Below are 51214 nucleotides of genomic sequence, written 5' to 3' on the forward strand. Positions count from 1 at the left end.
GGCGAAGACGACGACCAGAAGGGCAGCTATCGCTGCGTAGACAAGGTCGCGGTCGAGATTGCCGTAGGCGAGCCACAGCGTCAGCAGAATAAGCAGCGGCGCAGCGACGCCCCATGCCGCCCAGCATGCCGCGCGGACCCGTGCTGAGGCGGCGAAGCGGCGTGCGGCCCAGAAGCCGGCGCCGATGAAAACCAGGCCGAGGGCAATGCCGATGCGCAGCGTCAACGGATTTCCGGCCGCCACCGGCATGCCGTCAAAGCCGATATTCCCCTGGGTTATGTCGGAGCCGATGGTGGTGGGCGGAATGATGCCGAGATGGATCATCACGCTCACCACGCCGGCGGCATGCAGCAGCGGCAGCGCGCGCGGCCGGTAGAGTGCGGTGGCGACAAGGGCGACGAGGACGAAGGCGCCCGGCAAGGCGCCACCGGCGGCGACCAGCGTCGTGTCGACGGACAGGCCTAGCGCTGAAAACGCAACAAAAACGCCAGGCACGATCGAGGGCCAGTCGAAGCCCGCCTTTGCAGGTTCCGCTTCGCCGCCACGACTGCCCAGCCAAACAAAGGCAAGCACCGCCAGCGTCACCGCGTCGATGAACAGGATGACGGCAAGGTCGGCGACGAGCGTGCTCATCATGTAGGCGATGGTCCAGGCGCCGGTGCCGAAGAAGGCGGCCGCGATCAGGAATTTCCAGTCGCGTATGCGGGCGATCACGGCTGTGGCGGCAAGCACGATCGCCAGGTAGACGAACAGCGCCCATGGGTTGGGCGCCTGCGAGGACACAAGCGCCGGCGTCGCCATCGAGCCGACAAGGCCGATGCCGGCCAGGGCCTGACCGTGGACGAGGGCGGCGACAATCGTCGCTACGCCGATGGCGCCGAGCACGGTGAAGGCGAAGGCCGGGCCGACGAAACCGTAAATGGCGTGCGCGGCATAGACCGTACCGAACAGGATGAAGGCGCCGGCAGCCGTCAGGATCGCCGGAATATAGGCGCCTGCAGCCCCTTGCACCGGCACCTTGAAGCCGGTGCGGCGGATGAACTCGCCGCCGCCGATCAGCACCAGGCCGAGCAGCGCCGCCAGGGACAGCCGCACTTCGGGGCCGAAAATGCCGGCCTCGATGGTGTAGCGGATCAGGAACAGGCCGCCCAAAGCCAATGCGACGCCGCCGACCCAGACCGCCCATCGTGTGCCAAGCGCGGTTTCGACCTCGGCCTGGCGGGCTCCCTTCGCCGTGGCGGCATGCGCGGATCCGGTGAATGCCGCCTTGGCCGCGGCTGACAGTTCTGGCACGGCCTCGCTGGTGGCCGCTTCGGCCTCGGCGGCCGGTGCCTGGGCATGTGCCGCGTCGGCTGTTGTTGGCGAAGCTATGTCGGCAACTGGTGCGCTAGCGTGAGCGGCATCCGCCGGTGCGCTTGCAGCCTGCTCGACCGGTTTGGCAACGGGCGGTGTCGTATGCACGCCGGACAGAACAAGGCTGCGCAGCGCCCCGAGCTCGCGCTCGATCAGACTGACGCGGCCCTGCTGGCGCAAGACGAGGACAAAAAGCACGATAACGACGACGGCGCCAATCAGGCTTTCAAACATGGCGGTTCCCCCAAACCAGGCCAGTTTTCACTGACAATTGCGGCGGCCACACGGCCACCCCAGACGGCTATTCAAGTCACGCCACCGCAATGGTGCCGAAAAGAAATTATCGAGCATGTTTCGTCGGCAAATTCCAGCGGCCTACGGTCTTTATCCTCATCCATCATCTGAGATAGCCAGGAATGGCATGCCGCCGCCACTTGCCCAGGAGCCATGCTATCCTCGGATGAACTGTGAGGAAATCGAATGCCGAAACGAAGTGCAGGGCTGCTGATCCACCGGACAAGGGCCGGCATTCTCGAATTTCTGCTCGTCCATCCCGGCGGCCCGTTCTGGGCAAGGAAGGATGAAGGCGCTTGGTCGATCCCCAAGGGCCTCGTCCAGGACAATGAAGATGAGTTGGCCGCCGCCCGGCGCGAGGCCGGGGAAGAACTCGGCGTCGCCATCGATGGTGATTTCGAATCTGTCGGCAGCTATCGGCAAGCCGGCGGCAAGATCGTCATCGCCTGGAGTGTCGAAGCCGATTTCGATGCCGATGCCGTTAAAAGCAACATGTTCACGATGGAATGGCCGCCAAGGTCAGGCGCGACGAGGGAATTTCCCGAAATCGACAGGGCCGGCTGGTTTTCCTTCGCCGAGGCCAGCCTCAAGATCCTCGGCGGTCAGCGCGCCATCCTCGATGATTTCATGGAGCGTCGCAAAGCCGGCTGAGGCTCTTGCGCTACGAGTACCCCCACCCTAACCCTCCCCACAAGGGGGAGGGAATGCTGCCGCATGCCGCCTTTTGCGGTGAACCTGGACGGTTGCGGAGGTCAGCACCCACCGAGTCTCTCTCCCCTTTCTGGCGCAGCTTCGGCCGTAAGGGCGGCCTTGCCGCCCGAATGATGCTTGCGCAAGGCGGCGAGGAAGCCGGCACGGGCATCGGGCTGTTCGATGCCGCGCGGCTCGTAGACATGGCGAGTGAAAAAGAAACCGGTCAGATGGAAGGCGTCCTCGAGTGCCGCGTGGTCCGCCCGCAAGCCGGAGCCGCGCTGCAGGAAGGCCGGCAGCGCCAGCATCTTGTCGCGCCACGGCGCACCGGCGGCTCGCGACACCGCACGGCCGGATTTCGGCGAGACATAGGCCAGATCCTGCCTGGCGCCGGTCGCCGCGCACTGGCTGAGATCGAGGCCGAAGCCGAGTTCGTCGAGGATGAGCAGTTCGAAGCGCGCCACCAGTTCGCCGGCGGCATCCGAATCGTCCAGATGGGCGATCATCACGGCAAGCGTCTCATACAGGCCGCCATGGGCGTCGCGCTCCGGCAGGAGCCTGAGATGCGCGGCCATGGTCTGCAGGCCGTAGACGGCGACTGCGCTGTCCATCAACCGGGCGGCATTCATCTCGATCGCCTCGGCCTGGAAGGTGCCGAGATGCTCGTCGAGGCGTGCCCGCCACAAAAGGTCGACGCGGTTGCCGGGCTGCAGCACCGGCTGCTGCTTGCGCGAGCGCCCGCCGCGCACCAGGCCGAGATGGCGGCCATGCGCACGCGTCATTACCTCGAGAATGGCGCTGGTTTCGCCATGCTTGCGGGTGCCGAGTATGATTCCCTCGTCGCGCCATTCCATGGCAGGAGCTTGTCACCGGTTGCGTGGCTAAATCAAGGTTTTGGCGCGCCGCGTGCGATCTGTGCTGACATTGGATCCCCACACATCGTCGAAAGGCTCTGATCATGCGAATTTCCGGTGATCGGCCAGGACGTCGTCGATGACGCGGCGCGATCGTTCCGCCTCGGCCTGGTTGGCGTCGTGTCCGGCAACGGTGATCAGCGCTTTCCACAGCGTCCAGCCGCGGCCGCGCGCCCAGGTCGCTTCATCGACGTCGATGGCAGCCCGGAATGCCTCCCGGCTCTCGCCCTGGAAGAATGTCCAGGCGATCGCCAGGTCGCAAGAAGGATCGCCGATGCCTGAGGTGCCGAAGTCGATGATGGCGCTCAAACGGCCGTTTTGGACCAGAAGGTTGCCCCAGGCGACGTCGCCGTGAAACCAGACGGGCGACCCTTGCCAGGTGGCGGCAAGGGCCGCATCCCAGACAGCGGTGGCCGCCTGGGTGTCGATCTGCCCCTCCAGCGCCTGGAGTGCTTCCCTTGTCTGGTTGTCATACACGCTCAGCGATCCGCCGCGGAAGAAATTGTGCTGGCCCGCGGGCGGCCCGCCCGCCGGATCGATCCGCCGGAGCGCAATGAGGAACTTGGCCAGATCGACCGCGAACTGTCGGCGATCGGCGATTTCGGCGGTCTTGGCTGTTTCGCCGTCGATCCAGCGGTAGACGGACCATTGCCAGGGGTAGTCCTCCCCAGGCTCGCCCATCGCCAGTGGAACCGGGATCGGCAGCGGCAGAAGCGGCGCCAGCGTGGGCACCCAGCGGTGCTCTTTTTCGACCTGCAAGGCATATGGTGCGGCACTCGGCAGCCGCAGAGTCATATCATTGCCGAGGTGGAAGGTTCGGTTGTCCCAACCGCCAAACGCCACCGGGCTCACCGGCAGATGCCGCCATTGCGGAAACTGCGCGTTGACCAGCCGGCGCACGAGATCGGTATGGATGGTCGGTTTTGGATCAGGCATGTCATCGTCTCAAACTGCCGGGCGGCATTTCCAGACGATGAAGCTCAATGGGGAAACTCAAGCCCCATCTCGCGGTAGCGCTCGGGGTCGTCGCCCCAGTTTTCACGCACTTTGACGAACAAGAACAGGTGCACTTTCTGCTCGAGAATGCCAGCTATTTCCATGCGCGCCGACTGGCCGATGGCACGGATGGTCTCGCCCTTGTGGCCGAGCACGATCTTCTTCTGGCTGTCGCGCTCGACATAGATGGTCTGGTCGATGCGCACCGAGCCGTCCGGTTTCTCTTCCCATTTCTCGGTCTCGATATGCGAGGAATAGGGCAACTCCTGATGCAGCCGCAGATACAGCTTCTCGCGGGTGATCTCGGCGGCCAGCTGGCGCATCGGCAGGTCCGAGATCTGGTCTTCCGGATAGTACCAGGGGCCGACCGGCAGAGCTTGCGCGAGATAGTCGAGCAAATCCTTGCAGCCGGAGCCGGTCAGCGCCGAGACCATGAAGGTGCGCTTGAACGGCACCTTTTCGTTTGCTGCCGCAGCCAGGGCCAGCAGCGCCTCGTGCTTGACCCGGTCGACCTTGTTGAGGATCAGCACCATCGGCTGGCGGACGTCCTTCAGCCGCTCGAGGATGGCGTCGGCGTCACCCCTGATGCCGCGCTCGGCATCGATCAGCAGCAGCACGATATCGGCGTCCTTGGCGCCACCCCAGGCGGTGGTCACCATCGCGGTGTCGAGCCGGCGCTTCGGCTTGAAGATGCCGGGCGTATCGACAAAGACGATCTGCGCGTTGTCATGCGTGGCGATGCCGCGCACGATGGCGCGGGTGGTCTGCACCTTGTGGGTGACGATCGACACCTTGGCGCCGACCAGTTGGTTGACCAGCGTCGACTTGCCGGCATTGGGCGCCCCAATCAGGGCAACGAAGCCGGAATGCGTGGCCTCCGCTGCCGGAGGGAGATCTTCGCTGCCGGTCATGCCGCACTCCCTTGGTTGGCCCAGATGCCCTCGCGCATAAGAAACGCCGATGCCGCCGCTTCTTCGGCTGCGCGGCGAGAGCCGCCCGTGCCGCTTGCCGGCGCAAACCCGCCGACCTTCACGGACACCGTGAAAACCGGTTGATGTTCAGGTCCCTCGCGTTTCTCGATCGCGTATTCGGGCCTGACATCGCTGGTCTTGGCGAGCCATTCCTGCAGGTCGGATTTCGGATTGGGCGGCTTGGCCACCACCTTTTGCGAGCGCGGCTCCCAGTAGCGCAGGACGAATTGCCTTGCGGCATCGAGGCCGCCGTCGATATAGACCGCCGCGATCAGCGCCTCGACCGCATCCGCCAGATAGTTTCCGCCCGAGCCACGCGAGCGCGCCTTCAAGGCAGCGTCGGCCCGAACCAGATCTTCGAGCTGCATTTCAATGCCGATCTCGGAGCATGTCCGCGCATCGACCAGGGCATTGAAGCGCGGGGCGATTTCACCTTCCGGCGCTTCAGGAAACTTTTCGAAAAGCAGGTCGGCAACGATCAGGCCGAGCACGCGGTCGCCAAGGAATTCGAGGCGCTGGTTGTTGCTGCTTGCCTTGACCGCACTGGAATGGGTCAGCGCGGTCTCGAGCAAACGGACATCCCGGAAGGAATGGCCGGTTTTGGCTGTCACCAAATCGGCCAGAGTTTCACCCGTCGGGCGCTTCAAAGCCATCAATTCACGAAATGGAACAGGCGCGACAGGCGCACCAGCGACGGCCATTTCCAGATCTCGAGCGGGCTCGCCTTCCCGGCGATCGAGAAGAAGACGATGTTGGCGCGGCCGACAAGGTTCTCCGCCGGCACGTAGCCGACGCTGAGGCGGCTGTCGGAGGAGTTGTCGCGGTTGTCGCCCATCATGAAATAGTTGCCGGGGGGCACGACGAACTCGCGGGTGTTGTCGGTGATCGAATTCGGTGTCAGGTCGAGCGTGTCGTAGCTGACGCCGTTGGGCAGGGTCTCGCGATAGACGTCGACCGGCTCAGGCACTTCCGTGATATCAGGATTTTGGATCTGGCCGGTTTTCACACGAGGCACGCCCTGGCCGTTGATGAACAATTGGCCGTCCTTCATCTGGATCTTGTCGCCGGGCAGGCCGACGACGCGCTTGATGTAGTCGAGCGACGGATCCGGCGGGAACTTGAAGACCACCACGTCGCCGCGCTTCGGATCGGAACCCCAGATGCGGCCGGAAAAGATGTCGGGGCCGAATGGCAGCGAATAACGCGAGAAGCCATAGGACCATTTGGTGACGAACAGATAGTCGCCTTCGAGCAAGGTCGGCCGCATAGAGCCGGACGGGATCGAGAAGGGCTGGAACAGCAAGGTGCGGATGACCATGGCCAGCAGCAAAGCCTGGATGATGACGCTGACGATTTCGCCAAGCCCGCCGGATTTCTTCTCGGATTTTTCAGCCACGCTCATGTCGTCCTCGATTGTGCGTTGGATGGTATAGAGTCTCGGCGCGCGCTGGGCAACGTCAAGTCGGCGTTAGATAGCGGTCGTCTGATGCAATCAATGTGGCGCTTGTTCGGCGGGCAACGCCTCGATGATCACAAAGGCTTGAGCAAGCGGGAAATCATCGGTGATTGTGAGGTGGATCGCCGCTCTGTGCCCCTGTGGCAGGATTTTGGCCAGCCGTGCCGCCGCTCCCCCGGTCAGCGCCATGGTCGGCGCGCCGCTGGGCAGGTTGGCGACCCCCATGTCGCGCCAGAACACGCCCTGCGCCAGGCCGGTGCCAAGCGCCTTGGCGCAGGCCTCCTTGGCGGCGAAGCGCTTGGCATAGGAGGCGGCGCGGCCCTTGCGGCCTTCGGAGCGGACCTGTTCGACCTCGGTGTAGATGCGCTGGATGAAGCGCTGACCATGCCGTTCCAGCGACTTTTCGATGCGTCTGATGTCGATCAGGTCGCTGCCGATGCCGATGATCATTCCGCCGGAACTTCCCGTCCGCGGTGCCCGGCCTTATGCGCCCGCTCTGCCATGCGCTTCCTGCGCTGCTCGCGAAAGGCTGTCATCCCCCAGCGGGTAATGCCGTAGAAGATCAGCCCGAAGATCAGGCCGAGCGGCACAGCGCCGATCAGCATCGGCTCGAGCACCGGGTGCCACAGCTTTGCAAACGACAGCGTGTGCATCATCTCACCAAGATGCGCAGGCGGTCCGTTCTTGGGCAGGCGCTCATGCAGGATCAGCTTGCCGACTTCCCAGGACGCTCCCCACAGCAGCGGGAAAGTCAGCGGATTGCCGAAGAATACCGCGCCGAGGGCGGCGGCCACCAGATTGCCGGCGACCACCCAGCAGAGCACGGCGGCGACGGCGAAATGGAAGCCGAGCGGAAAGAAGGAGGCGAAAACGCCGGCCGCGACGCCGGCCGCGACCGCATGCGGTGTCGCCTTCAGCCGCAGGATGCGCTTGGAGAAATATTGCAACGAGCGCGAAAACGAGCGGCGCGGCCACAGATAGGTACGCACCCGCTCCAGAATGCCATCAGGCTTTCGGCGTCGAAAAAGCACTCTGTTCCAGTTCCCGGTTCATCACGCCCAAATTGCAATCATCCCTGGCCGGGCGCGGTCGCTCCATCTTGCGCTTCGAGGGCGCAGAAAGGCAACAACGACTTTGATATAGCGACTGCCTTGCGGCGGAACAATGAAACGCCGCCGCGATGGTCTGCCGCAGGCGGGTAACGATGGTCTGCCGCAGGCGGGTAACAAGAGCGCCATTGGGGCGAAACTGAGGACAATATCGATGAAAGCTCCCTGACGACGGCAATGTCCGCGCGAAGACGACGCCGAGGCGGATAGACTATTCCCGATATTCGCTGACTTCGACCAAATTGCTGTCCGGATCGCGGAAATAGACCGACATCATCTTACCGCGGGCGCCGGTGCGCTCGACCGGGCCGACTTCGATGGCAACGCCGTTGGCTTCCAGACTGGCGCAAATCTCGGCAAGCGGCCTTGCGGCGATCAGGCAGAAATCGCCGGACCCAGGCATCGGCGTCTTGGCTTTCGGTTCAAAAGTGTGCGTTGCCTGATGCAGATTGATCTTCTGCGATCCGAACAGCAACGCCGTCGGCCGGTTCGGCTCGTCGAGGCGCTTGAGGCCAAGCACCCGCTGGTAGAAGGCGCAGCTGTCCTCCAGCGAGCGGACCGTCAGCACGAAATGATCGATGCCGGCGATCATGGTGATGTCCCCTAAATGTTGCGGCTACCCGGCTTGATCGCCGGGATGGCGGCAAGTTCCGGCGGCAGGCGGTCGGCGGGATAGGCCGGCACCTCATATTCGGCAAGCGCGATCAGCGGCACGCCGACATTGGTCTTGCCGGCCGAGCGGTCGATGATGCAGGCCGCCGCCACGACCTCGGCGCCAATCGCGCGCAGGCAGTCGATGGTTTCGCGGATCGAAAGACCAGTGGTGACGATGTCCTCGACGATGACGACGCGCGATCCCGGCGCGATCTCAAAGCGGCGCAGCCTGAACTCGCCGCCTTCGCGCTCCACCCAGATTGCTGGCACACCGAGATGGCGCGACGTCTCATAGGCCGGGATCAGGCCGCCGATCGCCGGGCCGACGACGTAGTCGACCTTGCCCGGCACCGCCTTGCGGATCTTTTCGGCCAGCGCCTTGCAAAGCCGCTCGGTCTTGTCGGCATGCATGAAGACGCGCGCCTTCTGCAGGAAGACCGGGCTGCGCAGACCCGACGTCAGGATGAAATGTCCCTCCAGAACAGCGCCTGCCTCGCGGAAAATGCCCAGAACTTCGTCGGTATTCATAACTCGCCCCATGTCCATGGTGAATGGTGAATGGTGAATGGTGAATGGTAGTGAGAACGCCTTCTTTCACTATTCACTATTCACTATTCACCCATTCACACGCCGCGCATCGCTGACGCTCGAATTATCCTTGAGCTGCGACAGCAGCCGGTTGAGGTGCTTCAGATCCCAGACTTCGAGATCGATCAGCATTTCGGTGAAGTCGGGCGCGGTGCGCACCATCGACAGCGTATGAATGTTGGCGTCGTTGGAGGCAACGACCTGGGCGATGTCGGCGAGCGAGCCCGGCGCGTTGATGGCGGTGACCGAGACGCGCGCCGGAAAGCGCTCCTTGGTCTGCTCGTCAATGTCCCAGCGCACGTCGATCCAGCGCTCCGGCTGGTCGTCGAAGGCCTGCAGCGCCGGCGACTGGATGGGATAGATGGTGATGCCGGTGCCCGGCTGGACAATGCCGACGATGCGGTCGCCTGGCACGGCCCCTTCCGGCGCGAAACGCACCGGCAGGTCGCCGCGCACGCCGCGGATCGGCACCGCGCCATCGCGCGGCTGGTCCTTGTCCTTGCGCGCGGCTCGGGTGCCGGGCATCTGGAACAGCATGCCGGCGGCGTTGCGGATCTTCGACCAGCCCTCCTCGCGCTGCTTGGGGGCGCTGACGGTGACGCGCTCGTCCTTGTAGTCTGGGAAGACGGCCTTCATGACGTCGGTCGAGGCAAGTTCGCCGCGCCCGACCGAGGCCAGCACATCCTCGATGTCCTTGCGCGCCAGCCGGTGCAGCACCGGCTTCAGGCTTTCCTTGGTGAAGGTCTTGCCGGCGCGTTCGAAGGCGCGCTCGAGAATGCGGGCACCAAGACCTGAATATTGCTTGCGAATGGCGTTCTTGGTGGCGCGGCGGATGGCTGAGCGCGCCTTGCCGGTGACCACCACCGACTCCCACGCCGCCGGCGGCACTTGCGCCTTGGAGCGGATGATCTCGACCTCGTCGCCGTTCTTCAGTTCCGTCATTAGCGGCATGATGCGGCCGTTGACCTTGGCACCGACGCAGGTGTCGCCGACATCGGTGTGCACGGCATAGGCGAAGTCGATGGGCGTGGCGCCGCGCGGCAGCGCAATCAGCATGCCTTTCGGCGTGAAGCAGAATACCTGGTCCTGGAACAGCTCCAGCTTGGTATTTTCGAGGAAGTCTTCCGGGTTGTCGCCTTCTGCCAGTTGCTCGATGGTGCGCCGAAGCCAGGCATAGGCGTTGGTCTCCTTCGAGATCGCATGGGCGGCGCCGTTCGTCTTGCCGCCGGTGTCCTTGTAGATCGAATGGGCGGCGACGCCATATTCGGCGATCTTGTTCATCTCGCGGGTGCGGATCTGCAGTTCGACGCGCTGGCGCGACGGGCCGACAATGGTGGTGTGGATCGAACGGTAGTCGTTCTGCTTGGGCGTAGAAATGTAATCCTTGAAGCGGCCAGGCACCATCGACCATGTGGTGTGGATGGCGCCGAGCGCGCGGTAACAGTCTTCGACGCTGTCGACGACGACGCGGAAGCCGAAAATGTCCGAGAGCTGCTCGAAGGACAGCGCCTTGGCCTCCATCTTGCGGAACACCGACCACGGCTTCTTCTGCCGGCTCTTCACCCCGGCATTGATGGCATGCTTCTCGAACAGCGCCGACAGCGCCTTTTCGATGTCGGTCAGCACACCCTTGTTGCGCTCGAATATCTCGGCAAGCCGCGCGGTGACGGCGCGGTAGGCTTCCGGATTGATGAAGCGGAAGGCGATCTCTTCCAGTTCCTCGCGCATGCCTTGCATGCCCATGCGCCCGGCCAGCGGCGCGTAGATGTCCATCGTCTCCTCGGCGATGCGCAGGCGCTTGGCCTCGGGCATGTGGTCGAGGGTGCGCATGTTGTGCAAACGGTCGGCGAGCTTGACCAGCAGAACGCGGACATCCTCCGAGATGGCCAGCAACAGCTTGCGCAGGTTTTCCGCCTGCTCGGCCTTCTTGGAGACGAGATCGAGCTTCTTCAGCTTGGTCAGGCCTTCGACCAGCTTGCCCATTTCGGGGCCGAACAGATCGTCGATCTCGGCCCGCGTCGCGGTGGTGTCCTCGATCGTGTCATGCAGCAAGGCGACGGCGATCGTCGCCTCGTCCATGTGCATTTCGGTGAGGATGGCGGCGACTTCGAGCGGATGCGAGAAATAGGGATCGCCGGAAGCGCGCTTCTGGTGGCCATGCTTCTGCATGGCGTAGACATAGGCCTTGTTGAGCAGCGCCTCGTTGACGTCAGGCTTGTAGCGCGCGACGCGCTCGACAAGCTCATACTGACGCATCATGGGCGGGTTCTCACGGTGCTGAAATGATTGATGCGCCGCACTGATGTACGGCGCATCTCATAGATAGCCACGAAACTCACGGGACGGAAGTGCCGGAACCATATTCCCGGCAGGTCCAGGGCAGCGATTAGTAGTCGTCGCTCTTTTCCGGGGGAACCAGGCCCTCGATGCCGGCCAAAAGGTCTTCCTCGGTCATGCGATCGAAGGTGACGTTTTCTTCCGCGTCGTCGGCGTCGGTAGCTGCAACTGCGTTGCCGGTCTGGTCGGCGATCGCCTCGCCGTCGGCCTCGGGCTCGTCAACCTCGACATGCTTCTGCAGCGAGTGGATCAGATCTTCCTTGAGGTCGTCGGGCGACAGCGTCTCGTCGGCGATCTCGCGCAGCGCCACGACCGGGTTCTTGTCGTTGTCGCGCGGCACGGTGATCGGCGCGCCCTGGCTGATCTGGCGGGCGCGATGGCCGGCAAGCAGCACGAGCTCGAAGCGGTTGTCGACCTTGTCGATGCAGTCTTCAACGGTTACGCGGGCCATTGATTGCCCCTTTCATGCCTGGATTTGATGGAAAACAGGCGCGGTCCATAACCCGAACGCCGCCAAAATACAAGCATTATGGCTCTGTGGCCCCATGGGCTGGCGAATGCCAGCTTCTGGCGCCGCTGAATGCCTTGCCGGCGAAGCCCGCCTACCGGGCGACGACACGGCTCCGATCACAATTGCTTGCAGTGCGCCCCGGCACCCTTGGATTGCCGTAAAACTGGCGCTATCTCGGTTGACGAAAGGTCAGCCGGTTTATTTACGAGCCGAGCGATATAAACGACCCATTTCGATTAGTCCGCCACCTATTTCGAAAAAGGAATATTGCCATGTTCGACCCCCGTGAAAAAATCGCTCTTTTCATAGACGGCGCCAATCTCTACGCCACCTCGCGCGCACTCGGCTTCGACATAGACTACCGCAAACTGCTGTCCAGCTTCCAGAAGCGCGGCTATTTGCTGCGGGCCTATTACTACACCGCTCTGGTCGAGGATCAGGAATACTCTTCGATCCGTCCCCTGATCGACTGGCTCGACTATAATGGCTTCAAGGTGGTGACCAAGCCGGCCAAGGAGTTCACCGACTCGACCGGCCGCCGCAAGATCAAGGGCAATATGGACATCGAACTGACCGTCGATGCGCTCGAACTTGCCGATGTCGTCGACCACTATGTCATCTTCTCCGGCGACGGCGATTTCCGCACACTGGTCGAAGCGCTGCAGCGGCGCGGCCGCAAGGTCTCGATCGTCTCCACCATGGCCTCGCAACCACCGATGATCTCGGACGATCTGCGCCGCCAGGCCGACCATTTCATCGATTTGACCTCGCTGAAGAACGAGGTCGGCCGCGATCCCTCCGAACGGCCGGTGCGCAGGCCCGAGCCGGCCGAAGTCGAAGAGGAAGACTATTGACGGCGGCGGCCTTGGACGCCGCTCCCGAACCCGACCGCGACTGCCCGCTCTGCCCGCGCCTGCATGATTTCATCGCAGACTGGCGGCAGCGCGAGCCGTCGTGGTTCAATGCGCCGGTGCCGACTTTCCTGCCGCCTGATGGCGAGGACGCCGTCGAGCTGCTGATCGTCGGGCTGGCGCCCGGCCTGCGCGGCGCCAACCGCACCGGGCGACCGTTCACCGGCGACTATGCCGGCGACCTGCTCTACTCAACGATGATCGCTCACGGTCTTGCCCGCGGCGAGTTCAAGGCGCGGCCGGATGACGGGCTCGAACTGATCGGCACCGCGATCACCAATGCGGTGCGCTGCGTGCCGCCGGAGAACAAGCCGGTCGGCGCCGAGATCGCCACTTGCCGCAGCTTTCTGGTGCCGACGATCGCGCGCTTTCCAAAATTGCGCGCCGTGCTGGCGCTGGGCTCGATCGCCCACCAGTCGACCGTCAGGGCGCTGGGTCAGCGCGTCGCTGCCTATCCGTTCAAGCACGGCGGTCAGTTGCCGGCCGGCGGCGTTACGCTGTTTTCCAGCTATCACTGCTCGCGCTACAACACCAACACCGGTGTTTTGACCGAACCCATGTTTGTCAAGGTATTCAGCGACATCGCCGCCTTCCTGCGCAATTAACGCCTTCAGAACCCCGCCAGCACGATCTTGCGCTTGGCTTGCCCGGGCGCGGATGACGAAGCTTGCCGAAAGGCGGGCATGACGAGACAGGCGCTCTCCAAAGCCTTGAGCCGCGACGGGAACCCGGAATTGCGACAATCATGAAAGTCCCGGAAGCGCTCGGTCTGAAACCGACCTTCGTTAGCGCGCAGACTGGCCGGAACGCTGGGTAGGACCGATCAGCGCCGCGATGTTTGGTTCCAATCTCGCGCCGGTCGAGCACGCCAGGTCAAGGCGCGGCAAACAACTCAGCCAGCTTCTCCTGCCCGCCCTTCAGCACATTCAGATCGACATCGCCCTCGATCCCGTCGACGCGGCCCATATTGTGGTACTGCCAGTAGATCCAGTCGTTGCGACCTGGCTCCAGGAGCAACGAGCGACGCCAGAGCGGGCGAACGTCGATTTTCCCGGCATAGGCGTCCTCGGCCTCGTCGGTCAGGTAGATGATCGCCGGCTTGCCGAACGCAGCTTCAACCGGTCCGAGGAAGGCCTGGAGTTCCGCGCTCAGCTGCTCCGGCGACGGGCGTTGCGGGCAGTTGCCGCCGAATTCGATGTCGACGACCGGTGGCAGCAGCGGCTGGTCGTGCGGCACCACCGCGATGAAATTTTTCGCCTGGTCGGCGCCCGGCCGGCAGAAGGTGAAGAAGTGATAGGCGCCGACCGCAAGCCCGGCCGCGCGCGCCTCGCGCAGGTTTTTGGCGAAGGCATCGTCGACATGGTCGCCGCCCTCGGTCGCCTTGATGACCGCGAAGGCGACATCGTCGGCGGCAACGCGCCGCCAGTCGATCTCACCCTGATGATGGGAAACGTCGATACCCCTGACCGGATAGCTGTCACGATCCGGCGAGAACGTCCGGAAATAGAAGATGCCACCTGCGGCGACGATGCCGGCGAAGACCAGACTGGCCGCACCCCAGAGAATGATCCGGTTCTTCAAGCCTTTCCCCATCGTATGTCGCTGGAAACTTGAAAGCCGATGTGGCTTTTCTGGGGCTGTGGCTCGAGGTTCTTAGCCCCGTTCCTTCATGAGCCGGCCCTTTTCGCGCGACCAGTCGCGCTGCTTTTCGCTCTCGCGCTTGTCGTGCAGTTTCTTGCCGCGGCCGACGGCGAGCAGCAGCTTGGCACGGCCCTGGTCGTTGAAGTAGATTTTCAGCGGCACCAGCGTCATGCCTTCGCGGTCGATGCTCTGCGCCAGTTTTGCCATCTCGCGCTTGTTGAGCAGCAGCTTGCGACGCCGCCTGGGCTCGTGGTTGAAGCGGTTGGCCTGCAGGTATTCCGGCAGATAGGAATTGATCAGCCAGATCTCGCCACCCTCGACCGAGGCGTAGCTGTCCTGGATGTTGGCCTGGCCTTGGCGCAGCGACTTGACCTCGGTGCCGGTCAGCACCAGGCCGGCCTCGACGGTGTCGAGCACCTCATAGGAAAACCGCGCCTTGCGGTTTTCCGCAACGGTTTTGTTGTTTGGATCGGCTTTTCTGACCTGGTTCATGATGCGGAGAGGTGGCGCCTCATCCTCAATTTATCAAGCCGGCGTGCTTCATCGCCGCATCGATCTTCTCGGCGGTCGACGCCTCGATGGTCACCAGCGGCGAGCGCACCACGTTCTCGACCTTGCCAATCTTCGACAGCGCGTATTTGACGCCGCACAGGCCGGGCTCAAGGAAGATGGCCTTGTGCAGCGGCAGCAGACGGTCCTGCAATTCCAGCGCCTTGGCGCTGTCACCGGACAGTGTGGCTTCCTGGAATTCGGCGCACAGCCGCGGCGCGACATTCGACGTCACCGAGATGCAGCCGACACCGCCATGAGCGTTGAAGCCGAGGGCAGAGGCATCCTCACCTGAAAGCTGGATGAACTCCTTGCCGCAGGTGGCGCGCTGTTCGGACACGCGCTCGACCTTGCCGGTGGCATCCTTGACGCCGACGATGTTCTTGAAGTCGTGCGCCAGCCTGCCCATCGTCTCCGGCATCATGTCGATCACCGAGCGCGGCGGGATGTTGTAAATGATGATCGGCAGCTTGGTCGCCCTGGCGACGGCAGCGAAATGCTCGTACAAGCCGCGCTGTGTTGGCTTGTTGTAATAAGGCGTGACGACCAGAGCGGCGTCGGCGCCCGCCTGCTCGGCGTACTGCACCAGACCGACCGCTTCAGCGGTGTTGTTGGAGCCGGCGCCGGCGACGACCGGAGCGCGGCCCTTGGCCACATCGATGCAGACCTTGACGACATGGCGATGCTCGTCATGCGACAGCGTCGGCGACTCTCCGGTGGTGCCGACCGGGACGAGGCCCGTCGTGCCCTCGCCAAGTTGCCATTCGACGAAGGCGCGAAAGGCTTTCTCGTCGAAACGTCCGCTCTTTTCGAACGGCGTCACGAGCGCAGTAAGCGAGCCTCTCAGCATGTCGTCCAACTCCTTGGAACTTGTTTGTTTATGCGTGTCATCGTCCCAAAACCGGTTCCCGCTTTTGGGCGACATGCATCGGGCGCCTTCTAGCCGAAAGCGAAGCCGCGCACCATAGTCTCGACACTGTTGCGCGGCAAGCATGCCGATGGTGCCAGCAAGCGCAATTCGAACGGCCTCGATAACCCTTTGTTTACGAGCTCTTCACGACCTAAGTCTAGGCTCTCGGGCACCTGGGCTTGCCATCTAAAGTGCCGCAACAGGGAAAGATCAGGATCATGCCGGCCAGTCGGCCACTCCGCTTCATATTGCTTGGCGCCGTTGCCCTGCTGATAGTGGGAACGGCGGCAAACGAGAGCGTCGACGAGCAGACGACCTCATCGATCCCGATGCCTGACATGCAAGATGGAGCGCAGACCGATGCGCCCTCCGCCAATATCGCCGTGTTGAAAGGCAGTCTCGACGCGTTGGCGACCGGCGATATCGCCGCGGCACGAGCGGTGCGCGAAACATTGCCGGCCAGTTCGCTGGACCGCCATATCCTGGCCTGGGCGATCGCGCTCTATGGCGGCGACCGTGTGCCGAGCAGCGAGATTGCCGATACCGCAAAGATGTTGCCGAATTGGCCGGGCACCATCGCTCTGCGCAAGAACAGCGAGCGCGCGCTTTATCGCGAAAACCCCTCGCCGCAGACCGTGGTGAAAGCCTTTGACGGCAGCCAGCCGCTGACCTTTCAAGGCGTGGTCATCCTTGCCCGTTCTTATGTAGCTCTTGGCAACACCAAGGCTGCGCTTTCCGTGCTGTCGCCATTCTGGCGCACCGAGAAGCTGGAAGCCAGGGACGAGGCGGCCGTCAGCAAGGAGTTTGGCGCCATCATTCCGGCTGCCGACCATCGTTTCCGCATGGAACGGATGTTTTATGCCGACCGGGAGAATTCGGCACTGCGGGTCGCAGCACTTGCCGGCGGGCAACCGCTGGCCGATGCCTGGGCCGCCGCCTCGCGTGGCGACAAGAACGCGGCCAAGCTGTTGAAAGCGGTGCCTGCCGCGCAGCAATCGGCCGGCTATTTCTTCGCGCAAGCCGAATATCTGCGCAAGCAGCGGAAGTTTGCGGACGCCGCCGCGGTGATGATGAAAGCGCCAACGAGCCGCGACGCGCTGGTCGATCCCGATGCCTGGTGGGTCGAGCGCCGCGTGCTGTCGCGCGCACTGGTCGACCAGGGCGACTGGAAGACCGCCTACAAGATCGTTGCCGCGCATGCCGCCGAAAGCCCCGCCAGCGCCGCCGAGGCCGAATTCCACGCCGGCTGGTATGCGTTGCGCGGCCTCAACGATCCTGCGACGGCCTCGACCCATTTTGCCCGCATCGCCGATCTCGCGCAGGGACCGATGTCGCTGTCACGCGCCTATTACTGGCTTGGCCGCGCGGCGGAAGTCGGCGGTCCCGGCAATGCGAAGGATTATTTCACCAAGGCGGCAGCCTATGGCACCACTTTCTACGGGCAGTTGGCGGCGGAACGGGTTGGCTTGCGCACGCTGAACATCGTCTATCCCGAGCCAAGCACTGCCGACCGCCAAAGCTTTGACGGCCGCGAAGCCGTCAGCGCCATCAAGCGACTGCAGGAGGCGGGCTACGACCGCTATGCCGAGACGCTTTACCGCGACCTCGCCGGGCAGTTGACCAGCCCCGGCGAGCTGGCGCTGCTTGCGGTGCTGGCGGAAAAGCAGGGCAATCATTTCATGGCGCTGAAGATCGGCAAGATCGCCGGCGCGCGCGGCATCGATGTCGGCGCGCTGTCGCATCCGCTGGGCGTCATTCCCGACACCGCCGACATATCCGGCTCGGGCAAGGCGCTGGCCTATGCGATCGCCCGCCAGGAAAGCGAATTCAATGTCGGCGCCGTCTCCAGCGCCGGCGCGCGCGGCCTGCTGCAGCTGATGCCGGGCACCGCCAAGCAGTTGGCGAAGAAGGCAGGACTGAGCTTTTCCCAGGATCGGCTGACCAGCGATGCCGGTTACAATGCGACGCTGGGGGCTGCCTTCCTTGGCGAGCAGCTCGACCGCTTCGGCGGCTCCTATGTGCTGACCTTCGCCGGCTACAATGCCGGCCCTAACCGCGCCAGCCAATGGGTAGCCAAGTACGGCGACCCGCGCGGCAAGGGCATCGACGCCGTCGTCGACTGGATCGAGCGAATTCCCTACACCGAAACAAGAAGTTACGTGCAGCGCGTGATGGAGAATTACGAGGTCTACAAGATGCGCATTTCGGGGAAGTACGATATCGTTGGGGATTTGGTGAACGGAAGAGGCTGAGGCCGCAGAGCTGTCGCCACGGGCAGACGTTGGCGATCCTTCGCGCACCCTTGCCGGCCATCTCCCCCACGAGTGGGGAGATCAGCTGTCATTGCCGATTTCGCCGATCTCCAACGTCGAAGGAAGGGCGTAGCGCCTGAACCGCCAATCTCCCCCCTCGTGGGGGAGATGTCTGGCATTTCCAAGAGTGTCAGCTTGCCGACAACCCTCGATTTGACCGCTCCCACCCTCGCCTGTAGCAGACGGAGACAATCCGGACAGGGAGTCCTTTTAATATGTCGAGCACCGACGGCTTCTCCGACTTTTTCTACACCGCGCCGGACGGGCTCAAGCTTCACGCCCGCGTCTATGCCGAGACCAATTCGGCAGACTGGCAGGTCGTTTGCCTGCCCGGCCTGACCCGCAACGCGCGCGATTTCCATGAGCTGGCGCTTTATCTGTCGCAGCGAACCGACAATCCGCGCAAGGTCATCGCCTTCGACTACCGTGGCCGCGGCCAGTCCGCTTACGATCCTGATATCGGCCACTACAATGTCGGCATCGAAGCCGGCGATGTCCTCGCCGGGCTGGCTGCCCTGGACGTCGAGGAAGCGGCCTTCATCGGCACATCGCGTGGCGGACTGATCATCCACGTGCTCGGCGCGCTGCGGCCAGCCATACTGAAAGCCATAGTGCTGAACGACATCGGACCCGTGATCGAGGCCGCGGGGCTGGCCCATATCCAAACCTATCTCGACCCGGCACCGAAACCGAAGAGCCGCCATGAGGCGATCGATGCGCAACGCGTCGCGCACGGAGCGGATTTTCCCGCTCTGACCGCGGCGGATTGGGAGCGGATGGTGTCGGCCCTCTACCGCGAGACGGACGAAGGCCTCCTGTTGCCGGATTTCGACCCCCAACTGGTCGAGACGGTGGCGGGCCTCGACCTCAGCAAGCCGTTGCCGGATCTGTGGCCACAGTTCGAGGCGCTGGCGGCGATACCTTTGCTTGCCATTCGCGGCGCCAACTCGAAACTCTTGTCGGCCGACACACTCGACGAGATGCAAAAGCGTCATCCCGGCATGGAAGCGACCACCGTCGAGGGCCAAGGCCATGCCCCCTTCCTGGAGACAGGCAACCTGCCGGGCGCTATCGCGGCCTTCCTGGATGGAGTACTAAATACGGCCCAGGATAAGTAAACCCCAAGATCATATGATCCTGGGGTTGCCATGGCAGTATATGAAAGCCTTGGGTAACTATTTGGCTTTCGAGCTTTTCCGGGGCGTCTTGGGTGCCTTCGCAGCTGCCGCTTTGCTCTTTTGGGCAGGTGCCGGCACTGAGGCCGTGGTCAGCGGCGATGCGAAGGCGGAGTTTTTTCCATCGCCGGATAACCCCTCGCCGCGGGGCGTTTCCAGCACGACAACGCAGCCGTCGAGATCGTTGGTGGCCAGATGCGCATAGCGCATGGTCATCGAAAGCGTCTGGTGGCCGAGCCACATCTGCACGCGGCGGATGTCGATGCCGCCCTGGACCAGACGTGAGGCACAGGTGTGACGCAAGATATGCGGCACCACCTGGTCGTCGGCGCCGAGGCCGACTTCGGCCTTGGCATCGTTCCAGATGGCGCGAAACTGCGCCTGGCTAAGTTTGGTGAACGGGCCCTTGGGCCGGCGGCCCACTGACGGAGGCAGTTTGATGACCTCCTTGACCCGCTCGGTCATCGGGATGGTGCGGCTGCGGCCGGATTTGGTGATCCAGAACGAGACGCGGTGTTCCTGGATGTCGTTCCAGATCAGTCCGAGCGCCTCGCCGAGGCGGCAGCCGCTGTCGACAAGAAAGACCGAGAGACGGTAGGCATCTTCGCTGCGGGTCCTGATGGCGGCAAACAGCCTTGCTTCTTCGTCCCTTTCGAGGAAACGAATCCGTCCCGCCCGCTCCTTCTGGCGGCGGAACTCGGGCAGGCTGTGGATATCCCCCATCTTGTAAGCCTTGCGCAGCAGTTTGCTGAGGGCAGCCATCTTTCGATTGATGGTTGCGTTGCTGTTGCCGCGCTGGCGCAAGGTGCCGATAAGATTATCAAGGGTGCCCTGGTCAAAGGCGCTGAACCGTTCTCCGAGGAGAATCTCGTCTATTTCGCCGATGAAGGAGCTGACATTGTATTTATGTCGCCCGTCATCCCAGAGTATGTCTCGGTACGCTGAAAAAAGCTCTCCGACCCGGTGCGACTTTACTTCTCTGATCTTGTTGTAGCTGTATTTTATCTTAGCATTTTGAGAAGAGAACATTGAGAAATGTTCGGAGGGGTCACCCTCTTGTATCGCGTCGATGGTCATAAATTGCCACACCCCCGAGTGGATAGAGTCAGACCTACCCGCTTGGAAGCGTCCTTTCAAGAGATTTAATCACGCAGTTGTGAATTCATCCGCCCATCAGCGGATCCCACGAACTCACCCTACGGACTGTTCAGCTGCCGATTCCCCCTGTTCCTTCTGCTTGTCTTGACCCAGTCGCGAAACAAAACAGCCCGGGCGTTGAAACGCCCGGGCTGGTATTCATTTGTTTAAAGCCAGCCCTTAGAACGAGCGCTGGAAGCGGAGCATACCGCCAATCTGGCTCTCGTCGTCAGCATTGGTCCAGTTGTGATTCGCGCCAAAGGCATCGTCATCCAAACTGCCCGCATTGAGGTAGTCGACCTCGGCCGTGACAGTGAAGCCGGGAACCACATCGTAGGCGATGTTCGCTGCGATGCCGAGGTTCTCACCTTCGTCATACGAGACCTGGACGTTGAATGAGGTCTTCTCGTTGATGGTGTAGGTGCCACCACCCCAGACCGCCCAGTTGCCATCCCACTGCTTGTAGAAGCCGCGGCCACCAGCATTGAAGACATAGGACTGATCCGTCAGATTGTCGTCGGTGCCATAGCCGCCCATGATGAACAGCGACAGGTTCTGCATCGGGGTGATGTCCAAACGAACCTTGCCGGCGACTTCTTCATAGTTGCTGTCGTAAGCGATGACGCCGGTGATGGCGCCCCAGCCCTGCGTGTACTTCAGACCGCCTACAACATGCGGAACGTAGCTGTCGATGGTGCCTGCGCCGTAGCGCCCAAATACGCCCCCGCCCGAGCCTTCTTCAAGCGAGAGGACGGCCGAGAAGCCGTTGCCCGCATCGAAGTAGTACTGGATGACGTTGGTGTCGAAATCGCCATAGGGAACGAGCGTATCCTGGATGACGTTGCCGGCATAGCCGATGAACGTATTGAAGGCCGATTCGTCCTTACCGACGCGCAGGCCACCAAGCTGGATCCAGGCGAAGTTCAGCGAAGCACCGGTGTTGCCAGCAGGGTTGCCATATAGGGTGGCATAGCGATTGCCATTCTGGAAGTTGAAACGGGTCTCGGTGTAGGTCTTCAAGGTGCCGAGTTCGGTTTCCTGGCCGGTCCAGGTCTTCAGCGCGAAGCGGGCCTTCTTGCGCCAGGTGTCGTTCTCGCCGCCATCCTCTACATCACGGGTCCTCGCACCGTCGAACGAGCCGACGTCGCCACCACTGATGTCGTAACGGATATAGCCGCCGATGCGCAGGCAGGTTTCGGTGCCGGGGATGTAGAAATAGCCCGAGCCGTAAACGTCGCAGATCTTGACGTATTCAGCCGGTTCCGGCTCAGCGACGACGACGGCGTCGGCGGCGCGCGCACCGGAAACTGCGATCAAGGCCGCAGCGGAGCCGAGAAGAAGGCTCTTAATGTTCATTTTCTGACCTCCAGTCAAAAGTTAAAAAACGGGTCTGGGTATTCTTTGCTGAAGGACAGCGTTCCCTGCCCCATCCCCACTACCGAAAAAGATGCGCACCGCGCCGCTCCTTCGAAATCGACATTACCCATGAGGCGGCGGCGTTCAACCACGATCGTACCGGCGAAAGGGCTATGCGGGCGCTATCCCCATGCGTTGTTGCACAAATGACACGATTTGGCCTCAGTCAGAAAGCTCTCATTAACTATCGAAGGGCCCGCAAGCCTTTTCCAGCGCCGCGCAATGCGGCCGAATCTGGCGATGGCCGGCCAGAATTGCGGCCATGTCGCCGACTCGCCAGCCAGGAACCGCCGCAGAATCGCCGCATGCAAAAGGCGGCGCTGCGGCCGAATGCGGATTTTTCAACGATTATCGCGCCGGCTTGTTGATTGTGCCGGCGCTTTTCTCTATCCAGCGGCGCAACGGAGAGGTGGCCGAGTGGTCGAAGGCGCTCCCCTGCTAAGGGAGTAGAGGTCAAAAGCTTCTCGTGGGTTCGAATCCCATCCTCTCCGCCATCCTGCTTCGCTCTTCGAGCTTCGCAGGACAAGCCCAACCCTCAGCGCGAAGCAGGATGGCGGAGAGGATGCCCTCCGAAGCCTTGGCGTAGGAGGGCCGGACCGTGTGGTGTGCTACGTGCCGCACAGCGTAAGCCCAGAGAATCCCTTGCAAATTCGATTGGCAGTCCTGCTTCGCTCTTCGAGCTTCGCAGGACAAGCCCACCTCAGCGCGAAGCAGGATGGCGGAGAGGATGCCCTCCGAAGCCCCGGCAAAGGAGAGCAGCTCATGTGGTATGTGTATCTTCTGGAGAGTACGGCTGCGGAAGGCGAACGCTATATCGGCATAACGACGGACCTGAAACGGCGGCTTGTCGAGCACAATGCGGGGAAATCCAGCCATACATCCAAGTTTCTGCCGTGGCGGATCGTCACCTATATGGCCTTTTCGAACCAGGCCAAGGCAGCTTCATTCGAGCGCTATCTCAAATCCGGTTCAGGGCATGCTTTCGCCAACAAGCGCCTGTGGTGATGGCCGCATCACCTGCCGCAAAGGTCCATCTTTTCAATAACTTCAACAATAACAATTGATTACAGCGAAAACGCTTGTCGCCGGCTTGACTATCTTGTTCGATTCTGACTGGAGGTCAGAAAATGAACATTAAGAGCCTTCTTCTCGGCTCCGCTGCGGCCTTGATCGCAGTTTCCGGTGCGCGCGCCGCCGACGCCGTCGTCGTCGCCGAGCCGGAACCGGCTGAATACGTCAAGATTTGCGACGTTTACGGCTCGGGCTACTTCTACATTCCCGGCACCGAAACCTGCCTGCGCATCGGCGGCTATGTCCGTTACGACATCGGCGCCGGCGACGTCGGCTCGTTCGACGGTGCGAGGTCCTTCGACCATAAGGATGGCGACGAGCAGGATACCTTCTACAAGAACGCCCGTTTCACGCTGAAGACCTGGACCGGCCAGGAAACCGAACTCGGCACCTTGAAGACCTACACCGAGACCCGCTTCAACTTCGGCAACCGCAACGGCTACCCGTCGGCAGACGATCCGGCAACGGAAGCAGACGAGTTCAACTCCAACCCTGCCGGCAACAAGAACGTTTCGCTGAACTTCGCCTGGATCCAGCTCGGTGGCCTGCGCGTCGGTAAGGACGAATCGGCCTTCGACACGTTCATCGGCTACGCCGGCAACGTCCTTCAGGATACGCTCGTTCCCTACGGCGATTTCGATACCAACGTGGTCCAGTACTACTTCGATGCGGGCAACGGCTTCTCGGCTGTCGTCTCTCTCGAAGAGGGCTCGGGCTTCGACACGATCGACAGCTACGTTCCGCATGTCGTCGGCGGTCTGAAGTACACGCAGGGCTGGGGCGCCATCACCGGCGTCGTCGCGTACGACAGCAACTATGAAGAAGTCGCCGGCAAGGTGCGTTTGGACGTCACCCCGATGCAGAACCTGTCGCTGTTCATCATGGGCGGCTACGGCACCGACGACAATTTGACGGACTCGAGCTATGCGATCGACGCCGGCGGCCGCGGCTTCTACAAGCAGTGGGGCGGTAATTGGGCATTCTGGGGTGGCGGCACCTACACCATCAACGAGAAGACCTCGTTCAATGCCCAGGTCTCGTATGACGAATGGAAGAATCTCGGTGTTGCCGCCAACATCGCCTACGACGTTGTTCCCGGCTTCACGGTCACGGCCGAAGTCGACTACCTCAATGCAGGCAAGTTCGACGACGCCAATTTCTCCAACTTCACCAACGCCGACAAGAAGAGCAGCATTGGCGGCCTGCTGCGCTTCCAGCGCTCGTTCTAACAGGCAGAGCCTGGCTCAAAATCGAACCCGGCGGGCGCCGCCGGGTTTTTTGGTCCGTCGCGCCTTTTTCAGACGTTGCAGGTGTCGACCTTCTCAACGGCTGCCCAGATTGCCGGAAAGGCGACGCGGTGTGCTCATGATGTCTGGATTCCAGATTCAGATCAGATATGAGCCAAATCGCCGAGGGCCTCAATCAGCGGCTGGATCTCGCTTTCGTAGTTCTTCCACCGCTTGACGGACGACGTATAGATAGGCTGGCGGACCTGCCAATCGCTGTAGGTGTTTACAGAGCCCCCCCTGTCAAAAAAGCGCAAGCAGGCATCGTGCCAAGGCAGTCCGAGATAATCTATGAGCCGGCGCGACTGCTTCTCTTGATTTTCAATCAACGTCTCGTACCGGTTTTCAAAGATACGGCCCGGGAAAATCTTGTCCCAATGCCGCATCAGGCGATCGTACTCCCTGTAGTAAAGTCCCAGCGTCTCAAGATCGGCGCTATAGCTATGCGCCGTACTGAACTGCAGGACAAAGCAAGAGATGCAGTTGTCGATGGCGTCGCGGCGACAATGAATGACACGCGCATTGGGAAAAAGAATGCCAATCAGGCCGACCAACTCGAAATTATGCGGCATCTTGTCGACAATTCGAAGCGCATCGGGCGCTCGCTCGCGCAGGTAGGCAACGTGCTCCGCAGCCAGCATCGTCGACAACTCAGGCGTCATCAATGCGAGCGCTTCCCTGGGGTTTACGTCGGAACCATACCCAAGATCGATCCCATTCGATATGCGTCTAAGCTTGGTTAACTCTCCAGCGCCATGAACAGCGGGGTGGCTGGCGCAGATCTGCTCAGTCAGTGTTGTGCCCGAGCGGGGCATACCGACCACGAACACAGGGACCTCCGAGGTATTACCGCGAGCAGACCTTGAAGCCACCAGTTCCGGTGTAAAGGTTTCGATCAGGGCGTCGACCCAGCGACGGTAGGATTGCAGATCGAATCTCTGGCCGCCGGCCTGATTTCCTTTTTTGAAGTGATCCATCGCCTCCTTGTAGCGGCGGAGGTCGTTGAGCAGTTTTCCGGCGGCGTGATGAAGCGCCGGCGCCCCTTCCGATCCGTGGTGGGGGTCTTGAAGTTCCGTCAGGATCGCCTCAAGTTCTGGCGGCTCTTCGGCGAATTTGCGCGTGCGTACAAGCGCGTTGTAGGCAGCAGGTATCGCAATGCGTCGTTCTATTGCCTCTTTCAGATGAGTCGCGGCTTCGTCCATACGGCCGAGACTTGCCAGCGCGCGAGGCAACCCTAACCGGGCTGCGGGATGATCCCGATCGACCCTGAGCGCCTTCTCGTAGAGAGGCAGCGCCATTTCCCCCTTGTCAAACGAATTGTATGCATCACCCAAGGCGCAAAGCGCTTCCACAAGATCCGGCTTCAAAGCCAGTGCGTGCTGAATGTGTTTGATCGCCGGCGTAAACTCGCTGAGCCTCAAATAGGCTTGACCGAGGCTAAGGTGGTAGTAGGGATTTAGAGGCTCCTGCGCGATCGCCCGACCAAAATACCGCAGGACCTTCTCGTCGTCGTACCCGATGCCCAGCGTACCTAGTACGTAGAGGGCCAGTGGATGTTCGGGCGTTCTCGCCAGAACGCGATGACAGAGTTCTTCCGCCTCAGGCAATCGATTCTGTTGCTGGAACTCGAGCGCCTGCCTCAACAACATATCATTGGCCTGAGCGCGAGACGGAGCCGCCATTGCGGGCTGAAGTTTCGGTTGCCCAACCTTCGGCGGTGCGCCCTTCGGTGCTGGTTGGGTTTTAAGGTGCTTGGCCCAAGCGGGCGGCAATCGGTTGCTCATTCTATCTCGCTAGCAAAACGGATCGGCGAAATCCAGTGCGGCATTGTCATCTTGCGCCCAACATGCCTCCACGCTAGCAAGAAGGCCCATTTTCTCGTGAGCCTTTGCCATGCGCCAGCGCCCTGCCCTCACGCCGCTTGTCGGCGCGCTTCCCTCGACGGTGCCGTTTGTCGGACCGGAAGCGCAGGAGCGCGAGCGCGGACGTGCTTTTCGCGCCCGCATCGGCGCCAATGAAAGCAGCTTCGGGCCTTCGCCGCGCGTTATCGAGCGCATGGAGCGCGTCGCGCGTGACCAGTGGATGTATTGCGATCCCGACAATTACGATCTGAAGCAGGCTGCGGCCCGCCATCTCGGCGTCGGCGCCGAAAACGTCGTGGTCGGCGAAGGCATAGACGGGCTGCTCAGCCTGGTGGCGCGCATGTATGTCGCGCCCGGCGACGCAGTGGTCACCTCGCTCGGCGCCTATCCGACCTTCAACTTCCACATTGCCGGCGTCGGCGGCCGGCTGGTCACGATGCCTTACGAGAACGACAAGGAAAGCCTGGACGGCCTGCTCAAGGCAGTCATCAAGGAGAAGGCGTCGCTGGTCTATCTCTCCAATCCGGACAATCCGATGGGCAGCTGGTGGGAAGCAGGAGATATCACCCGCTTCGTCGAAGCTTTGCCGGAAACCACCATGCTGGTGCTCGACGAGGCCTATGGCGAATTGGGGCCGGCCTCGGCGCTGCCGCCGATCGATGTCGCGCGACCCAATGTCATCCGCATGCGCACCTTCTCCAAGGCATACGGGCTGGCCGGCATACGCTGCGGCTATGCGGTGGCGGAAGCCGAGGTGATCCGTGACTTCGAGAAGATCCGCAACCATTACGGCGTCAGCCGCATGGCGCAGATCGCCGGCGTCGAGGCGCTGGCCGACCAGGACTGGCTGCACAGCGTGGTGGCGCGAGTCGCTGCCGGCCGCACACGTATAGCCGGGATTGCGGAGACGAACGGGCTGAAGCCGCTGCCATCGGCGACCAATTTCGTCACCATCGACTGCGGCCAGGACGGCGCCTTCGCGCTGAAAGTGCTGCAAAACCTTTTGTCGCGCGACGTTTTCATTCGCAAACCGATGGCGCCAAGGCTCGAACGTTGCATCCGGGTCAGCGTCGGCCTCGATCATGAACTCGACATCTTTGCCGAGGAACTGCCCGGCGCACTCGCCGCGGCGCGGGGAAACTAGCCCCGCCGATTGCCATCGCAACAGAGCCTGCCGAGGCCGCCAAGGCCAAAACAGAATCAGCCGCGACCCCGACTCCGTCGATCCAGCAGCAATCCGACACTCAAGCCTGTTGCTTTCGTCCGATTCCGCGCCAGTTTCTGTGCATGGGAGGCAACGATGGATGACCGGCAAAGGGCAGTGCAGGCGCGTGTGCATGGCAAGGTGCAAGGCGTCGGCTACCGGATGTGGGCGCGAGGCGAAGCGACAGGGCTTGGCCTCGTAGGTTGGGTACGCAATGAACGAGACGGCACCGTGACGGCCTGGATTGCCGGTGCCGATGCTGCGGTTTCCACAATGATCGAACAGCTCCGGCAAGGACCAAGGGGAGCTTCGGTTTCGAAGGTCGAGACCGAGGAATTCGAACTCCTCGACGCGCCCATCGACTTTCGGATCATCGTCTAGACGGAACCACTTTATTGCCGCTTGAATTAATTGAACGTTCGTTTTATTACTAGGTATCGGGAGACGTTCATGGCACGCACAACGGGATCCGACGGCGAAAAAACTGAAGCGGCCGTCCGGGAGGCTGCGGTCAGCCTGATCGCCCGCTTCGGCTACGAGGCAATGTCGATGCGGCAGCTTGCCGCCGAGGTCGGCGTCCAGGCCGCCGCGCTCTACCGCTATTTTCCGACCAAGGAAGACCTGCTGTTCACGCTGATGCGCGAACATATGGGAGGGCTGATCGAAGCGTGGGACGCCGCACGCCCCGACGCTGCCGATCCGGCAACGCGGCTTGCCGCCTATGTCGAAAACCACATCGCTTTCCACATCGAGCGCCGCCACTCAACCCATGTCTCGAACATGGAATTGCGCAGCCTGTCGCATGACCGGCTGACGCAGATACTGCGCATGCGCACCGCCTATGAGAAGGAGTTGCGCGCCATCCTGCGCGACGGCGCGGAGGCCGGCGCCTTCAGTGTCGATGACACCGGGCTCACTGCCATGGCCCTGATCCAGATGATGACCGGCGTCATCGTCTGGTTCCGGCCGGGCGAGCGGCTGTCGATGGCTGAAGTCACGGCGACATATCTTTCAATGACAATGCGCCTAGTTGGCGCGAACATAGACGATAGTTCCGGGAGGGAGCGGCATGTACACGAACACACTCAGCTTCGGGCATGACGAGGACATCGAGGCGCTGCGCGATCTGGTGCGCCGCTTTGCCCAGGAGAAAATAGCGCCGATCGCTGCCGAGATCGACCGCAGCAATCAATTCCCCACGCATCTGTGGAAAGAGCTCGGCGCGCTCGGCCTTCTCGGCATCACCGCCGATCCCGATTTCGGCGGCAGCGGCATGGGCTATCTTGCCCACGTCATTGCGGTGGAAGAGATTTCGCGCGCCTCGGCCTCGGTTGGTCTCTCCTACGGCGCCCATTCGAACCTCTGCGTCAACCAAATCAACCGCTGGGCGACGCCGGCGCAGAAGGAGAAATTCCTGCCGGCATTGTGCTCGGGCGAAAGGGCAGGTGCGCTGGCCATGTCGGAATCGGGCGCCGGCTCCGACGTCGTCTCGCTCAAACTGCGCGCCGAAAAGCGCAACGACCGCTATGTGCTCAACGGCTCGAAAATGTGGATCACCAACGGCCCCGACGCCGAAACGCTGGTGGTCTACGCCAAGACCGATCCGGAGCGGAAATCGCACGGCATCACCGCCTTCATCGTCGAAAAGACGATGGCCGGCTTCTCGGCATCGCCAAAGCTCGACAAGCTCGGCATGCGCGGCTCCAACACCGGCGAACTGGTGTTCGACAATGTCGAGGTGCCCTATGACAATGTGCTGCATGAGGAGGGCCGCGGCGTCGAGGTCCTGATGTCGGGCCTCGACTACGAGCGCACCGTGCTCGCCGGCGGACCGCTCGGGCTCATGGCGGCCTGTCTCGACGTGGCGATCCCCTATGTGCATGAGCGCAAGCAGTTCGGCCAGCCGATCGGCGAGTTCCAGCTGGTACAGGGCAAACTTGCCGACATGTATTCGACGATGAACGCCGCGCGCGCTTACGTTTATGCTGTCGCGGCTGCCTGCGATCGCGGCCTGACGACACGCAAGGATGCCGCTGGCTGCGTGCTGTTTGCCGCCGAAAAAGCGACGCTGATGGCGCTCGACGCCATCCAGCTGCTTGGCGGCAACGGCTATACCAACGAGTATCCGACCGGCCGGCTGTTGCGCGACGCCAAGCTCTACGAGATCGGCGCCGGGACCAGCGAAATCCGCCGCTGGCTGATCGGGCGCGAGATCATGGCGGAAGGGGTTTAGTACCTGCCAAGATGGCAGGCTGTAGTTTTGCGGGTATCGAGAGACAAGTAGGGCGATAGATGGTTACGTCATCGGGGCATCCAGTCACAAGGCGGGGGATATTTGCGATGGCCTTGTTTTCCACAATCGCTGGCTTTCTCGGGCGCGCGAAGGCTCAGAAGCGTCGCTTTTCTAATATGGCGGAATTCAGAGAGCTCGTAATTGCCGAATTCAAACGGCAGCCGGGTGTCGATAGCGCTGTCGCAGACCCATCGGATCCTGCAAAAATCGGTGCAAAACTCGATGGCGCAGAAGTGACGGCAGACGTCACAAACGTGTTCGGGCACTTGAACTCATACCCCGACGAAGACGCCGATGCGGCCATACGCAGGCTTGTCCGAGGCCTCGCCGAAATACGACCTAGGGCGAGTGAAGAAAGTCTGATCGCGGTGATACGGACCCAGCAGTATGTCGAGCACCTCAAATCGATGGGTTTGGATTTATTGTGCGAACCGCTGGTTGGTGAAATTGCGGTCGTATACACGGCCGACCTTCCCGATTCAGTCTCACCTGTTGCTCCGAAGGACTTCCCCGGCCGGGCGCTTTCGGATTTGCGCGATGTCGCACTAGGCAATGTGAAGAAATGGCTGCCGAAAATTGTCTCCGACGGCCAGATTGGCACATTTTATCTCTATTACGTCGACGGCAATACGATGCTCTCCACGAGCCTTGTGCTGCTCGACGAGTTCTGGCTGTCGATCAAAGCACAGTTTCCCGGCGATGTTTTATTTGCGCTGCCGCGCCGGGATCAATTGTTCATCTTCGATGCGAGCAATCCGCAGGCCCAAAGCGCGGCCAGACAGATGATCGACGTCACGTTCGAGGATGGCTTCAATCTGCTATCCGATAAAATTTTCGAACGCCGCAACGGCAAACTCCTAGCCCAGATGTAGAGCTCGAAATGGCCGTACTCCAGACCCAGATCTCGCCCTCCTCCGAAACCTACCTCGCCAATGCCGAGCGCATGCGGGCGCTGGTTGCCGACATTGCGGACAAGGCGGCAACCGTCGAGCGCGGTGGCTCGGAGGAGGCGCGCGAGCGTCATGTTTCGCGCGGCAAGCTGTTGCCGCGCGAGCGGCTGGCGCAGTTGCTCGACACCGGCTCGCCTTTCCTCGAGATCGGCCAGTTCGCGGCATGGTCCATGTATGGCGAGGAGATTTCCTCGGCCGGCCTCGTCGCCGGCGTCGGCCGTGTCGAAGGCACCGAGGTGATGGTCGTGGTCAATGACGCCACGGTGAAGGGCGGCACCTATTATCCGCTCACGGTGAAGAAGCATTTGCGCGCACAGGAGATCGCGCTGCAAAACAATCTGCCTTGCGTCTATCTGGTCGACAGCGGCGGCGCCAACCTGCCTAATCAGGACGAGGTGTTTCCCGATCGCGAGCATTTCGGCCGCATCTTCTACAACCAGGCCAACATGTCGGCGGCCGGCATTCCGCAGATCGCCTGCGTCATGGGCTCATGTACTGCGGGCGGCGCCTATGTGCCGGCAATGTCGGACGAGACGATCATGGTGCGCAACCAGGCGACCATTTTTCTCGGCGGCCCGCCTCTGGTGAAGGCGGCTACGGGTGAAGATGTCAGCGCCGAGGAGCTTGGCGGCGCCGACGTGCACACCAGGCTGTCCGGTGTCGCCGACCACTATGCGCTGGACGACGAACATGCGCTGGCCATCTGCCGGCGCATCGTCAAAAATCTCAACCGGCGCAAGACTGTAAGCCTGACCTTACAGAAACCCATGCCGCCGCTTCATGACGCGCATGAACTCTACGGCATCGTGCCGACGGATCTGCGCCAGCCCTATGATGTGCGCGAGGTGATCGCGCGCGTCGTCGACGGCTCCGAGTTCGACGAGTTCAAGCAGAATTACGGCACCACGCTGGTCACCGGCTTTGCCCATCTTCAGGGCATGCCGGTCGGCATCATCGCCAACAATGGCGTGCTTTTTTCCGAAAGTGCTGTGAAGGGCGCGCATTTCATCGAGCTGTGCTGCCAGCGCAAGATCCCGCTGATCTTCCTGCAGAACATCACCGGCTTCATGGTCGGGCGAAAATACGAGGCCGGCGGCATCGCCAAGGACGGCGCCAAGCTGGTGATGGCGGTTGCCACCGCCAAGGTGCCGAAGGTGACGATGATCATCGGCGGGTCGTTCGGTGCCGGCAATTACGGCATGTGCGGACGCGCCTACTCGCCGCGGTTCCTGTGGATGTGGCCGAATGCGCGCATTTCGGTGATGGGCGGCGAACAGGCGGCGACCGTGCTGGCGGTGGTCAAGCGCGAGGGCATCGAGCGCAAGGGTGGTGAATGGAGCACTGAGGAGGAAGCGAAATTCAAAAAGCCGATCCTGATGAAATACGAGCATGAGGGCCATCCGCTCTACTCCTCGGCGCGGCTATGGGACGACGGCATCATCGACCCGGCGAAAACGCGCGAGGTGCTGGCGCTCAGCCTGTCGGCCGCGCTCAACGCCGACATCGAGGAAACGAAGTTCGGCGTGTTCAGGATGTAGTGATGAGCAAGCTCGGCCAACGGATACATGTCCACACCGGCGACATCACCAGGCTTGCGGTCGATGCCATCGTCAATGCCGCCAATTCCTCGCTGCTGGGCGGCGGCGGCGTCGACGGCGCCATTCACCGCGCCACCGGCCCGGAGCTCGAATTCGAATGCCGGATGCTGAACGGCTGCAATGTCGGCGAAGCAAAGCTTACCAAGGGCTATCACCTGCCGGCACGTTACATCATCCACACGGTCGGACCTGTCTGGCAAGGCGGCGGCAAAGGCGAAGCCGGACTGCTCGCCTCCTGCTATATCCGATCGCTCGAAATCGCCGCCGCCAGGGATTGCCGGACCGTGGCATTTCGGGCGATCTCCACCGGCATGTACCGCTATCCGAAAATGAGGCGACGCAGATCGCCGTTGGCATCGCAGGTACCTTCGTCGGACAGAACTCAACGCCCGAAACAGTTATTTTCTGCTGCTTCGACGAGCCAATAGCTCAACTATACCGACAAGCCGTTGCTGCCATTGGAGGATGCTAGTCTGCATGGATAAGATGGTTCCTCCACCTACGCAAAAGCAATTTTCAGTGAGCAGGCTGGCGGCACTGGAGAATAGACGCTATTGTTCATCCCACATTGGGCAACGGGGATGGGGTAAAGATGAGGCCGAAATATTCGGGAAAAACGACTGCGTCGGTACTTGCAGTCTTGCTTATATTTGCGGTACCCGGCGTTGGCGCCGCGGCATCGCTGGCGGGAAGCAAAGGCGACATCCATTTCTATCCGTATTTGCCGAAAAGCCCGAAAGACCAGTGCACCATGGCTTACAACGCCTATGTGGCCGCCGGCGGCCATTCGGCCTATGCGACCACGCCCTATGCCCGGATCCGTTCGTTGTACATCATCTGCGGCTCGGGCTTGAATGCACCGTCACAGAAGGCTGCCGAAGAACGGGCGATGAAATCCTGCGAGTCCGCCCGCAGCCACTACAAGGTCATTACAGGGGCTGGCTGCGAAGTTGCGGCATCGAAGTAGGCCGACAAGCATCGGCTTGGGCATTTTTCAAATGGGCGGCGCAAGATGAAATCGACACGCATCAAACGAATTACTGTATCGATGCTTGCCGGCCTGCTCGTATTTACGGCACCCGGTATCGGGGCGGCTGGATCGCTGGCGGGCAGCAAGGGAGACACCCGATTCTGGCCTCCGTTGTCACTGAATCCAAAGGAGCCCTGCACGAAGTCGTACAACGCCTATGTCGCGGCGAGTGGCCACTCGGCCTACGCGACCACATTCTACTCGCGCGTCGACGATCTTTACATCATCTGCGGTGCGCGGCTGAACGCGCCATCTCAGAAGGCCGCGGAAGAGTTGGCGTTGCGAAGCTGTCAGGTTGGCCTGAAAAAGTGGAAGGTTCAGATCGCGAGCGGCGGCTGCAAAATCGCGGCTTCGAAATAGGCTCATTCCTGCCAGACCGGCGCCGCCCGAGACAAACCCGGGAGGCTCCATGTTCGCCAAGATCCTGATCGCCAATCGCGGCGAGATCGCCTGCCGTGTGATCCGCACCGCACGCAGGCTCGGTGTGCGCACCGTCGCCGTCTATTCCGACGCCGATGCCAAGGCCCTGCATGTCGAAATGGCCGACGAGGCAGTGCATATCGGTTCCTCGCCGGTCGGCGAAAGCTATCTGCGCGGCGACAGGATTGTTGCGGCGGCGCTGGCGACCGGCGCCGAAGCAATCCACCCCGGCTACGGCTTCCTCTCGGAAAACCCCGATTTCGTCGACCAGATGGTGGCGGCGGGGCTCACATTCATCGGCCCGTCGGCCGCCTCGATCCGCGCCATGGGGCTGAAGGATGCGGCCAAGCGGCTGATGGAAAAGGCCGGCGTGCCGGTGGTGCCGGGCTATCATGGCGAGGCGCAGGAGATCGTGCTGCTGGCGTCCAAGGCGCGTGAGATCGGCTATCCCGTGCTGATCAAGGCGCGCGCAGGCGGCGGCGGCAAGGGCATGCGCCGCGTCGAACATCCCGAAGATTTTTCGGAAGCGCTGTCAGGCGCACGGCGCGAGGCCAAGGCCGCGTTCGGCGACGACCGCGTGCTGGTCGAAAAATATGTCGACAAGCCGCGCCACATCGAGGTCCAGGTGTTCGGTGACAATTTTGGCAATGCCGTGCATCTCTATGAGCGCGACTGCTCGGCGCAGCGCCGCCACCAGAAGGTGATCGAGGAAGCGCCGGCGCCCGGCATGACGCCGGCGCTGCGCAAGGCGATGACGGAAGCGGCGGTCAAGGCCGCCAAGGCGATCAGCTATTCGGGCGCCGGCACCATCGAATTCATCGTGGATGCCTCGCAAGGGCTGAAGGCCGACCGTTTCTGGTTCATGGAAATGAACACCCGCCTGCAGGTCGAGCATCCCGTCACCGAAATGGTCACCGGCACCGACCTCGTCGAATGGCAGTTGCGCGTAGCCGCCGGCGAAAAGCTGCCGAAGACGCAGAGCGAAATCACGCTTTCCGGCCACGCCTTCGAGGCGCGCATCTATGCCGAGGACGCGGCGAAAGGGTTTCTGCCGGCGACCGGCACGCTGCACCACCTGAGATTTCCCGACAAAGCTCCCGAAGGCGCCACGATGCGCATTGAAACCGGCGTGCGGGCCGGCGACGCGATCTCGCCCTTCTACGATCCGATGATCGCCAAGCTGGTCGTCCACGCCAAGGACAGGCAGGCGGCGCTCGACGCGCTCGGCACTGCGTTGTCGCAGACCGAGATTGCCGGCTCGACCGTCAACACCGCGTTTCTCGCGGCACTTGCCGCGGACGCCGATTTTTCCGCCGGTGATGTCGATACCGGCCTGATCGGCAGGCATCAGGAAGCGCTGACCGCGGTGGCCCCGCCGAGCAGCGAGATCGTTGCCGCGGCGGCCCTTGCCGCGGCGGGCGCCAGTGCTTTGCCGCCGTCGAACGATCCGTGGTCGTCGCTTGCCGGCTATGCGCATTTCCACAGCATTGCGCGCCGCACGCGCCTGCGCCATGGCGAGGACGATATACTGGCGCGTGTTTCAGTGCGGCCGGACGGGCGCTTCGAGGTGGCGCTGGACGCGCCCTATGACAGCGTCAATTCGCATGATCTTCGCGCCGCCCCTCGCCTTGCCCGCTGGCCCGGTCACGTCACGGTGTTCGAAGGCGCGGTCGGCTACAGTTTCCTCGTCCCGGATCCGCTGGCGCGAACCGACGAGGCGGCCGCCGCTTCCGGCAGCCTGCGCGCGCCGATGCCGGGCATGGTCAAGCTGGTGCGCGCGGCAAAGGGCGAAAGGGTGATCAAGGGCCAGCCGCTGTTGATCCTGGAAGCGATGAAGATGGAGCACACGATCGCAGCCCGCCATGACGGCGTGATCGCCGAGATCGCCACCGAGGGCGCGCAGGTCACTGACGGAACGGTGCTGGTGCGCTTCGTTGACGAGGCTGCATAGCCGAGGCTTGAACGAAAAATGGCCGGGACAAGCCCGGCCATTTCCGTGAGTACGCGGACGATTACTGCGCGATCGGCGCGTATTTGCCGTCATGCCACTGGTTGATGTCGTAGCTGGCGTTCTTCAGATCGCCCTTCTCGTCGAAGGTCACGTCGCCGACCACGGTGCTGAACGGCGTGCCGTTCTTCAGCGCTTCGGCTACCTTGACCGGATCGTCCGTTCCGGCGCGCTTGACGCCCTCTGCAAACGCCTGAACGACGGCGTAGGAGAACAGCGTAAAGCCTTCCGGCACGAAGCCGCCCGCCTTGATCTTGGCGATGGCCTCCTTGGCTTCCGGCTTGGCCTGCGGGTCCGACGGGAAGACGAACAGGGTGCCTTCACCGGCGGGGCCGGCGACCTGCCAGAATTCCGGCGAGGCGATCGAGTCCGGCATGATCAGCTGGAACTTAACGCTCTGCTCGGCCGACTGACGCAGGATAAGCCCGGCTTCCGGGTGATAGCCGCCGAAATAGACGACGTCGGCCTTGAGGTCCTTCAGCTTGGTGACGAGAGCCGAATAATCCTTCTCGCCGGCATTGATGCCTTCATAGTCGATCTCCTTGAGGCCACCGGCATTCATCGTCGCCTTCACCGCATCGGCAACGCCCTGACCGTAGGCGCTCTTGTCATGCAGGATAACGACATTCTTGCCGGCATATTTCTTGGCGATCCACGGGCCGATGAAGGCGCCCTGCGCGTCGTCACGCGTATAGAGACGCATGATCGTCGGCCAGCCGGCCTTGGCGGCGGCATCGGTCAGCTCGGGATTTGAAGAGGCCGGGCTCATCATCAGCGCGCCGGCCTCGGCGTAGACGGCGGAAGCCGGGATGCTCGAACCTGAACAGGCATGGCCGTCAATAAACTTGACGCTGTTGGCAACGATCCGGTTGGCCACCGAAACCGCCTGCTTGGGATCGCACTGGTCGTCCTCGATGTCGAGCTTGATCATCGAGCCGTTGACACCGCCGGCGGCGTTGATCGCATCGGCGGCTGCCGTTGCGCCCTGCTTGAACTGATCGCCGATCGTGGCGAGCTGTCCGGTCATCGGGCCGACCACCGAAATGGTGATGTCATCGGCAAAGGCAACCGGCGCGCTCATCATCAGGCCAAATACGGCCGCGCTCAAAATACCCATTTTTTTCATGGTGATAGAACTCCTCCCACACTCGCGCAGCCGCTCTGGCCGCGCTTCTTTCCGAAGGCGGGACAATTTCATCCTTCATTGGGCCTGTCTAGGCGCATCGGCGCCGCTCGATTGGGCCTCATCAACGCAAAAAGCCACGCCAGCCTGTTCCGGCCGGTCGTGGCTTTTTGCTCGTAGCAGTCCCCATGCGCCCCCGCGCCACGAAAACCTGCCCGCCGTCCCCATTGTGCACGACTGGACCGTGCCGGCCTGCCGCGTTCTTGTTCTTTCATGGTCGGCCGTCTTGTCGCGGCCTTGTCGTTTCACCGGTTCCGACCGTCTTTGCGGTCTTGATCCCGGGGCTTCCCTGCTTTCGATAATCTGCCTGCGATAATCTGCTCGCGATCTCAGTGCATCGTCATCCATTCGCGGGCTTCGCGCAGCGCCTTGGCGATCTCGACCTTGGACATTGCGGCCGACAGTTCCGAGCGCAGTTCCGCGGCGCGGACCGAGCCCTTGATGGCGGCGATGTTGAACCATTTGTGGGCGGCAACGACATCGGTCTCGCAATCGCGGCCGGTCGCATACATCATGCCCAGTTCGAAAAGAATGTCGGCCTGGGCAGTTGCCCCCATGGCGCCGAAGCCGGCTTCAAGCATTTCAAAACGTGCCATTTTATTCCCCTGTCTGGCTCCCGAGAGCGGGCCTCTTCTGTCCCCCGGTGTTCCCTGGGGAGCCGCTCTTTCGATGCTTCCGAGAATGAGGCCGAGCCTTGAATCCGTCGTTAAATGGCGTGCTTAATTTGGAGAAAACAAAGCTAAAACAAGAGGTAAACGCGGAAATTCGTTAAGGATACAAAGTCAGCAATCCCGCCGTTTCTCGACCGATTTGACGAAAATTTGCAAGGCGCCGATCAACACTCTGCTAACCACGCGAACCAAAGCCAACGCCTCGATCGTTTCATTTCCACGGGCTGCACTCTCCCGACCCCGCATGAAAATTGCGAAACCTTCCGTCGCGGCACGCTTTTGTTTTGCCGGGAGCTGGATTAGCTTACGTTTGCGTAAGGGGCAGAGAGGCGGCTGCCCCATCTAAACCAGGGAGGACAGATATGTTTCGCAAAGTGAGCTTGGCCCTGGCGGCCGCCGTGATGATGGCTGGTGCGGCTTGGGCCGATCCGATCGAAGGCAATTGGAAGACACAAGCCGGCGACACAGCAGTTATCGGCGGCAGCGGTTCATTCTCCATCACCCTGAAGACCGGCAAATATGCCGGGAAGACCATCGGTTCGCTCAAGGCGGCCGGGGCCAACAAATATGCCGGCAACATCACCGATCCGGCAAACGACAAGACCTATTCGGGCAAGGCAACACTGTCGGGCACCTCGCTCAAAATGAGCGGCTGCGTGCTCGGCGGGCTGATCTGCAAGAGCCAGACCTGGCACAAGCTCTGATCTTGCTGCTTTGAGTTGACCAACGGGGCCTTCACAGGCCCCGTTTTCTTTTGCAGGACGGTCCGCGCCATAGCGACGACCGTGCCGTTTGCGGCGGCGCAAACCCGAACCGACGCTCTCTCTAAGACCTCGTCAATCACTTTGAACCGCAGATGAACGTCGGCATCAGCGCCGGTTCAGTCGCATCAGGGCATTTTGATGGCGTGTTCAAGGAGACACTACGCAAATGCTCGCTCGCCGCTTCACCATCGTCTGCCTGTTGATGAGCCTGTTCGGGATGCTCTTCGCCATCCTCGTGGCCGAAGCCGGCCGCTCTGCCCGTTCCTGGGATGCAGCCAGTTCCTGCCAATTCGATTGCATGAACCATTTTCGCCCCTGAGACGACAAAGACATAGATCCAAACAGAAAAGCAAAAGCCATGAACCGCATCGCCATCAACGCCCTCCAGACCCTTCGGCTCCTGCCGCGGGCGGCGCTCGTTCTGGTCGTGCTGTCGGCGCCGGTCCTGGCCATGCCGATGATGCGGGCCAATGCCGACACGACGATCGACGCGCCGGCGACGAAGAAGCATGGCGTCGGCTTTGTCTTGCTGGTCAGTCTGCAGCGCGGCTAATGCCGGTATTAAGGTGGTGCCGGCCTGCAAGTGGCGGCCTTGGTGCTCACATGCTTCGAGTACGCTCCGCTCCGGTTCTCGAAGCCAACCAGTTTGGTCGCTTCGCGCCCGTCCTCGACTCCGGCTCAGCCTTACCTGAATCTCAGCACACCTTGGGCGTGGACGAATAAATCGACCACTTGGCGGCCACCCTCCCCTCCCAAGTGCGGCCTCAAGTCTCTATATTGAGCCATGGAAAAGCGAATCTACCCACAAGCTATCGAATTGGTCGTCATGCCGGAGCCTTTCGGCAAGCAGAGCTTTGACGACGCGAAAAAGGCCGTGGCCGCCTTGCAGGTGCTCTACGACCGCAACACCAAGTTTCTGCGCGACTCCTTTGCCACGCTTGCCGCCGGCGGCGACGAAAGCAAGCGCTACCGCGCCTTCTACCCGGAGATCGGCGTCACCACCAATTCGTTCACCCAGATCGACTCGCGCCAGGCCTACGGCCACATGCCGACCCCCGGGCATTTCTCGACCACCATCACCCAGCCGGTGCTGTTCGAACGCTATCTCGTAGAGCAGCTTCGCCTGATCATGCGCAATCACGGCGTGCCGGTAACGGTTTCGGAATCGACCACGCCGATCCCGCTGCATTTCGCGTTCCTTGAAGGAACCCATGTCGATGGCGCCGCCGCCGACCGCATCAAACGGCCGATCCGCGACCTGTTCGACGTGCCGGATCTCGACGGCACCGACGACCAGATCGCCAACGGCACCTTCGAGGTCGCGTTCGGCGAACCAAGGCCGCTGGCGCCGTTCACGGCGCAGCGCATCGACTATTCGCTGCACCGCATGACGCACTACACGGCGACCAGCCCGCAGCATTTCCAGAACTTCGTGCTGTTCACCAACTACCAGTTCTACATCGACGAGTTCGTCGCCCGCGCGCGGGCCCAGATGGCTGAAGGCGGCCACGGCTATACCGAATTCGTCGAACCGGGCAATGTCATCACCAAGGCAGGGCAAAACGCGCCCAGCGAAGGCGTGGCGGCGCCGCGCCTGCCTCAGATGCCAGCCTATCATCTGAAGAAGCCGAACCATGGCGGCATCACCATGGTCAACATCGGCGTCGGCCCGTCCAACGCCAAGACGATCACCGACCATGTCGCGGTGCTGCGGCCACATGCATGGCTGATGCTCGGCCATTGCGCCGGCCTGCGCAACACTCAGGCGCTGGGCGACTATGTGCTGGCGCATGCCTATGTCCGGGAAGACCATGTGCTGGACGATGACCTGCCGGTGTGGGTGCCGATACCGCCGCTGGCCGAGATCCAGGTGGCGCTGCAGGAGGCGGTCGCCGAAGTCACCGGACTTTCCGGCTACGATCTCAAGCGCATCATGCGCACCGGCACCGTCGCCACCATCGACAACCGCAACTGGGAACTGCGCGACCAGCGCGGACCGGTGCAGCGGCTGTCGCAGTCGCGCGCCATCGCGCTCGATATGGAATCGGCCACGATCGCCGCCAATGGCTTCCGCTTCCGCGTGCCCTACGGCACGCTGCTTTGCGTCTCCGACAAGCCGCTGCATGGCGAGTTGAAGCTGCCCGGCATGGCGACCGAATTCTACAAGCGGCAAGTGGCGCAGCATCTGACCATCGGCATCAAGGCGATGGAGAAGCTGGCGGAAATGCCGATGGAACGGTTGCATTCGCGCAAGCTGAGAAGCTTTTCGGAGACGGCCTTTCAGTAGACCGGCTTGCCGTAAATGTTTGCCGCGAGGCGTTTCATCATCTTGATTGGGCCGCATTTCAGCCGATAAAGGCCTGATACCTCGGCAATGTATTACCCGGTCTATGGGCAAAACCCGGTCTGATGGCACGCGTGCGAAAGATGATGGCTTCAATGGCGTTCCTGGCAATGCTCGGCCTCTCGGCCGCGCTTGTGGCCGGGTTCTTTGGCGCACTGCATCCGGCCTTCGATTCCTTCGCCCATTTCCGCATCCATTTTGCCGTGCTGATGGGGCTGATTGCGCTGCCGCTGCTCGCCACCTCGTTTCGCCTGCAGGCGGGCGTGGGCCTGCTGCTGGCCGTGGCCGCCTTCGCCAGCACGTTGAGCACCTTGCCGCGCCTGTGGCCGGTGCAGGCCGCCAATGACGCCGCGCCCGGCAACGAACCGGTCTACCGGCTGCTGCAGATGAACCTGCGTTTCAACAATCCGACACCCAAGAAGGTTCTTTCGCTGATCGCCAGGACCAACCCGGACGTGATCACGCTCGACGAAGTATCGGCCATGTGGGCGACCGAACTCGGCTATATCCAGAACGCCTATCCCTATCGCATCCTGTGCGCCCATCCCGACGGCGTGTGGGGCGTGGCGCTTTTGTCCCGGCGACCTTTTGCGGCCGGCACCGAGCCGCATTGCGAACCGCGCGGCGCGATGGCGGCCGCCACCGTCGATTTCGGCGGCACTCCGGTCGATGTCGCGGCGATCCATTTGAGCTGGCCGTGGCCGAAGGAACAATACTGGCAGATCGGCGAGTTGACCGAGACGCTCACCTCGCTCGGCGAGACGGCGATCATGGCCGGCGACTGCAACGCCGTGCCGTGGAGCGCCGCGGTACGGCGCGTTGCCTCGCTCGGCGGACTGACCGTGATGCCGTCGGCCGGACCGACCTGGATCCACCGGACCCTGCCCGATTTCCTGCGGCGCTATGTGGGCCTGCCGATCGACCAGGTGTTTTCGAAGGGCGGGGTGACCATCCTGTCGTCGACGCAGATGGAAGAGACCGGCTCCGACCATCTGCCGGTGATGGTGGAATTTTCATTGATGCGCGACGAGACCAAGCCGGTCGACGAGGATTCTACCGCGACTGTGTCGCTGATCCAGCCCAGCATGGGCGGCTAGATCGTACGCCACGGGGCTTACGGTTTCACAAGCCTACCAAGGCCTCGATGATGCGCTCGACATGGCCGCCTTCACTGTGCTCGCGCGCGTCGAACGCGATCTGTTTTGCCTCATAGAGCTTGGAAGTGGCTTGCAAGCGCCGCGTGGCTTCGACGCGCGTTTTGTTGCATTGCGGATCGTTGGCAAATTTCAGGCCGCGAACCGACCGCTCGGCAGCCTGCATCATCTGCCCGGCGATACGGCCATGGGTTCCTTCATGAGCGAGAACGCCTGTGAAAAACCGGTTCCAGCGTTTGCGCAGCGCCGGCGTGACGGCCGAGGCGACGCGCGGGTAGGTGTAGGCGATGTTGAGCGTTCCATTGGCCTGGCGCAGGCGGCAGACGCCGTTGACCTGACCCACGTCCAGGCTCCAGTCGGCGGTGTAGCTTGTCTGCGCGATGGCGTGGGTCATGAAACCGTGCTTGGGGCCCCTGCGGTTCATGGCGATAACCAGACCGGCACCTGTCGTGCCGGTGATGTCATAGGTTCGCGTCTTGACGACGGTTTTCACCCCCGCCGACGCCGTCCCGACGACGCCGCAGGCCGCGCTTATGACGGCGGCGCAAAACAAGACCAACACGCGCATGCCATTTTCCCCATGGACGCGGCAATGAGACCACAAGCAGACGACGGTTTCAACAATCTTTGGCGCCGAGCGCCTTACATGCCTTGGTAAACCCGGCCATCGCCGCCATTTTTGCTGGTTGAGACGGCCCCGGTCGGTGAGGCTCACATGCCCTGATAGACCGGGCCTTCGCCGCCTTGTGGCGGCACCCAGTTGATGTTCTGGTTGGGATCCTTGATGTCGCAGGTCTTGCAGTGCACGCAGTTCTGCGCGTTGATGACGAAGCGCACATCCTTGGCAGACGGATCGGCGGCGGCGTTGCCGTCCTTGTCGACCCATTCGTAAACACCGGCCGGGCAATAGCGGGTCGAAGGCCCGGCAAAGACATCATGCTCGGAACGCTTCTGCAACTCCATGTCGCCGACGATGAGATGCACCGGCTCGTTTTCCTCGTGATTGGTGTTGGACAGGAACACCGAGGACAGGCGGTCGAAGGTCAGCACGCCGTCCGCCTTGGGATAGGCGATCTTCTTGTGCTTGGCCGCGGGCTCAAGCGTGGCATAATCGGCCTTGCCGTGCTTCAGCGTGCCGAAGGGCGAGAAGCCGAACAGCGTGTTCAGCCACATGTCGAGACCACCGAGGCCGACGCCGATAATGGTGCCGAAGCGCGACCAGAGCGGCTTGACGTTGCGGACCTTCTTCAAATCCTTGCCGATATCGGTCGCGCGCCAGGCGTCCTCATAAGAAGACAGCTCGTCATTGGCGCGGCCGGCGCCGATCGCTTGCGCGACATGCTCGGCCGCCAGCATGCCGGACAGCACCGCATTGTGCGAACCCTTGATGCGCGGCACGTTGACGAAGCCCGCCGCACACCCCATCAGCACGCCGCCGGGGAAGGAGAGTTTCGGCACCGACTGCCAGCCGCCTTCGGTAATGGCGCGCGCGCCATAGCCGATGCGCTTGGCGCCCTCGAAGGTGCGCGATATCGCCGGATGCGTCTTGAACCGTTGGAATTCCTCGAAGGGCGACAGCCAGGGGTTCTTGTAGTTGAGATGCAGGACGAAGCCGACCGCGACCTGGTTGTCCTCCAGGTGGTAGAGGAAGGAGCCGCCGCCTGTCTTCAGGTCGAGCGGCCAGCCGAAGGAGTGCTGCACCAGGCCCGGCCGGTGGTTCTCGGGCTTGACCTGCCACAGCTCCTTAAGGCCGATGCCGTACTTGCCGGGCTCACGGCCGTCGGACAGTTTGTATTTTGCGATCAGCTGCTTGGACAGCGAACCGCGCGCGCCCTCGCCGATCAGCACGTATTTGCCCATCAGCGCCATGCCCGGCGCAAAGCCCGGGCCATGTGTGCCGTCTTTTTCGACGCCCATGTCGCCGGTGACGACGCCCGTGACCGCGCCGGCATCGTTGTAGACGAGGCTGGCGGCAGCAAAGCCCGGATAGATTTCGACGCCTAGCGCTTCAGCCTTGGTTGCCAGCCAGCGGCAGACATTGCCGAGCGAGACGATGTAGTTGCCGTGATTGTTCATCAGCGGCGGCATCAGGATATTGGGCAGACGGAACGAGCCGGCGGGGCCGAGCACCAGGAAATCGTCGGCCGTAACCGGCGTCTTGAAGGGGTGGCCATCTTCCTCGCGCCAGCCCGGCAACAGGCGGTCGATGCCTATGGGATCGACGACGGCGCCTGACAGAATGTGGGCACCAACCTCGCCGCCCTTTTCCAACACCACGACGGAAAGCTCGGGATTGACCTGCTTGAGACGGATCGCTGCGGCAAGGCCCGCCGGGCCGGCCCCGACGATGACCACGTCGAATTCCATGCTCTCGCGTTCGATCTCGCTCATCAACCCCTCCGCTCTGGCCAACCGTTTCCGGCATTTTGCTGGCTCCTGCGCTGCATAGCGCATCAATCAGCGACAGGAAACCGGCGCTGACGTGACAATGCCGATTTCGACAAAAAGTCGCGGATGACAACTCTGCCGCAACCGTTTTGCGCGAGCCCGCGCTCAGCGTCCCATATTTTAATTGTTCGACGGCTCTCTTATCGGCCATACTTATTTCCATGCGCACGCCGTCCGGCTATTCATTGACGCGCTTCCCCCTTCCGCCCGGCCGGACCTGCCGAGCGATCCTTCTCGCCCTTTCAATGCTTACGCCGGTTCGCGCTCAGGCCGAGCCGGTGAAGGTGTGGGCGACCGGCGCCTATTCCTTTTCCGACGAGCTTGGCGGTTTCCACATCACCGGCGCCTCGGGCACCGGCACCAAGGAAGATCCGTTGGTCATCTCCGAGGAGCTGAATTCGTCGACGCCGGTGACGCTCACCATCCGCACCACCAAACCGATCCAGCCGTTCAGCACCAACGGCGAATTCGCCAACGGCATCCTGTACATGCGTATCGAGGTGCTCAACAACAGCGGCCAGGCCTGGGTCGAATTCCAGTTCGAGCTGCAGGAGATACTCAACCAGCCGAGCGTGTTCGGCGACGGCCTGTCCTTCGACCAGCGCAACAAGACGCCCGACAACATCCTGTCGAGCGCTTACGCCGATTTCGACCGCGATTTCGAACCCTATGACCGGCTCTTGTTCAAGAGTGGACAGATCGACCCGCTGAAGAGGGGACGCTTCGAGTTTCTGATCACCGACTACACGCCGCGCTGGACGTTTTATCTGGTTCAGGATCCGCGGATTCCTACGGGGTAAGCGGCAGACGCCGTGAAAATCGCCACGAAATGCCCTTCGTGATTGGCGAAAGCCGACGAGCGCGTAATCTCCCTCCTTGAGCGGGAGATGGCCGGCAGGCCAGAGGGGGTCGCTGCGCGTCGAGCGCCAACCTCCTCGGTCGCCGACAGGCCGCGTCCGGTCGTGCCGACCCCCTCTGTCGCCTTCGGCGACATCTCCCCCTCGAGGGGGGAGATTACTAACCGCCCAACCTTGCAAATCGTCTCTCGGCGGACGAATGTGCCCGGCATGACTGCCGCCTCCCCCAACAACCGATCCGACCTGGCCGAGTTGCTCGCCTTCTACGCCTCTGCCGGCGTCGACGAAGCGTTGGAGGACGCGCCGGTGAACCGGTTTGCCGGGGCAGCACCGAAGCGCCCCGAGCGCACAACGGCGCCTGCCGCGCCGTCTCGCGAAAACAAGTTTCCGGAACAAGCCGCCGCCAGCCCCGGGCTGGACGCAAGCCGGGTGCCGGACGCGCCTGCGCGTTCCGTTCCGGCCATGGCGACGGTGCCCGACGAGGCACAGGCGGCCCTGGCCCGGCAGATGGCGGCAAGCGCCTCGACGCTCGACGAACTGCGCCAGCACATGGCGTCCTTCGATGGCTGCAACCTCAAATTCACCGCCAAGAACCTGGTCTTCGCCGACGGCAATCCGGAGGGTTCGGTGATGCTGGTCGGCGAGGCGCCCGGCCGCGACGAGGATATTGAGGGCCTGCCATTCGTCGGCCGCTCCGGCCGGCTGCTCGACCGCATGCTGGCGGCGATCGGGCTTGACCGGACTTCGGTCTATATCGCCAACGTCATTCCCTGGCGGCCGCCCGGCAACCGCACGCCGACGCCGCACGAGACCGAAATCTGCCGCCCCTTCATCGAGCGGCAGATCGAGCTGGTCAATCCGAAGGTGCTGGTCAATCTCGGCGGCCCTTCGGCCAAAACCCTGCTCAACACGACCGAGGGCATTCTGCGCCTGCGCGGCAATTGGCAGGTGCACACGACGGTGTCGGGCACTGCCATTCCGGCCATGCCGACGTTGCACCCGGCCTATCTCTTGCGGACGCCGGCGCACAAGAAACTGGCGTGGCGGGATTTTCTCGAGGTGAAAGCGAAGTTGCGAGAGGTGGGCTAGCTAGCTGATCTCCCCCTTGAGGGCCCTTGGAGGGGGAGATGTCGCCGAAGGCGACTGTGGGGTCGTTGCGCGTGGAGCGCCAACGTCCATTTTCCGTAAGGAGGTCGCATCCCGTCGAACCGACCCCTTCTGGCCTGCCGGCCATCTCCCCCTCAAAGGGGGAGAAGATTTCGCCTCGGCCTCCGCTATAACCTCCGACGTAATTGAAATCCCTCTCCCGCCGCCTTAATCCTGCCCGATGACAACAGCCCAAACCTCCGCCGGCAGCCTGATCCGCGAATGGCGCACGCGCCGGCGCATGAGCCAGCTTGATCTCGCAATGGAGGCTGAGATTTCCCAGCGTCATCTCTCCTTCGTCGAAAGCGGCCGCGCCGCGCCATCGCGCGAGATGGTGCTGCATCTGGCCGAGCAGCTTGAGATTCCGCTGCGGCAGCGTAATCAGCTGTTGCTGGCTGCCGGCTTTGCCCCGAGCTTCAGCGAGCGGCCACTCACAGATACGACGCTGGCGCCGGCGCTTGCCGCGGTCGAGAGCGTGCTCAAAGGGCATGAGCCGTTCCCCGCCCTCGCCGTCGACCGGCACTGGAACCTGATTTCCGCCAATGCCGCCATCGGCCCGTTTCTGCCCGATGTTGCCGAGCCGTCGCTGCTCCAGCCGCCGGTCAATGTTCTGCGCCTCAGCCTGCACCCGAACGGCATCGCACCGCGCATCGTCAATCTCGCGGAATGGCGGGCGCATCTGCTGGAGCGGCTGAAACACCAGAACGATGCCGCCGGCGATCCCGTCCTGGTCGAGCTGGAGCGCGAATTGCGAACCTATCCGTCCGGGCTCAAGGGTGCGCGGCCGGTGCCGGTCGAGCCCAACGGCATCGTCCATCCGCTGCGGCTGGCGCATGGCGACCAGGTGCTGTCCTTCATCAGCACCATCACCGTCTTCGGCACGCCGCTTGACGTGACGCTGTCGGAACTGGCGATCGAGTCTTTCTTCCCGGCCGACGAGCAGACGCGAGCGGTGCTGGTGCGGCTGGCGAAGGAACGTGCGGAAGCTAACTGAGCCAACCCCGCGGACCTCCTCACCCCTGTGGTGGCGCTGCCTTGCGCGTTCGGGTGCGTTCCAGGCCGAGTTGGCGCTCGCGCCAGATGATGAACATGCCGGCGGCAACGACGATCACACCGCCGACGAGCGTGTTGATGGTGGCGATATCGCCAAAGGCGAAATAGCCGACGACCACGCCGAGGATCATCGAGGTGTATTCGAACGGCGCCACCACCGAAGCTTCGGCATGGCGGTACGCCGCCGTCATCAAAATCTGCGCCAGCCCGCCACAGAACCCTGCTGCGACCAGCAGACCGGCCTGCAGCGGCGTCAGCGCCTGCCAGCCGAAGGGCAGCGTAAGCAGCGCCATGACGCTCGCCGTTGCCGAAAACCACAGCACGATGGTCGCCGTCCGTTCGGTCTGGACAAGATTGCGCACGAGCAGGATGGCGTTGGCGGAGATCGCTGCGGAGACCAACGCCGCAATCACGCCCAGCACCTCCTGATCGCCGACTGCGGCGCCCGACGTGAGCAGCGTCAGCTCCGGCCAGGAGATGATCAGCACGCCGACCAGACCGACCGCAACCGCGCTCCAGCGATAGATGCGGATAGCTTCGCCGAGGAACAGCGAAGAGAACATCACCACCAGCAAAGGCTGGGCATAGTTCAGCGTGATCGCCTCAGGCAGCGGCAGCCGGGTCAGCGCAAAGAAGCCGAGCCCCATGGCGCAAACGCCGACGACACCGCGCGCAATGTGGTTCAGCGGGCGTTTGGTGGCAAACGCCGTACCGAGTTTTCTCTTGTAGGCCAGGAAGGCGATGATCGGGAAGATGGCGAAGAAGGAGCGGAAGAAGACGATCTGGCCGGCCGGCAAAGTGCCGGCGGCCTTGATGCAGGTTTGCATGCCGACGAAGACCGCCACCGACATCACCTTGAGCATGATCCCGGTCAGCACACGCCCTGGATGATCGGACAGTTTCCCTGCCGCCTCGTCTCTCGGCCCTAAAGTCACGCCTCCGCCGCTTCCCGAATCGTTGCCCAGATATGTGTCGTAGGACGCAGCACAGAGGCACCCATGCCGAATTTCGGTGTGACGACGGTCATCAAGGCCTCGCGATGAAGATCGAAGGGGAACGCCGTGAAATAGGCATTGGCGCAGTTTTGTCGAGTGACCGTTTCGTGTAAAGAGCGCGCAACTTTAGATTAATGGGCCAGGACACGTCAGCGGCTCCGATAGCGACAGGGAAACCCAAGGGAATGCGAACCGATACCGGCCAGGTCTTCAAGCTCGAAGACTACCGCCCCAACGACTTTTCCATCCCGCAAACCGGCCTCACCTTCCGCCTTTCGCCAGACGCAACGCGTGTCACCGCAGTGCTGACGATCGAACGCCGCGATGGCGCCGCCGCCTCGACGTCGCTGGTGCTGGACGGCGACGGGCTGGTGCTCAAGCGCATTGCCATCGACGGTCGCGAGCTTGCCCCGGCCGAGTATCTCGCCACGCCGGACCAGCTGACCATTTTGAGGCCGCCGGCCCGTTTCCAGCTGCTGCTCGAGACCGAGATCGCGCCGGCCAGCAATGAGGCGCTGATGGGCCTCTACCGCTCCAGCAATGTCTATTGCACGCAATGCGAGGCCGAGGGCTTTCGCCGCATCACCTATTTCCTCGACCGCCCCGACATCCTGTCGGTCTATACCGTGCGTATCGAGGCAAGGTTGGACGAAGCGCCGCTGTTGCTTTCCAACGGCAATCCGGTCGAAAGCGGGGCGCTTGCCGACGGCTGGCACTTTGCAGTCTGGCACGACCCCTTCCCCAAGCCATCCTATCTGTTTGCGCTCGTGGCCGGCAATCTCGGCAAGGTTGCGGACAGTTTCGTCACCATGTCCGGGCGCGAGGTCGAACTCGGCATCTATGTCGAGCCAGGCAAGGAGGGGCTTGCCGGCTACGCCATGGACGCGCTCAAGCGCTCGATGCAATGGGACGAGCAGGCGTTCGGCCGCGAATACGACCTCGACGTCTTCAACATCGTCGCCGTCTCCGACTTCAACATGGGGGCCATGGAGAACAAGGGCCTCAATATCTTCAACGACAAATATGTGCTGGCCGACCGGGAAACCGCGACCGATGCCGATTTCGCCAATATCGAGGCGATCATAGCGCATGAGTATTTCCACAACTGGACCGGCAACAGGATCACCTGCCGCGACTGGCTCCAGCTCTGCCTGAAGGAAGGGCTGACGGTCTTTCGCGACCACGAATTCTCCGCCGACCAGCGCTCGCGCGCGGTCAAGCGCATCGCCGAAGTGCGCACGCTCAGGGCGCACCAGTTCCCCGAGGACCAGGGACCGCTGGCGCATCCGGTCCGGCCGCGCCGCTACCGCGAGATCAACAATTTCTACACGGCGACCGTCTACGAAAAAGGCTCGGAAGTCGTGCGCATGATCCGCACCATTCTCGGACCTGACACGTTCCGCGCCGGCATGGACCTCTATTTCGAGCGCCATGACGGCGAAGCAGCGACGATCGAGGATTTCTTGAAGGTGTTCGAGGACGTCTCCGGGCGCGACCTGTCGCAGTTCGCGCTCTGGTATCACCAGGCGGGCACGCCGAACCTGACCGTCAGTTCGACGCACAATCCGGCGACGCGCGAGTTTACGCTTGAGATCGAGCAGTCGGTGCCGCCGACACCGTCGGAGAGCCGCAAGCGCTTGATGCACATTCCGCTCGCCTTCGGGCTGGTCGGCGCGGGCGGTGAGCCGGTCGCCTATGATGGCGTCGAGGGAGCCACCGTCGAGGACGGCGTTATCCACATCCGCAAGCGCCGACATATGGTGCGCTTCTCAGGCGTTGCGGAGCGGCCGGCGGTGTCGCTCAATCGCGGCTTTTCGGCGCCGATCACGCTTTCGGTCGAGCAGAAGGCCGACGACCAGTTCTTCCTCGCCGGCCATGACAGCGATGCCTTCGCGCGCTGGCAGGCGTTCAACACGCTGCTCACAGATGCGCTGATAGCGACCTTCCGCCAGATCCTCGGCGGCGCGAAACCGGTTTTCACCGCCAGGCTGACCGGACTTGCCGGGAAGATCGCCGGCGACGAGACGTTGGAGCCTGCCTACCGGGCACTGGCGCTGTCACTTCCCGGCGAGGCCGACATTGCCCGCGACCTCGGCACTAACATCGATCCTGACGCCATCTTTGCCGCTCGCGAGGCGTTGGCGCTGGCAATCGCGCGCGCCAACAAAGACAGCTTCGCCAAGCTCTACGGCCGCCTAGCCGACGACGGGCCGTTCAGCCCCGACGCGGCAAGTGCGGGACGCCGCGCGCTGCGCAACATCCTGCTCGACTACCTCTCGCTGCTGCCGGAAGGTGCTGCGCTCGCCGCCCGGCATTTCGAAACCGCGACCAACATGACCGACCGCGCCGCAGCGCTGACCGTCCTTGCGCACCGCCATGACGGTTCGCCGGAGGCGATCAAGGCGCTGGCCGATTTCGAGGCGCGTTATGGCGCCGATCCGCTGGTCATGGACAAATGGTTCCAGATCCAGGCCAGCGTGCCGGGACGCCGGACAGTCGACACGGTACGCGAGCTGACTGGCCACGCAGCTTTCTCGATGGCCAATCCGAACCGGGTGCGCTCGCTGGTCGGCACATTCGCCAGCGCCAACCAGACCGGCTTCCACCGCGCCGATGGCGAAGGCTACCGGTTTTTTACCCAGACCGTACTCGAGGTTGAAAAACGCAATCCGCAAGTGGCGGCCAGGCTGGCGACAGCGCTGCGCTCGTGGCGCTCGCTGGAGCCGGGCAGGCAAGCCAAGGCCAGGGAAGCGCTGCTGGCCATCGCCGGTGCCGAGAACCTGTCGGCGGATTTGCGGGACATTGTGGAGCGAACGCTGGCCTGATCCCTCCCCCTTGAGGGGACGGTGGACAGCCGCCGAAGGCGGATGGACGGGTGGGGTCGTTGCGGCAGTGCGCGACCTCGACCAACTTCGACCGTGATTGAGAGAGTCGAGCGCTTCGCCGAGGACCC

The 51214-nt window shown here is 62.4% G+C and carries 49 protein-coding genes, 1 tRNA gene and 1 pseudogene; 28 read left to right on the plus strand and 23 right to left on the minus strand.

Annotated elements, in window-relative coordinates:
* On the minus strand, positions 1-1587 hold a 1587-nt coding region (locus NKI61_RS18450; protein ID WP_352840235.1), incomplete at its 3' end, for a DUF2339 domain-containing protein.
* Positions 1588-1833: 246 nt separating this feature from the next.
* On the opposite strand from NKI61_RS18450, the gene NKI61_RS18455 reads away from it, so the two are divergent.
* Positions 1834-2298, plus strand: coding sequence for an NUDIX hydrolase (locus NKI61_RS18455; RefSeq protein WP_352840236.1), 465 nt, complete (start codon positions 1834-1836; stop codon positions 2296-2298).
* A 101-nt stretch (positions 2299-2399) separates the two neighbouring features.
* Here the strand turns inward: NKI61_RS18455 and recO are convergent, their stop codons facing one another.
* The 11 genes from recO to rpoZ all read right to left on the minus strand — a co-directional run bounded on the left by recO (position 2400) and on the right by rpoZ (position 11813).
* A complete protein-coding gene (gene recO / locus NKI61_RS18460; RefSeq protein ID WP_352538513.1) occupies positions 2400-3191 on the minus strand; it encodes a DNA repair protein RecO in 792 nt (263 codons plus the stop codon).
* Between the two features lie 102 nt (positions 3192-3293).
* Entirely contained in the window at positions 3294-4187 is an 894-nt protein-coding gene (locus NKI61_RS18465) for an aminoglycoside phosphotransferase family protein (RefSeq protein ID WP_352840237.1), read from the minus strand.
* A 44-nt stretch (positions 4188-4231) separates the two neighbouring features.
* Positions 4232-5158 (minus strand): GTPase Era, encoded by a 927-nt coding sequence (gene era / locus NKI61_RS18470; RefSeq protein WP_023670243.1) that lies wholly within the window; start codon positions 5156-5158, stop codon positions 4232-4234.
* A complete protein-coding gene (rnc, locus tag NKI61_RS18475; protein ID WP_023670242.1) occupies positions 5155-5871 on the minus strand; it encodes a ribonuclease III in 717 nt (238 codons plus the stop codon). The genes era and rnc overlap by 4 nt, the downstream gene beginning before the upstream one ends.
* On the minus strand, positions 5871-6620 hold the full coding sequence (lepB, locus tag NKI61_RS18480; RefSeq protein ID WP_023670241.1) for a signal peptidase I: 750 nt from the start codon (positions 6618-6620) through the stop codon (positions 5871-5873). Before lepB ends, rnc begins: the two co-directional genes overlap by 1 nt.
* 90 nt (positions 6621-6710) lie before the next feature.
* Positions 6711-7124, minus strand: coding sequence for a holo-ACP synthase (gene acpS, locus NKI61_RS18485; protein ID WP_023670240.1), 414 nt, complete (start codon positions 7122-7124; stop codon positions 6711-6713).
* The gene (locus NKI61_RS18490) at positions 7121-7705 is read right to left on the minus strand and encodes a DUF2062 domain-containing protein (RefSeq protein ID WP_023670239.1); all 585 of its coding nucleotides are present in this window, start codon (positions 7703-7705) and stop codon (positions 7121-7123) included. Before NKI61_RS18490 ends, acpS begins: the two co-directional genes overlap by 4 nt.
* A gap of 289 nt (positions 7706-7994) precedes the next feature.
* Positions 7995-8375 (minus strand): VOC family protein, encoded by a 381-nt coding sequence (locus NKI61_RS18495; RefSeq protein ID WP_023705397.1) that lies wholly within the window; start codon positions 8373-8375, stop codon positions 7995-7997.
* An 11-nt stretch (positions 8376-8386) separates the two neighbouring features.
* Positions 8387-8965, minus strand: a complete 579-nt coding sequence (gene pyrE / locus NKI61_RS18500; protein WP_023670237.1) for an orotate phosphoribosyltransferase — start codon at positions 8963-8965, stop codon at positions 8387-8389.
* Between the two features lie 87 nt (positions 8966-9052).
* Positions 9053-11284 carry a RelA/SpoT family protein gene (locus NKI61_RS18505; RefSeq protein ID WP_023670236.1) on the minus strand — a complete coding sequence of 744 codons (2232 nt, stop codon included), beginning with the start codon at positions 11282-11284 and terminating at the stop codon, positions 9053-9055.
* A gap of 127 nt (positions 11285-11411) precedes the next feature.
* Entirely contained in the window at positions 11412-11813 is a 402-nt protein-coding gene (rpoZ, locus tag NKI61_RS18510; RefSeq protein WP_023670235.1) for a DNA-directed RNA polymerase subunit omega, read from the minus strand.
* Positions 11814-12145: 332 nt separating this feature from the next.
* On the opposite strand from rpoZ, the gene NKI61_RS18515 reads away from it, so the two are divergent.
* Positions 12146-12727, plus strand: a complete 582-nt coding sequence (locus NKI61_RS18515; protein ID WP_023670234.1) for a LabA-like NYN domain-containing protein — start codon at positions 12146-12148, stop codon at positions 12725-12727.
* On the plus strand, positions 12724-13389 hold the full coding sequence (locus NKI61_RS18520; protein ID WP_023822745.1) for a uracil-DNA glycosylase: 666 nt from the start codon (positions 12724-12726) through the stop codon (positions 13387-13389). The genes NKI61_RS18515 and NKI61_RS18520 overlap by 4 nt, the downstream gene beginning before the upstream one ends.
* 268 nt (positions 13390-13657) lie before the next feature.
* Here the strand turns inward: NKI61_RS18520 and NKI61_RS18525 are convergent, their stop codons facing one another.
* The 3 genes from NKI61_RS18525 to dapA form a co-directional block, all read right to left on the minus strand.
* Positions 13658-14365, minus strand: a complete 708-nt coding sequence (locus tag NKI61_RS18525) for a glycoside hydrolase family 25 protein (protein WP_352840238.1) — start codon at positions 14363-14365, stop codon at positions 13658-13660.
* Positions 14366-14437: 72 nt separating this feature from the next.
* Positions 14438-14917, minus strand: a complete 480-nt coding sequence (gene smpB, locus NKI61_RS18530; RefSeq protein ID WP_023687280.1) for an SsrA-binding protein SmpB — start codon at positions 14915-14917, stop codon at positions 14438-14440.
* A 25-nt stretch (positions 14918-14942) separates the two neighbouring features.
* Complete coding sequence (gene dapA / locus NKI61_RS18535; protein ID WP_023727558.1) at positions 14943-15824, minus strand: 4-hydroxy-tetrahydrodipicolinate synthase; 882 nt, start codon at positions 15822-15824, stop codon at positions 14943-14945.
* 278 nt (positions 15825-16102) lie between these two features.
* Between dapA and NKI61_RS18540 the strand changes: the two genes are divergently transcribed.
* A complete protein-coding gene (locus tag NKI61_RS18540) occupies positions 16103-18136 on the plus strand; it encodes a lytic transglycosylase domain-containing protein (protein WP_352625979.1) in 2034 nt (677 codons plus the stop codon).
* A 275-nt stretch (positions 18137-18411) separates the two neighbouring features.
* On the plus strand, positions 18412-19314 hold the full coding sequence (locus tag NKI61_RS18545; protein WP_352840239.1) for an alpha/beta fold hydrolase: 903 nt from the start codon (positions 18412-18414) through the stop codon (positions 19312-19314).
* 57 nt (positions 19315-19371) lie between these two features.
* Here the strand turns inward: NKI61_RS18545 and NKI61_RS18550 are convergent, their stop codons facing one another.
* A complete protein-coding gene (locus NKI61_RS18550; RefSeq protein ID WP_023732003.1) occupies positions 19372-20448 on the minus strand; it encodes a tyrosine-type recombinase/integrase in 1077 nt (358 codons plus the stop codon).
* Between the two features lie 240 nt (positions 20449-20688).
* Positions 20689-21864 carry a porin gene (locus tag NKI61_RS18555; RefSeq protein WP_023738562.1) on the minus strand — a complete coding sequence of 392 codons (1176 nt, stop codon included), beginning with the start codon at positions 21862-21864 and terminating at the stop codon, positions 20689-20691.
* A gap of 322 nt (positions 21865-22186) precedes the next feature.
* Between NKI61_RS18555 and NKI61_RS18560 the strand changes: the two genes are divergently transcribed.
* The 4 genes from NKI61_RS18560 to NKI61_RS18575 all read left to right on the plus strand — a co-directional run bounded on the left by NKI61_RS18560 (position 22187) and on the right by NKI61_RS18575 (position 24224).
* Positions 22187-22366 (plus strand): hypothetical protein, encoded by a 180-nt coding sequence (locus NKI61_RS18560; RefSeq protein WP_084014292.1) that lies wholly within the window; start codon positions 22187-22189, stop codon positions 22364-22366.
* Positions 22328-22418, plus strand: a tRNA-Ser gene (locus tag NKI61_RS18565). Before NKI61_RS18560 ends, NKI61_RS18565 begins: the two co-directional genes overlap by 39 nt.
* Positions 22419-22686: 268 nt before the next feature.
* Positions 22687-22929, plus strand: a complete 243-nt coding sequence (locus NKI61_RS18570; RefSeq protein WP_023670218.1) for a GIY-YIG nuclease family protein — start codon at positions 22687-22689, stop codon at positions 22927-22929.
* Positions 22930-23051: 122 nt separating this feature from the next.
* Positions 23052-24224 (plus strand): porin, encoded by a 1173-nt coding sequence (locus NKI61_RS18575; protein WP_023732005.1) that lies wholly within the window; start codon positions 23052-23054, stop codon positions 24222-24224.
* Between the two features lie 161 nt (positions 24225-24385).
* On the opposite strand, the gene NKI61_RS18580 is transcribed toward NKI61_RS18575, so the two are convergent.
* On the minus strand, positions 24386-26065 hold the full coding sequence (locus NKI61_RS18580) for a tetratricopeptide repeat-containing sulfotransferase family protein (RefSeq protein ID WP_023732006.1): 1680 nt from the start codon (positions 26063-26065) through the stop codon (positions 24386-24388).
* Positions 26066-26174: 109 nt separating this feature from the next.
* Here NKI61_RS18580 and NKI61_RS18585 point away from each other — a divergent pair, with 109 nt between their 5' ends.
* The 10 genes and pseudogenes from NKI61_RS18585 to NKI61_RS18630 all read left to right on the plus strand — a co-directional run bounded on the left by NKI61_RS18585 (position 26175) and on the right by NKI61_RS18630 (position 35589).
* A complete protein-coding gene (locus NKI61_RS18585; protein WP_352840240.1) occupies positions 26175-27287 on the plus strand; it encodes a pyridoxal phosphate-dependent aminotransferase in 1113 nt (370 codons plus the stop codon).
* A 156-nt stretch (positions 27288-27443) separates the two neighbouring features.
* A complete protein-coding gene (locus tag NKI61_RS18590; RefSeq protein ID WP_352459652.1) occupies positions 27444-27728 on the plus strand; it encodes an acylphosphatase in 285 nt (94 codons plus the stop codon).
* Between the two features lie 69 nt (positions 27729-27797).
* Positions 27798-28448: a TetR/AcrR family transcriptional regulator gene (locus NKI61_RS18595; RefSeq protein WP_352840241.1), complete on the plus strand. Its 651-nt coding sequence runs from the start codon at positions 27798-27800 to the stop codon at positions 28446-28448.
* Entirely contained in the window at positions 28417-29580 is a 1164-nt protein-coding gene (locus NKI61_RS18600) for an isovaleryl-CoA dehydrogenase (protein ID WP_023687268.1), read from the plus strand. The genes NKI61_RS18595 and NKI61_RS18600 overlap by 32 nt, the downstream gene beginning before the upstream one ends.
* A 107-nt stretch (positions 29581-29687) precedes the next feature.
* Positions 29688-30512: a DUF1444 family protein gene (locus tag NKI61_RS18605; protein WP_352840242.1), complete on the plus strand. Its 825-nt coding sequence runs from the start codon at positions 29688-29690 to the stop codon at positions 30510-30512.
* Positions 30513-30520: 8 nt separating this feature from the next.
* Positions 30521-32128 (plus strand): carboxyl transferase domain-containing protein, encoded by a 1608-nt coding sequence (locus NKI61_RS18610; protein ID WP_352840243.1) that lies wholly within the window; start codon positions 30521-30523, stop codon positions 32126-32128.
* 2 nt (positions 32129-32130) lie between these two features.
* Positions 32131-32660, plus strand: a pseudogene (locus NKI61_RS18615) (O-acetyl-ADP-ribose deacetylase).
* Positions 32661-32780: 120 nt separating this feature from the next.
* Positions 32781-33155 (plus strand): hypothetical protein, encoded by a 375-nt coding sequence (locus NKI61_RS18620; RefSeq protein WP_023670207.1) that lies wholly within the window; start codon positions 32781-32783, stop codon positions 33153-33155.
* A 45-nt stretch (positions 33156-33200) separates the two neighbouring features.
* Entirely contained in the window at positions 33201-33578 is a 378-nt protein-coding gene (locus tag NKI61_RS18625; protein ID WP_023670206.1) for a hypothetical protein, read from the plus strand.
* 49 nt (positions 33579-33627) lie between these two features.
* Entirely contained in the window at positions 33628-35589 is a 1962-nt protein-coding gene (locus NKI61_RS18630) for an acetyl/propionyl/methylcrotonyl-CoA carboxylase subunit alpha (RefSeq protein WP_352840244.1), read from the plus strand.
* A gap of 61 nt (positions 35590-35650) precedes the next feature.
* On the opposite strand, the gene NKI61_RS18635 is transcribed toward NKI61_RS18630, so the two are convergent.
* Together NKI61_RS18635 and NKI61_RS18640 are read right to left on the minus strand one after the other, a co-directional pair.
* Positions 35651-36772, minus strand: coding sequence for an ABC transporter substrate-binding protein (locus NKI61_RS18635; RefSeq protein ID WP_023670204.1), 1122 nt, complete (start codon positions 36770-36772; stop codon positions 35651-35653).
* 386 nt (positions 36773-37158) lie between these two features.
* Positions 37159-37425 (minus strand): SEL1-like repeat protein, encoded by a 267-nt coding sequence (locus NKI61_RS18640; protein ID WP_006199745.1) that lies wholly within the window; start codon positions 37423-37425, stop codon positions 37159-37161.
* A gap of 437 nt (positions 37426-37862) precedes the next feature.
* Here NKI61_RS18640 and NKI61_RS18645 point away from each other — a divergent pair, with 437 nt between their 5' ends.
* The 5 genes from NKI61_RS18645 to NKI61_RS18665 all read left to right on the plus strand — a co-directional run bounded on the left by NKI61_RS18645 (position 37863) and on the right by NKI61_RS18665 (position 41705).
* Positions 37863-38204: a DUF2147 domain-containing protein gene (locus NKI61_RS18645; RefSeq protein WP_023687258.1), complete on the plus strand. Its 342-nt coding sequence runs from the start codon at positions 37863-37865 to the stop codon at positions 38202-38204.
* Positions 38205-38430: 226 nt separating this feature from the next.
* Complete coding sequence (locus NKI61_RS18650) at positions 38431-38583, plus strand: hypothetical protein (protein ID WP_352840245.1); 153 nt, start codon at positions 38431-38433, stop codon at positions 38581-38583.
* Between the two features lie 39 nt (positions 38584-38622).
* Positions 38623-38817: a hypothetical protein gene (locus NKI61_RS18655; RefSeq protein ID WP_023670200.1), complete on the plus strand. Its 195-nt coding sequence runs from the start codon at positions 38623-38625 to the stop codon at positions 38815-38817.
* 273 nt (positions 38818-39090) lie between these two features.
* Positions 39091-40551: an AMP nucleosidase gene (locus tag NKI61_RS18660; protein ID WP_023731828.1), complete on the plus strand. Its 1461-nt coding sequence runs from the start codon at positions 39091-39093 to the stop codon at positions 40549-40551.
* Between the two features lie 140 nt (positions 40552-40691).
* A complete protein-coding gene (locus NKI61_RS18665) occupies positions 40692-41705 on the plus strand; it encodes an endonuclease/exonuclease/phosphatase family protein (RefSeq protein ID WP_502899905.1) in 1014 nt (337 codons plus the stop codon).
* 25 nt (positions 41706-41730) lie between these two features.
* On the opposite strand, the gene NKI61_RS18670 is transcribed toward NKI61_RS18665, so the two are convergent.
* Complete coding sequence (locus NKI61_RS18670) at positions 41731-42330, minus strand: DUF922 domain-containing protein (protein WP_352840246.1); 600 nt, start codon at positions 42328-42330, stop codon at positions 41731-41733.
* Positions 42331-42473: 143 nt separating this feature from the next.
* Entirely contained in the window at positions 42474-44153 is a 1680-nt protein-coding gene (locus NKI61_RS18675; protein WP_352840247.1) for an electron transfer flavoprotein-ubiquinone oxidoreductase, read from the minus strand.
* Between the two features lie 302 nt (positions 44154-44455).
* Between NKI61_RS18675 and NKI61_RS18680 the strand changes: the two genes are divergently transcribed.
* The 3 genes from NKI61_RS18680 (at position 44456) to NKI61_RS18690 (ending at position 47207) form a co-directional block, all read left to right on the plus strand.
* Positions 44456-45010: a hypothetical protein gene (locus tag NKI61_RS18680; RefSeq protein ID WP_023698594.1), complete on the plus strand. Its 555-nt coding sequence runs from the start codon at positions 44456-44458 to the stop codon at positions 45008-45010.
* 267 nt (positions 45011-45277) lie between these two features.
* A complete protein-coding gene (locus NKI61_RS18685) occupies positions 45278-46156 on the plus strand; it encodes a uracil-DNA glycosylase (RefSeq protein WP_023742639.1) in 879 nt (292 codons plus the stop codon).
* 238 nt (positions 46157-46394) lie between these two features.
* Positions 46395-47207, plus strand: a complete 813-nt coding sequence (locus NKI61_RS18690; RefSeq protein ID WP_023742640.1) for a helix-turn-helix domain-containing protein — start codon at positions 46395-46397, stop codon at positions 47205-47207.
* A gap of 19 nt (positions 47208-47226) precedes the next feature.
* Here NKI61_RS18690 and NKI61_RS18695 read toward each other — a convergent pair whose 3' ends face one another.
* Complete coding sequence (locus NKI61_RS18695) at positions 47227-48129, minus strand: DMT family transporter (protein WP_084559012.1); 903 nt, start codon at positions 48127-48129, stop codon at positions 47227-47229.
* Positions 48130-48446: 317 nt separating this feature from the next.
* Here NKI61_RS18695 and pepN point away from each other — a divergent pair, with 317 nt between their 5' ends.
* Positions 48447-51086 carry an aminopeptidase N gene (gene pepN / locus NKI61_RS18700; RefSeq protein ID WP_352840248.1) on the plus strand — a complete coding sequence of 880 codons (2640 nt, stop codon included), beginning with the start codon at positions 48447-48449 and terminating at the stop codon, positions 51084-51086.
* The last annotated feature ends 128 nt before the right edge of the window (positions 51087-51214 follow it).

The sequence above is a fragment of the Mesorhizobium sp. M0514 genome (assembly GCF_040321145.1).
Taxonomy (GTDB): Bacteria; Pseudomonadota; Alphaproteobacteria; order Rhizobiales; family Rhizobiaceae; genus Mesorhizobium.

What these genes read in the sequence shown, in the direction of transcription:
- NKI61_RS18455 (WP_352840236.1), top strand. Translation starts at nt 1,834, where the DNA reads ATGCCGAAACGAAGTGCAGGGCTGCTGATCCACCGGACAAGGGCCGGC.
- recO (WP_352538513.1), bottom strand. Translation starts at nt 3,191, where the DNA reads ATGGAATGGCGCGACGAGGGAATCATACTCGGCACCCGCAAGCATGGC.
- NKI61_RS18465 (WP_352840237.1), bottom strand. Translation starts at nt 4,187, where the DNA reads ATGCCTGATCCAAAACCGACCATCCATACCGATCTCGTGCGCCGGCTG.
- era (WP_023670243.1), bottom strand. Translation starts at nt 5,158, where the DNA reads ATGACCGGCAGCGAAGATCTCCCTCCGGCAGCGGAGGCCACGCATTCC.
- rnc (WP_023670242.1), bottom strand. Translation starts at nt 5,871, where the DNA reads ATGGCTTTGAAGCGCCCGACGGGTGAAACTCTGGCCGATTTGGTGACA.
- lepB (WP_023670241.1), bottom strand. Translation starts at nt 6,620, where the DNA reads ATGAGCGTGGCTGAAAAATCCGAGAAGAAATCCGGCGGGCTTGGCGAA.
- acpS (WP_023670240.1), bottom strand. Translation starts at nt 7,124, where the DNA reads ATGATCATCGGCATCGGCAGCGACCTGATCGACATCAGACGCATCGAA.
- NKI61_RS18495 (WP_023705397.1), bottom strand. Translation starts at nt 8,375, where the DNA reads ATGATCGCCGGCATCGATCATTTCGTGCTGACGGTCCGCTCGCTGGAG.
- pyrE (WP_023670237.1), bottom strand. Translation starts at nt 8,965, where the DNA reads ATGAATACCGACGAAGTTCTGGGCATTTTCCGCGAGGCAGGCGCTGTT.
- NKI61_RS18505 (WP_023670236.1), bottom strand. Translation starts at nt 11,284, where the DNA reads ATGATGCGTCAGTATGAGCTTGTCGAGCGCGTCGCGCGCTACAAGCCT.
- rpoZ (WP_023670235.1), bottom strand. Translation starts at nt 11,813, where the DNA reads ATGGCCCGCGTAACCGTTGAAGACTGCATCGACAAGGTCGACAACCGC.
- NKI61_RS18515 (WP_023670234.1), top strand. Translation starts at nt 12,146, where the DNA reads ATGTTCGACCCCCGTGAAAAAATCGCTCTTTTCATAGACGGCGCCAAT.
- smpB (WP_023687280.1), bottom strand. Translation starts at nt 14,917, where the DNA reads ATGAACCAGGTCAGAAAAGCCGATCCAAACAACAAAACCGTTGCGGAA.
- dapA (WP_023727558.1), bottom strand. Translation starts at nt 15,824, where the DNA reads ATGCTGAGAGGCTCGCTTACTGCGCTCGTGACGCCGTTCGAAAAGAGC.
- NKI61_RS18540 (WP_352625979.1), top strand. Translation starts at nt 16,103, where the DNA reads ATGCCGGCCAGTCGGCCACTCCGCTTCATATTGCTTGGCGCCGTTGCC.
- NKI61_RS18545 (WP_352840239.1), top strand. Translation starts at nt 18,412, where the DNA reads ATGTCGAGCACCGACGGCTTCTCCGACTTTTTCTACACCGCGCCGGAC.
- NKI61_RS18550 (WP_023732003.1), bottom strand. Translation starts at nt 20,448, where the DNA reads ATGACCATCGACGCGATACAAGAGGGTGACCCCTCCGAACATTTCTCA.
- NKI61_RS18555 (WP_023738562.1), bottom strand. Translation starts at nt 21,864, where the DNA reads ATGAACATTAAGAGCCTTCTTCTCGGCTCCGCTGCGGCCTTGATCGCA.
- NKI61_RS18560 (WP_084014292.1), top strand. Translation starts at nt 22,187, where the DNA reads ATGTCGCCGACTCGCCAGCCAGGAACCGCCGCAGAATCGCCGCATGCA.
- NKI61_RS18570 (WP_023670218.1), top strand. Translation starts at nt 22,687, where the DNA reads ATGTGGTATGTGTATCTTCTGGAGAGTACGGCTGCGGAAGGCGAACGC.
- NKI61_RS18575 (WP_023732005.1), top strand. Translation starts at nt 23,052, where the DNA reads ATGAACATTAAGAGCCTTCTTCTCGGCTCCGCTGCGGCCTTGATCGCA.
- NKI61_RS18580 (WP_023732006.1), bottom strand. Translation starts at nt 26,065, where the DNA reads ATGAGCAACCGATTGCCGCCCGCTTGGGCCAAGCACCTTAAAACCCAA.
- NKI61_RS18585 (WP_352840240.1), top strand. Translation starts at nt 26,175, where the DNA reads ATGCGCCAGCGCCCTGCCCTCACGCCGCTTGTCGGCGCGCTTCCCTCG.
- NKI61_RS18590 (WP_352459652.1), top strand. Translation starts at nt 27,444, where the DNA reads ATGGATGACCGGCAAAGGGCAGTGCAGGCGCGTGTGCATGGCAAGGTG.
- NKI61_RS18595 (WP_352840241.1), top strand. Translation starts at nt 27,798, where the DNA reads ATGGCACGCACAACGGGATCCGACGGCGAAAAAACTGAAGCGGCCGTC.
- NKI61_RS18600 (WP_023687268.1), top strand. Translation starts at nt 28,417, where the DNA reads ATGTACACGAACACACTCAGCTTCGGGCATGACGAGGACATCGAGGCG.
- NKI61_RS18605 (WP_352840242.1), top strand. Translation starts at nt 29,688, where the DNA reads ATGGCCTTGTTTTCCACAATCGCTGGCTTTCTCGGGCGCGCGAAGGCT.
- NKI61_RS18610 (WP_352840243.1), top strand. Translation starts at nt 30,521, where the DNA reads ATGGCCGTACTCCAGACCCAGATCTCGCCCTCCTCCGAAACCTACCTC.
- NKI61_RS18620 (WP_023670207.1), top strand. Translation starts at nt 32,781, where the DNA reads ATGAGGCCGAAATATTCGGGAAAAACGACTGCGTCGGTACTTGCAGTC.
- NKI61_RS18625 (WP_023670206.1), top strand. Translation starts at nt 33,201, where the DNA reads ATGAAATCGACACGCATCAAACGAATTACTGTATCGATGCTTGCCGGC.
- NKI61_RS18630 (WP_352840244.1), top strand. Translation starts at nt 33,628, where the DNA reads ATGTTCGCCAAGATCCTGATCGCCAATCGCGGCGAGATCGCCTGCCGT.
- NKI61_RS18635 (WP_023670204.1), bottom strand. Translation starts at nt 36,772, where the DNA reads ATGAAAAAAATGGGTATTTTGAGCGCGGCCGTATTTGGCCTGATGATG.
- NKI61_RS18640 (WP_006199745.1), bottom strand. Translation starts at nt 37,425, where the DNA reads ATGGCACGTTTTGAAATGCTTGAAGCCGGCTTCGGCGCCATGGGGGCA.
- NKI61_RS18645 (WP_023687258.1), top strand. Translation starts at nt 37,863, where the DNA reads ATGTTTCGCAAAGTGAGCTTGGCCCTGGCGGCCGCCGTGATGATGGCT.
- NKI61_RS18650 (WP_352840245.1), top strand. Translation starts at nt 38,431, where the DNA reads ATGCTCGCTCGCCGCTTCACCATCGTCTGCCTGTTGATGAGCCTGTTC.
- NKI61_RS18655 (WP_023670200.1), top strand. Translation starts at nt 38,623, where the DNA reads ATGAACCGCATCGCCATCAACGCCCTCCAGACCCTTCGGCTCCTGCCG.
- NKI61_RS18660 (WP_023731828.1), top strand. Translation starts at nt 39,091, where the DNA reads ATGCCGGAGCCTTTCGGCAAGCAGAGCTTTGACGACGCGAAAAAGGCC.
- NKI61_RS18665 (WP_502899905.1), top strand. Translation starts at nt 40,692, where the DNA reads ATGATGGCTTCAATGGCGTTCCTGGCAATGCTCGGCCTCTCGGCCGCG.
- NKI61_RS18670 (WP_352840246.1), bottom strand. Translation starts at nt 42,330, where the DNA reads ATGCGCGTGTTGGTCTTGTTTTGCGCCGCCGTCATAAGCGCGGCCTGC.
- NKI61_RS18675 (WP_352840247.1), bottom strand. Translation starts at nt 44,153, where the DNA reads ATGAGCGAGATCGAACGCGAGAGCATGGAATTCGACGTGGTCATCGTC.
- NKI61_RS18680 (WP_023698594.1), top strand. Translation starts at nt 44,456, where the DNA reads ATGCTTACGCCGGTTCGCGCTCAGGCCGAGCCGGTGAAGGTGTGGGCG.
- NKI61_RS18685 (WP_023742639.1), top strand. Translation starts at nt 45,278, where the DNA reads ATGACTGCCGCCTCCCCCAACAACCGATCCGACCTGGCCGAGTTGCTC.
- NKI61_RS18690 (WP_023742640.1), top strand. Translation starts at nt 46,395, where the DNA reads ATGACAACAGCCCAAACCTCCGCCGGCAGCCTGATCCGCGAATGGCGC.
- NKI61_RS18695 (WP_084559012.1), bottom strand. Translation starts at nt 48,129, where the DNA reads ATGCTCAAGGTGATGTCGGTGGCGGTCTTCGTCGGCATGCAAACCTGC.
- pepN (WP_352840248.1), top strand. Translation starts at nt 48,447, where the DNA reads ATGCGAACCGATACCGGCCAGGTCTTCAAGCTCGAAGACTACCGCCCC.